This window comes from Burkholderia sp. Ac-20353 (assembly GCF_017104785.1).
In the GTDB taxonomy this organism is placed as follows: Bacteria; Pseudomonadota; Gammaproteobacteria; order Burkholderiales; family Burkholderiaceae; genus Burkholderia.
On the sequence record NZ_JAAGPL010000019.1, the window covers coordinates 1 to 56,926 of the forward strand.

A 56,926-nucleotide genomic window follows, 5' to 3' on the forward strand; every position below is an offset into this window, starting at 1 on the left:
CGCCAAGCGCCAAGCGCCAAGCGCCAAGCGCCAAGCGCCAAGCGCCAAGCGCCAAGCGCCAAGCGCCAAGCGCCAAGCGCCAAGCGCCAAGCGCCAAGCGCCAAGCGCCAAGCGCCAAGCGCCAAGCGCCAAGCCACGCGCCCGGAGCCCGGTTCCGCCGTCAGTTCGCGAGCAGCAGGAAGATCGCAGGGCGCTTGTGCAGATCCGGCACCGGCGCCTTTTTCCAATCCGCCACGGTGCGGCTCGCGATCGTCTCGGTCGCGAGCGTCAGGTCGGCCGCGACGCAGATCAGCGTCGACGGCGCGCAGGTCGCGACGAGCGTGTCGAGCATCGCGTGATTGCGGTATGGCGTCTCGATGAAGATCTGCGTCTGGCGCGCCTTGCGCGACAGCTGCTCGAGCTCGCGCAGCCGTTTCGCGCGCGCGGCCGCGTCGACCGGCAGGTAGCCGTTGAACGCGAAGCTCTGGCCGTTCAGCCCGGACGCCATCAGCGCGAGCAGGATCGAACTCGGTCCGACGAGCGGCACGACCTTCACGCCGCGCTCGTGCGCGCGGCGCACCAGTAGCGCGCCGGGATCGGCGACGGCCGGGCAGCCGGCCTCGGACACGAGCCCGGCGTCCGCGCCGGCCAGGATCGGCGCGAGCAGCCGGTCGATCTCGCCGGCCGGCGTGTTCACGTTCAGCTCGCGGATCTCGATCTCCTGGATCGGTCGTGTCGTGCCGATCTTCTTCAGGAACACGCGCGTGGTCTTCGCGTTCTCGCCGATGTAGTAGCCGAGCGTGCCGGCGCGTGCCTGCACGGCGGCGGGCAGGACCGCGGCCAGCATCGACGCGTCGCCGTCGCCGAGCGTATTCGGTACCAGATAGAGCGTGCCGGCCGTCATGCGCGACCTCCGCGGGCGCCACTGACGGTAAGGAGCGGGTAGCCGGCGGTGCGCAGCATCCGCGTCAGTGCGATCAGCGGCAGGCCGACGAGCGCGGTCGGGTCGTCCGAGTCGATCGCGTCGAGCAGCGCGATGCCGAGCCCCTCGGATTTCGCACTGCCCGCGACGTCGTAAGGCGTTTCCGCGTGCAGGTACGCGTCGAGTTCGGCCTCCGGCAGCGTGCGGAAGCGCACGCGCGTCACGATGTCCTCGGTCTGCGTTTCGTCGGTCCGGCTGTCGTACAGGCAGAGCGCGCTGTGGAATTCGACGTCGCGCCCCTGCATCGCGACGAGCTGCGCGAGCGCGCGCTCGTGGGTGCCGGGCTTGCCGATCTGCAGGCCGTCGAAGGTCGCGACCTGGTCGGAGCCGATCACGAGCACACCGTCAGGCGCATCGATCGTCGCGGCGACGGCGCGCGCCTTCGCGCCGGCGAGGCGCAACGCAGTCGCGGCAGGCGTTTCGCCGGGCAGCGGCGTTTCGTCGACGTCGGGCGACACGACGTCGAACGGCACGCCGAGGCGCTCGAGCAGCGTGCGGCGGTAACGGGAACTGGAGGCGAGAATGAGCCGCGGCGGGCGGCAAAGGGTGTCCGGCATGGTCGGTTGGATCGGTGGTTGCGAGGCGCCGCGCGGGCGCCAGCTTAAGTGATTGACTGTAAAAGATAAAACGGTTATGCTTTTGCGCTTTTCATCGGTGGGTTCCTGTGAGGCACCCGCCGAGTCTTCGGAAGTTCACGGCGTCGGGCCGGATCGACTAGCAGGAGCGCACATGAATCCCTCTTCTGGCAAACCTGCGGTTTCGCTCGATCCGCACGCGATCGACCTGTTCGAATTCGCTCGCAGCGGCCGGCAGGCATCGGGTGCGGTGCACCTTTCGCAGTTGCCGCGCATGTTAAACGAAGTGCCGGCAGACGCGCCAGATCGCGACACGGTGTTTACGTGGCAGGCGGAAGGGTTCACCCAGAAGGAGCTGCAGGACGATGGCTCCGACGGGCAGCAGCCGTATCTGCGCGTCGCGGTGCACGGCCATGCGTGGCTCACGTGTCAGCGCTGCATGACCCCGTGCGATCAGGCGTTCGACATCGACATGACGTACCGGGTCGTTGCGACCGAAGAAGAAGCTGAAGAATTTCCGCTCGACGACGATGAAGCCGATGTGATCGTGGGCTCGCGCCAGTTCGATCTCGTCGACTTGATCGAGGAGGAGTTGCTGCTTTCGCTGCCGCTCGTGCCCAAGCACGAGGTTTGCCCGGCGGTTCACGAAAGCCTCGTGTCGGGTGCGAGCGGTCCCTCGGAAGAATCGGACGAAGCGTCCGAAGAAGGCGGGGACGAAGGCAAACAGCCGAATCCGTTCGCAGCGCTCGAAGCGCTGAAGAAGGGCGGGGACGGCAACAAGAATCACTGAGCAGTGTGGCGCGGGAAGGCGTAAGGGCCGTGGGCCAGGGTAGTTAAGCGCCGGATCGGGCTGTGTTAGAATCCGGAAAATTATTTAGGAGTTAGTCATGGCAGTCCAGCAAAACAAGAAGTCGCCGTCGAAGCGCGGCATGCATCGTTCGCACGATTTCCTGACGGCAGCGCCGCTGGCAGTCGAGCCGAGCACGGGTGAAGTGCACCTGCGTCACCACGTCAGCCCGAACGGCTACTACCGCGGCAAGAAAGTCGTCAAGACGAAGAACGACTAAGCGTCAAGTCACGCGTTGCGCGCTACGCTCGCCGTGCGCGTGACAACTGGTTCGCTTGACACTTTCCTGGCTCGACAAAAAGGCGGCATTCAACTGCCGCTTTTTTGTGCCTGAAATTCGTCGCATTCCATGACAGTAAAGCTCACAATCGATTGCATGGGAGGCGACCACGGCCCGTCCGTGACCGTTCCCGCGGCAGTCAAGTTCGTTCGCGCACATCCCGATGCGCACCTGATGCTCGTGGGCATCGAGAGTGCGATCCGTGCGCAGCTCAAGAAGTGCAAGGCGCTCGACGACCCTGCGCTGACCATCGTGCCCGCCACCGAAGTCGTGGCGATGGACGATCCCGTCGAAGTGGCGTTGCGCAAGAAGAAGGATTCTTCGATGCGCGTCGCCCTCAATCACGTGAAGGAAGGCGAGGCCCAGGCCTGCATCTCCGCCGGCAACACCGGCGCGCTGATGGCCGTTTCCCGTTACGTGCTGAAGACGCTGCCCGGCATCGAGCGGCCCGCGATCGCGTTCGCGCTGCCGAATCCGACCGGCTACACGATGATGCTGGACCTCGGCGCGAACGTCGACTGCGAGCCGCAGCACCTGCTGCAGTTCGCCGAGATGGGGCACGCGCTCGTGGCCGCGCTCGAAGGCAAGGAACGGCCGACGATCGGCCTCCTGAACATCGGCGAGGAAGTCATCAAGGGCAACGACACGATCAAGCGCGCGGGTGAACTGCTGCGTGCCAGCACGCTCAATTTCCGCGGCAACGTCGAGGGCAACGACATCTACAAGGGCACCGTCGACGTGATCGTCTGCGACGGCTTCGTCGGCAACGTCGCGCTGAAGACGTCCGAAGGGCTCGCGCAGATGCTGTCCGACATCATCCGTGAAGAGTTCGGCCGCTCGCTGCTGTCGAAGCTGATGGCCTTCCTCGCGCTGCCGGTTCTGCTGCGCTTCAAGAGGCGCGTCGACCACCGCCAGTACAACGGCGCGGCGTTGCTGGGTCTGAAGAGCCTCGTGATCAAGAGCCACGGTTCGGCGGACGCCTACGCGTTTGAGTGGGCGATCAAACGCGGGTATGATGCCGTCAAAAATGGCGTCCTGGAGCGCCTCGCGCGCGCGATGGCGGATAATTCCGGATCGCTCGGCGACGCCGGGCACGATGCGACCGGCGCAGGCCAGGCGAGTCCCGCCGCTGGCCAGCACGCCGAGCCTTCCGCTGCGCTATCCTCTAAGGCATAAATGGCCCAATCGACTCTCTATTCCCGCGTGCTCGGCACGGGCAGCTTCCTGCCGCCCGACCGCGTCACGAACCAGCAGCTGGCCGATCGTCTCGCGAAGGACGGCATCGAGACGAGCGACGAGTGGATCGTTGCGCGCACGGGTATCCATGCGCGTCACTTCGCCGCACCGGACGTCACGACGAGCGACCTCGCGCTCGAAGCGTCGCGCCGCGCGATCGAGGCGGCCGACATCGATCCGCAGTCGATCGACCTGATCATCGTCGCGACTTCGACCCCCGATTTCGTGTTCCCGAGCACCGCGTGCCTGCTGCAGAACAAGCTCGGCATCAAGAACGGCGGCGCCGCGTTCGACGTGCAGGCCGTGTGCTCCGGGTTCGCCTATGCGGTGGCGACGGCCGACAGCTTCATCCGCAGCGGCCAGCACCGCACGGCGCTCGTCGTCGGCGCGGAGACGTTCTCGCGCATCCTCGACTTCACCGACCGCACGACCTGCGTGCTGTTCGGCGACGGCGCGGGCGCGGTGATCCTGTCCGCATCCGAAGAGCCGGGCGTGCTCGGCAGCGCGCTGCATGCGGACGGCAGCTACTCGAACATCCTGTGCACGCCGGGCAACGTCAATCGCGGCGTGATCGAAGGCAGCGCATTCCTTCAGATGGATGGCCAGGCCGTGTTCAAGCTCGCGGTCAACGTGCTCGAGAAGGTCGCGGTCGAGGCGCTCGCGAAGGCGAACCTCGCACCCGAGCAGATCGACTGGCTGATCCCGCACCAGGCCAACATCCGCATCATGACGAGCACCTGCCGCAAGCTCGGCCTGCCGCAGGAGCGCATGGTCGTGACGGTTGCCGAGCACGGCAACACGTCGGCCGCGTCGATCCCGCTCGCGCTCGACGTCGCGGTGCGCGACGGCCGCATCAAGCGCGGCCAGCATGTGCTGATCGAGGGTGTGGGCGGCGGCTTCACGTGGGGCGCGTCGGTCTTCCGCTTCTGATCCCTGCGCGCGACTACTGCTGCGCGCGCTCCCAACCGGCGCGCCGTTCGTGCGCGCCGTCCGAATCGATTCAATTGGGGACGATATGAAATTTGCGTTCGTTTTTCCGGGGCAGGGCTCGCAGTCGGTCGGCATGCTCAACGCATTCGCCGATCTGGCTGTCGTGCGCGAAACGCTCCAGGAAGCGTCCGATGCGCTCAACCAGGATCTCGGCAAGCTGATCGCCGAAGGTCCGGCTGAAGAACTGAATCTCACCACCAACACCCAGCCCGTGATGCTGACGGCCGCGTACGCGTGCTATCGCGCATGGCAGCAGGCGGGCGGCCCGGTGCCGTCGATCGTCGCCGGCCACAGCCTCGGCGAATACACGGCGCTCGTCGCCGCTGGCGCGATCGCGTTCAAGGACGCGGTGCCGCTCGTGCGCTTCCGCGCGCAGGCGATGCAGACCGCGGTACCGGTCGGCCAGGGCGGCATGGCCGCGATCCTCGGCCTCGACGACGACACGGTGCGCGCAGTGTGCGCGGAAGCATCGGCCGAAGGCGTCGTGGAAGCGGTGAACTTCAACGCGCCTGCGCAGGTCGTGATCGCAGGCGCGAAGGCGGCCGTCGAGAAGGCCTGTGAAATCGCAAAGGCGAAGGGCGCGAAGCGCGCGCTGCCGCTGCCGGTGTCGGCGCCATTCCACTCGTCGCTGCTGAAGCCGGCGTCGGACCAGCTGCGCGACTACCTCGCGAACGTCGACGTGAAAGCGCCGCAGATTCCGGTCGTCAACAACATCGACGTCGCGGTGGTCAGCGATCCGGCCGCGATCAAGGATGCGCTGGTGCGCCAGGCGGCAGGCCCCGTGCGCTGGGTCGAATGCGTGCAGCACATTGCCGGCACGGGCGTCACGCACGTGATCGAATGCGGCCCCGGCAAGGTGCTCGCAGGCCTCACGAAGCGCATCGACGGCAACCTGACGGGTGCGTCGGTGTTCGATCCGGCGTCGCTCGACGAAGCGCTCAAGCTGGCGACCGCCTGACGCGGCGCCTTTCCCGAAGAAACGGACTTTCGATTCATGGAAAAGACTCTCGATAAACAGGTTGCGATCGTAACCGGCGCGTCGCGCGGCATCGGCCGGGCGATTGCGCTCGAGCTGGCGCGCCAGGGCGCGACGGTGATCGGTACGGCGACGAGCGAATCGGGCGCGGCCGCGATCTCGGCAGCGTTCGCGGAAGCGGGCGTTGCGGGCCGCGGCGCGGTGCTGAACGTGAACGACGCGGCGGCTGCCGAGGCGCTGATCGACGCGACGGTCAAGGAATTCGGCGCGCTCAACGTGCTCGTCAACAACGCGGGCATCACGCAGGACCAGCTCGCGATGCGGATGAAGGACGAGGACTGGGACGCGGTGATCGACACCAACCTGAAGTCGGTGTTCCGCCTGTCGCGCGCAGTGCTGCGCCCGATGATGAAGGCGCGCGGCGGCCGCATCATCAACATCACGTCGGTGGTCGGCTCGGCCGGCAACCCGGGCCAGGTGAACTACGCGGCCGCGAAGGCCGGCGTCGCCGGCATGACCCGCGCGCTCGCGCGCGAGATCGGCAGCCGCGGCATCACGGTCAACTGCGTCGCGCCGGGCTTCATCGACACCGACATGACGAAGACGCTGCCGGAAGAGCAGCAGACCGCGCTCAAGACCCAGATTCCGCTCGGCCGCCTCGGCAGCCCGGAAGACATCGCCCATGCCGTCGCGTTCCTCGCATCGCCGCAGGCCGGTTATATCACCGGCACGACGCTGCACGTGAACGGCGGCATGTACATGTCGTAAGCATTTTCGTTTACCATCCGCGCCGTATCCGGTTTCTGGCGGATTCGGCGCTTGATCGACCATCAAGCCAACGCGCGTTTTTGGCGGCAGCAAACCTGATAAAATGCGCGCACTTGTAATTTTGAACTTTCCCTCGGAGGGGCAATGGACAATATCGAACAACGTGTCAAGAAGATCGTCGCTGAACAACTGGGCGTCGCGGAAGCCGAGATCAAGAACGAAGCTTCGTTCGTGAACGACCTGGGCGCCGACTCGCTCGACACGGTTGAACTGGTGATGGCACTGGAAGACGAGTTCGGCATGGAAATCCCGGACGAAGAAGCAGAGAAGATCACGACGGTTCAGCAAGCGATCGATTACGCTCGCGCAAACGTCAAGGCGTAAGCGCCGTCCGCGCTTTTCGCCTGGCCGCATTTGACGCGCCATCCTGCCGGCATCCTCGCCGGACGGGCTAACAGCCACAGGGCTCGCAGGGCTGAATCCTGTGGCCACTGTGGCTTTTGTTTTTGTCATCCAATGGAAAAGAGGTTACCGTGAGCCGCCGTCGTGTTGTCGTTACAGGCCTGGGGCTGATTTCGCCTGTTGGCAATAATGTTGCCGACGGCTGGGCCAATCTCGTCGCCGGCAAGTCCGGCATCGCCACCGTCACCAAATTCGATGCGTCGAACCTGGCCGTGCATTTCGCAGGCGAGGTGAAGGGCTTCAGCGCCGAGGAGTACATCCCGGCGAAGGAAGCGCGCAACATGGATACCTTCATCCATTACGGCATCGCCGCCGGCATCCAGGCGTTCAAGGACAGCGGGCTGGAAGTGACCGAAGCCAATGCGGAACGCATCGGCGTGATGGTCGGTTCCGGCATCGGCGGCCTGCCGATGATCGAAGACACGCACGCGACGTATACGGAGCGCGGCGCGCGCCGGATTTCGCCGTTCTTCGTGCCGGGTTCGATCATCAACATGATCTCGGGCCACCTGAGCATCATGTTCGGCCTGAAGGGCCCGAACCTCGCGGCCGTCACGGCCTGCACGACCGGCCTGCACAGCATCGGCCTCGCCGCGCGCCTGATCCAGGCCGGCGATGCCGACGTGATGGTGGCGGGCGGCGCGGAATCGACGGTGTCGCCGCTCGGCATCGGCGGCTTCGCGGCGGCGCGTGCGCTGTCGACCCGCAACGACGATCCGGCCACGGCGTCGCGTCCGTGGGACAAGGACCGCGACGGCTTCGTGCTGGGCGAGGGCGCGGGCGTGATGGTGCTCGAAGAGTACGAAGCGGCGAAGGCGCGCGGCGCGAAGATCTATGCGGAAGTCTCGGGCTTCGGCATGACGGGCGACGCGTACCACATGACCGCGCCGAACATGGACGGCCCGCGCCGTTGCATGGTCGCGGCGCTGCGCGACGCCGGCGTGAACCCGGACGAAGTGCAGTACCTGAACGCGCATGGCACGTCGACGCCGCTGGGCGACAAGAACGAGTCCGACGCGGTGAAGGCGGCCTTCGGCGAGCACGCGTACAAGCTCGTCGTGAACTCGACGAAGTCGATGACGGGCCACCTGCTGGGCGGCGCGGGCGGCCTCGAATCGGTGTTCACGGTGCTGGCGCTGCACAACAGCGTGTCGCCGCCGACCATCAACATCTTCAACCAGGACCCCGAGTGCGATCTCGATTACTGCGCGAACACCGCGCGTGACATGAAGATCGACGTGGCCGTGAAGAACAACTTCGGCTTCGGCGGTACCAACGGCACGCTGGTGTTCAAGCGCGTCTGACGCGGGATCGCTTGACGAGTCCGTTCGTTAATCCGGCCGGGTGCCCGCAGCGGATCATGCTGCGGGCCTCGGCCGTGTCGTATCTGGTGCTCGCCGTTTTCGTCGCGTCGGCTGCGTGCGCGGTGCATCTGTTTCTCGCGCCGCGGGCCGGCGTGGCGGCCGGTGTTGCCGGTGCGATCGCGGTGGCGGTGCTGCTGGCCTGTGGCGCTGCGCGCGCCTGTGCGCGGCGGCTGCCGGCCGAGTTGCAGATCGACGCGTTCGGGGAGGTTGCGGCGTTTGGCCGCACCGGGCGGTTGCTCGCGCGCGGCCGCGTGACGGGCCATGCACACTGGAGCAGCCTGCTGCTCGTGCTGTCGGTCGGGCCGGACGGGTCGAAGGGGCCGAAGGGGCGCGGGGCGCGCCCGCTGCTGATTCCGGCCGACGCGCTCGATGCGGCGTCGTTCAGCGGGCTGTCCGTGCTCGCGCGGACCGCGGGCGCGGCCGGTCGTGCATGATGGCGGCGTATGGCGCGCATGGCGGCGGTGTGGTTACGGACCGTAACCAGCGCCCGGCGCGGGGACGCTACAATATTGCTCCGCGTTGCATCCCTAGTTAACGGATTTGTCAGGTGAGTGAAAAAGAAATCGATCAGGTTCTGGTCGAGCGCGTACAGAAAGGCGACAAGGCGGCGTTCGAACTCCTGGTCTCCAAATACCACCGCAAGATCATTCGGCTGATCTCGCGCCTCGTGCGGGATCCCGCCGAGGTCGAGGATGTGGCCCAGGACGCGTTCATCAAGGCCTACCGCGCGCTGCCGCAGTTCCGCGGCGAGTCCGCGTTCTACACGTGGTTGTACCGGATTGCCGTGAATACGGCGAAGAACTACCTTGCGACGCAAGGCCGCCGGGCGCCGACCTCGACCGAGGCGGATGCCGAGGAAGCGGAAACTTTCTCCGACGCAGACCAACTAAGGGATATCAACACGCCTGAGTCGATGTTGATGAGCAAGCAGATTGCGGAGACGGTCAACGCTGCAATGGCCGTCTTGCCCGAAGAGCTGCGCCAGGCCATCACGCTGCGCGAGATCGAAGGGCTGAGCTACGAGGAAATCGCGGAAATGATGGGCTGCCCGATCGGGACGGTCCGCTCGCGGATTTTCCGGGCTCGCGAGGCAATCGCTGCAAAATTGCGTCCGCTACTCGATACCCCGGAAGGCAAGCGCTGGTAAGCGCTTCGGGGAACGGAGCGGGTCGGGGTCTAGTTACGGATAGAGTCGTGCATTCACGACGGGGTGTGCAAGATGGGGAGCATCATGGGGTCGGTCAATACGCAGTCGCAGGCGTGCTCGCGCAGCGAACGCCTTTCCGCTCTGGTCGACGGCGAAACGTTCGACGGCTCGGATCACGGGCAGTTTCTGGCTGGGTTCGAACGCGCGGATCGCGCTGCGTGGGCTCATTACCACCTGATCGGCGATGCGTTGCGCTCGGACGAACTCGCGCTGTCGCCGGTGCTGAGCGCGTCGTTCACCGCACGCATGTCGGCCTGCCTCGAGGCCGAGCCGCATCTGCTCGCGCCGGCCGCCGCGCCGGTCACCCGCAAGCTGCTGTCGCTGCGCCGGCGTGTCGTGCCGGCGTTCGCCGTGGCAGCCGCGGCCGCGACGCTGACGTGGATCGTCGTCCCGCAGATGCAGACGGCCAGCGCGCCGGGCGTCCAGGTCGCATCGGTATCGGCGCAGCAGCAGGGCAACCTGCAGCGCGTGACGGTCGCGCAGGCGCCGTCGCAGCCGGGGCTGGCCGACGCCAACATCATTCGCGACGCGAGTCTCGATCAATACCTTGAAGCGCACCAGCAATTCGCGCAGCAGCCCGTCGTCACGGGCTCGATGCCGCTGATCCGCGCTGCCGTGACCACGACGCCAGGCCAATAAACCCGATGCGGACTTTGCGGTTGAATCACGCCATCTACGGATGGATGCGGCTGCCGGCCCTCCTGCTTTGCGCAGCCGCTCTGTTGTCCGTTCAATCCCTTCAAGCCAACGCCCAGCAGCCGGACGATCCCGTCGCGACCCGCAAGGGTGCCGCGGAGTGGCTCGACCGCATCCAGCAGGCGGCGCAGCAACAGAGCTACGACGGCACGTTCGTCTACCAGCGCGGCGGGTTCGTGCAATCGTCGCGGATCGTGCATTACGCGTCCCGCGACGGCGAATTCGAGCGGATCGAGAGCCTCGACGGCAAGCCGCGCAAGCTGCTGCGACACAACGACGAGCTGTACACGTTCGTGCCCGAGCGCAAGCTGTGCGTCGTCGAGCGCCGCCAGGCCCGCGATTCGTTCCCTGCGTTGCTCGGCGCGAGCGGCGAGCACGTAATGTCGGTCTACGACGCGAAGCTGCTCGGCAAGGACCGCGTGGCGGGGCTTGACGCGCAAGTCGTCGAACTGGTGCCGAAGGATGCGTACCGTTTCACGTACAAGCTGTGGGCCGACGCCCGCACGGGCCTGCTGCTGCGCTCGCAGACGCTCGACGCGAGCGACCACGTGCTCGAGCAGATCGCGTTCTCGCAACTGCAGGTGGGTGGCGCAGGCGCGGGCGACAAGAGCGCGATCGCGGCGGGCATGAAGAACCTGAACGGCTGGACGGTCGTGCGACCGCCCGTGTCGCCGGTCGACATGGAGGCGCAGGGCTGGCAGCTCGCGCCGAGCGTTGCCGGCTTCCAGAAGATCCGCGAAGTGCGGCGCCCGATGGCCGCGCGCGACGCAGGCGACCCGCCGATTCCGGTCGACCAGGCCGTTTTCACCGACGGGCTTGCGACGATCTCCGTTTTCATCGAACCTGCCGAGAAGAACACGCGCAAGGAAGGCGCGGGCAGCACGGGTGCGACGCACGTGCTCGTCAAGCGCCGCGGCGACTACTGGATCACCGTGCTCGGCGAAGTGCCGCCGGCCACGTTGCAGCAGTTCGCGTCTGCCATAGAATACAAGGCTTCGTGCGACGCGAGTCGCATCGACTGTCGGCGATGAGCCGACCTATTGGTGACCTATGGTCACCCCTGTGAAAGTGGGAACTGGCAGCAGTACGCTGGAACTCACTATTGGCGAAAAGCGGTTGTAGTTGACCGCCTATCGCATTGCATTAGCCTGATTACCGTCAGGTTCCGCCCAGTTAGCGGCTTCAACTCCGCTAACAAGGCGGATTGGTGTTTGCAATTTCCCCGTAGCTTCCGGATGCGGGGAACTCATCTGGTCGAGCGAAAGCTCGGTGTGTCATTGTTCGGCCTCACCAGTTAATGGGTGAGTGCAGTGAACCTGCTGTGCGACCAGCAGTAACCTAGGAGGACATGCGCCACTGGTAACGGTGGGGTGTGAAGCTTCTCTGACAACGTAGCCCCCGGAAGTCTCGGGCAGGTAGTGATCGTGAGATCACTACTTGGAGATCCCTAGCAGCAAGGGGTCAAGGAGCTAGGTTGACTGATATGGCCAATGTAAGTGAACTGCTGATAAACCTCGTCAGTATTACGATGCCAAAGCTGATGACAGGCATCAACCAAAAGGTGTGCGGCTGGATAACTCGCTGGAGTCTCGGGTTACGTCGTCGTCAAGCCGCCGGGGGAGAGGCAGGGCCTAAGTCAGTCGTGTGACATGCCGGGAACGCGGTAAGCCCGTATAGCCGCCAAGAGAAGTTGGCTTGGCAGGTGGACCGTGAGGAACACTGTTGGCTGTGCGGGTATGGGAGGACGGAAAAAGCGAATGGCGGGCTGTAATGGCCCGCATAGAGGTTGAAACATTACCTCACGCGAAAGCGGGCAGACTTCCGTCTGGTCTACCGTCGCAAGACGGCTGACAGACCTTTTTGACTTGGTGCAACGCGGGCACTTGTGCCCGTTTGCAAGTACCGGTTCAAAGTATGGACGCACGTGCCCATACCTAGAACGAGAGTGGTTCCCCAGCGGGGCATATCTGCCCCGCTGGGGCAGCTGTGTCTACTGCTGGAGGGCTGATCACCCCAAGGTAGGAGAGCAGCATGAAAGTATCCGTCCGAAAGGATGGATCTGCGCTTTCCCACGCGCCGGACAACTGGTACGCCGTAGATTGGCGTCGAGTGGAACGGAACGTGAGAGGGATGCAGATTCGAATTGCGAAGGCGACGCGGGAAGGTGACTGGCGCAGGGTGAAAGCCCTGCAAAGGATGCTGACCCGCACGTTGTCCGCGAAGCTGTATGCGGTACGACGTGTTACGCAGAACCAGGGTGCGCGAACGGCTGGAGTCGATCGCGAACTATGGGACTCGCCTGAGAGCCGATGGGAAGCTGTCGGCAGGTTGAAGCGGCGCGGATACAAGCCTCTGCCATTACGGAGAGTCTTTATCCCCAAGGCCAATGGGAAGTTACGCCCTCTGGGTATACCGACCATGCGGGACAGAGCGATGCAGGCTTTGTATCTGCTGGCCTTGGAGCCGGTGTCGGAATCGAAGAGCGACCCGAACTCGTATGGGTTCAGGCTAAATCGTTCAACGGCTGACGCCATGTCTCAACTGTTTGTTTCTCTGTCCAAGAAGGCCTCGGCCCAATGGGTATTTGAAGCAGACATCAAGGGGTGCTTTGACCACATCAACCACGACTGGCTGGCGAACCATGTCCCAATGGACAAGGAGATCCTCCGGAAATGGTTGAAGGCTGGCCTGATTTACAAAGGCCAGCTACAGGTGACGGAGGCCGGTACGCCGCAGGGAGGCATTATTTCCCCGACGTTGGCCAATGTGACGCTGAACGGGCTGGAACGAGAACTGATGGAGCACCTTCGTGCGACATTAGGAGTAAGGACGGCCCAGAAACAGAAAGTGAATGTGGTGCGGTACGCGGACGACTTCGTGATCACCGGCGTCTCGCAAGAGGTGTTGGAAAACGAAGTTCGACCTTGGGTGGAAGCATTCCTTGCACAACGAGGCTTGCAGCTCTCCGAGGAAAAGACACGGATCGCTCATATTGACGACGGTTTCGATTTCCTTGGGTGGAATTTCCGGAAGTACTCGGGGAAACTGCTCATCAAACCGAGCAAGAAGAACGCTAAAGCGTTCTATCGCAAGGTGGCGGAAACAATCAGCGGCAACAAGACGGTGAAGCAGAAGGATTTGATCCAAAAGCTGAACCCGATGCTACGGGGATGGGCGCAGTATCACAGCCCCGTGGTGGCCAAACAGGCGTACAGCCGCATGGAGTATCTGGTGTTCCGGAGGCTCTGGCGGTGGTCAAAGAGGCGACATCCGCAGAAAAGCGCCGATTGGGTGAGAAGGAAGTACTTCCATCCCGTCGATGACAGGAAGTGGGTATTTGCCGTCCACACTGTTCGAGATGACGGCAGTGAGGGGCTGCTTGCTCTGTACCCAATTAGTGGTACGGTGATCAAGCGGCATAAGAAGGTGAAGGGGGACTTCAATCCCTTTGATCCGGAATGGGAGCAGTACAGCGAGTCACTACGGCAGGAACGCATGGCGGATTCGATGCGTTATCGGCGGCAGTGGGTCTCGTTGTACATGACGCAGGGCGGGATGTGCGCGCACTGCGGATGCGCTCTGACGGAGGAGACGGGTTGGCACGACCATCATCTGGAGTACCGGATGCATGGCGGTTCTGACGCGTTATCCAACAGAGTGCTGCTTCACCAACACTGCCACCAGCAGGTGCACATTGGTAGAATCGCGGTAACTAAGCCGGTCCAGCAATAGCTAGGACTTTGTTCGTAGGCTCGAGCCGTATGCGGGGAAACTCGCACGTACGGTTCCAAGGGGGGTCCCTCTCCGCAAGGAGGGTGGGCCTACCCTACCAAGTAACGCTTCCGTTTCCGACATGATGAAACTCACGCTGCGCAAATGGCTGGCCGTTGCGGCGGTGGCGGCTTGTCTGCCACTCGTGCCGCATACCGCGGTCGCGGCTCCCGGGGCGAACCTGCCCGATTTCGCGGATCTCGTCGAAAAGGTGGGGCCGGCCGTCGTGAACATCAGGACGACCGCCAACGTGCCGTCGGGGCCGCGCGGCGTGTTCCCGCCGGGCTTCGACAACGGCGACATGTCGGAATTCTTCCGGCGCTTCTTCGGCATTCCGCTGCCGCAGGCGCCCGGCAACCCGAAGAACGCGCCGGCGCCTGACAATCCGCCCGACACCGAGCAGAACCGCGGCGTCGGCTCGGGCTTCATCCTGTCGGCAGACGGCTACGTGATGACCAATGCGCACGTCGTCGACGATGCGGACACGATCTACGTGACGCTGACCGACAAGCGCGAGTTCAAGGCGAAGCTGATCGGCGTCGACGATCGCACCGACGTCGCGGTCGTCAAGATCCAGGCGTCGAGCCTGCCGGTCGTCGCGATCGGCGATTCGAACAAGGTGCGCGTGGGCGAGTGGGTCGTCGCGATCGGCTCGCCGTTCGGCCTCGACAACACGGTCACGGCCGGCATCGTCAGCGCGAAGGGGCGCAACACGGGCGACTACCTGCCGTTCATCCAGACCGACGTGGCCGTGAACCCCGGCAACTCGGGCGGGCCGCTGATCAACATGCAGGGCGAGGTGATCGGCATCAACTCGCAGATCTACAGCCGCACCGGCGGTTTCATGGGCATTTCGTTCGCGATCCCGATCGACGAGGCGATGCGCGTGGCCGAGCAGCTGAAGGCATCGGGCAAGGTGACGCGCGGCCGGATCGCGGTCGCGATCGGCGAGGTGACGAAGGACGTGGCCGACTCGATCGGGCTGCCGAAGGCGGAGGGCGCGCTGGTCAGCAGCGTCGAGCCGGGCGGGCCGGCCGACAAGGCGGGCGTGCAGCCGGGCGACATCATCCTAAAGTTCAACGGCAAGCCGGTCGAAACGGCGTCGGACCTGCCGCGCATGGTCGGCGACACGAAACCGGGCGCGAAGGCGACGATCAGCGTATGGCGCAAGGGTCAGTCGCGCGATCTCCCGATCATGATCGCCGAAACGCCGACCGATACGACCGCGAAGGCCGACACGGCCAAAAAGGCGCCGCAGAAACCGCGCCAGAGCAATGCGCTCGGCCTCGCGGTCAGCGACATTCCGGCCGACCAGCTGAAATCGCTGAAACTGAAGAACGGCGTGCAGGTCGACAACGTCGACGGCCCGGCAGCGCGTGCGGGCCTGCAGCGCGGCGACGTCGTGCTGCGCATCGGCGACACCGACATCACGAGCGCGAAGCAGTTCGCCGACGTCACCGCGCAGCTCGACCCGCAAAAGGCGGTCGCGGTGCTCGTGCGGCGCGGCGACAACACGCAGTTCATCCCGGTGCGTCCGCGCCAGAAGTAATGCGGGCGCCGGTGTTCACGCTCTACGGCCGCGGCTGGTGCCACCTGTGCGACGACATGCGCGACGCACTGGCGCCGGTGGCGGCCGAATTCGGCGTGGTGGTCGATTATGTCGACATCGACGCGGATGCGGCCCTCGTTGCGCGCTATGACGAGGACGTGCCCGTGCTGCTGCTGGACGGCACCGAAGTGTGCCGCCACCGCTTCGACGAGACCCTGGTGCGGAGCGCGCTCGCCGCGCGACGCTGAGGCCTGGCGGCGGCGGTTTGCCAAAAGGCCGCCCGGCAGAGGGCTTTTCGGCTAAAATAGGCTGTTTTTTCACCGACTTACAAGGCGTGCTCCGCGGTCGTCGAGCGCGCCTTTTTCGCTTGATCGGCACTGAATGGATCATATTCGCAATTTCTCGATCATCGCGCACATCGACCATGGCAAGTCGACACTCGCGGATCGCATCATCCAGGTATGCGGCGGGCTCGCCGACCGTGAAATGGAAGCGCAGGTGCTCGACTCGATGGATATCGAGCGTGAGCGCGGCATCACGATCAAGGCGCAGACGGCTGCGCTGTCGTATCGTGCGCGCGACGGCAAGGTGTACAACCTGAACCTGATCGACACGCCGGGGCACGTCGACTTCTCGTACGAAGTCAGCCGTTCGCTGTCCGCGTGCGAGGGCGCGCTGCTGGTCGTCGACGCGAGCCAGGGCGTCGAGGCGCAGACGGTCGCGAACTGCTACACGGCGATCGAACTGGGCGTCGAAGTCGTACCGGTGCTGAACAAGATCGACCTGCCGGCCGCGAACCCCGAGAACGCGATCGCCGAGATCGAGGACGTGATCGGCATCGACGCGATGGACGCGACGCGCTGCAGCGCGAAGACGGGCGTCGGCGTCGAGGACGTGCTCGAATCGCTGATCGCGAAGGTGCCGCCGCCGAAGGGCGATCCGGACGCGCCGCTGCAGGCGCTGATCATCGACTCGTGGTTCGACAACTACGTCGGCGTCGTGATGCTCGTGCGCATCGTCAACGGCACGCTGCGTCCGAAGGACAAGATCAAGCTGATGGCGACCGGCGCGCAGTACCCGGTCGAGCACGTCGGCGTGTTCACGCCGAAGTCGCGCAACCTCGAATCGCTGTCGGCCGGGCAGGTGGGCTTCATCATCGCCGGCATCAAGGAACTGACCGCCGCGAAGGTCGGCGATACCGTCACGCACGCGACCAAGCCAGCCGCCGAGCCGCTGCCGGGCTTCAAGGAAGTGAAGCCGCAGGTGTTCGCGGGCCTGTACCCGGTCGAGGCGAACCAGTACGACGCGCTGCGCGAGTCGCTGGAAAAGCTGAAGCTCAACGACGCGTCGCTGCAGTACGAGCCGGAAGTGTCGCAGGCGCTCGGCTTCGGCTTCCGCTGCGGCTTCCTCGGCCTGCTGCACATGGAAATCGTGCAGGAGCGGCTCGAGCGCGAGTTCGACATGGACCTGATCACGACCGCGCCGACCGTGGTCTACGAGGTCGTGCAGAGCGACGGTTCGACGATCCGGGTCGAGAACCCGGCGAAGATGCCGGAACCGGCGAAGATCGGCGAGATTCGCGAGCCGATCGTCACCGTGAACCTGTACATGCCGCAGGACTACGTCGGCTCGGTGATCACGCTGTGCGAACAGAAGCGCGGCTCGCAGATCAACATGCAGTACCACGGCCGCCAGGTGCAGCTCACGTACGAGATCCCGATGGCCGAGATCGTGCTCGACTTCTTCGATCGCCTGAAGTCGGTGTCGCGCGGTTATGCGTCGATGGACTACGAGTTCAAGGAATACCGCACGTCGGACGTCGTGAAGGTCGACATGCTGATCAACGGCGACAAGGTCGACGCGCTGTCGATCATCGTGCACCGTTCGCAGTCGCAGTACCGCGGCCGCGAAGTCGCCGCGAAGATGCGCGAGATCATCCCGCGCCAGATGTACGACGTCGCGATCCAGGCCGCGATCGGCGCGCACATCATCGCGCGCGAGAACATCAAGGCGCTGCGCAAGAACGTGCTCGCGAAGTGCTACGGCGGCGACATCACGCGTAAGAAGAAACTGCTCGAGAAGCAGAAGGAAGGCAAGAAGCGGATGAAGCAGGTGGGTTCGGTCGAGATCCCGCAGGAAGCGTTCCTTGCGATCTTGCGCGTCGAAGACAAATAACAGGACTGATCCTTTTATGAATTTTGCGCTGATTCTTTTTGTGCTCGTCGCACTGACGGGCGTGGCGTGGGTTGCCGACAAGATGGTGTTCCTGCCGCAGCGCCGGCGGGCGGCCGATGCGGCGGTCGAGGCGTTCGACCAGCAGCAGTCGCGTATCGACAAGCGTTTTGCCGACGAGAACGCGGTGCAGACCCGTTCGAAGCTGCGCGACGAGAAGCTGCGCCAGCCGTGGTGGCTCGAGTACACCGCAAGCTTCTTCCCGGTGATCCTCGCGGTGTTCGTCGTGCGTTCGTTCATCGTCGAGCCGTTCAAGATCCCGTCGGGCTCGATGGTGCCGACGCTGCTCGTCGGCGATTTCATCCTCGTCAACAAGTTCGACTACGGCCTGCGCATGCCGATCACGAACGCGAAGATCACGCAGGGCCGTCCGCTCGAGCGTGGCGACGTCGTCGTGTTCCGCTATCCGAAGGACGAGTCGGTCGACTACATCAAGCGCGTGATCGGCCTGCCGGGCGATACCGTCGCTTACCAGGACAAGCAGCTGACGATCAACGGCAAGCCGGTAGCCGAGACGCCGCTCGCGGACTTCTTCGACGACGAGCGCCAGAACTATGCGAAGCAGTTCGAGGAATCGCTCGACGGCCGCAAGAACGCGATCCTGAACAATCCCGCCGTGCCGCCGTTCGTGATGGGCGCGTACGACTATCCGTATCGCGATAATTGCACGTACAACAGCCGCGGCGTGATCTGCAAGGTGCCGGCCGGCCACTACTTCATGATGGGCGACAACCGCGACAACAGTGCGGACAGCCGCTACTGGGGTTTCGTGCCGGACAAGAACGTCGTCGGCCGCGCGTTCTTCATCTGGATGAACTTCAGCGATCTGAAGCGCATCGGCTCGTTCAACTGATCGCGCTCGACTCGCACGCAATACGCGACGCACGGGCCGCGAAGCGTATTGCCGAACGACTTTAAGAACCGGCGGTAACACCGCCACGTCACGCCTTTTCGGGGCCGGTCGCGTCGTTTCGGCACGACCGGCGCCCGCGTTATACTCCTGCACATGCCCCTATCCCAGTTGGAAAGCCGGCTGCGCTACGAATTTCGCAATGCGGAATTGTTGCGCCAGGCTTTGACCCATCGCAGTCACAGTGCCACGCACAACGAACGGCTCGAGTTTCTCGGCGACTCCGTTCTGAATTGCGCGGTGGCCGCCCTTTTGTTCCAGCGTTTCAGCAAGCTGGACGAAGGCGACCTGTCGCGCGTGCGCGCGAACCTCGTCAAGCAGCAGTCCCTGTACGAAATCGCTCAGGCCCTGAATATTTCCGATGGGCTGCGGCTCGGCGAAGGCGAGTTGCGCAGTGGCGGCTTCCGCCGGCCGTCGATCCTCGCGGACGCGTTCGAAGCCATCATCGGGGCCGTGTTCCTCGATGGCGGCTTCGAAGCCGCCCAAGGGGTCATCAAGCGGCTCTACGTGCCGATTCTCGACCACATCGATCCGCGCACGCTCGGCAAGGATGCGAAGACGCTGCTGCAGGAGTACCTGCAGGGGCACAAGATCGCGCTGCCGACCTACACGGTCGTCGCGACGCATGGTGCGGCGCACAATCAGCAATTCGAGGTCGAATGCACGGTGCCGAAGCTGGACGTCAAGGTGTCCGGTTCCGGCGCAAGCCGCCGCGCGGCCGAGCAGGCCGCGGCGAAGAAGGCGCTCGACGAGGTGATGGCGGCCGCGCCGATGCCGGCCGCGAAGCCGAAGCGTTCGAAAAACGCGCGTGCGGCCAAGCATGTCGAGCCGGAAATCGTGCCCGGCGTGAAAGGCGTGCAGGAGGCGCTCGATCTGCGTTCGCCCGAGCGCAAGGAGCGCGCCACGGTGCGTGCCGAAGCGAAGGCGGTGCCGGCGCCGTCGGCCGCGGGCGACGCGGCGGAGCAGGGCGAGCGGGCTGTTCCGGCCCCGGTTGCCACGATCCGCGCCGCGCACGTCGACCATGGCGCGGAAAAGGCCGAGCGGGCCACGAAGCCGGTGGCGGACAAGGTCGGTGACCGGAACGACGGTGCACCTCGCGTGATCGCCGACAAGCCCGCCGAGCGTGCAGATTCGGCATCGCGAACCGCCGACAAGCCGGCGGACCGCGCCGACGCCGGACCGGACGCGTCGCCTGGCGGGCCGAGCCTCGCCGCTGCCCAGGCGCCCGTGGCCGATGCCGACCACTGACACCATGCCCATCGATCGTGCCGCGCGCCGCGCGGCCGGTTCCGAACCTGTTTCCCAATCGATATGAACACTCCCGCTCCTACCGGTTTCCGTTGCGGCATGATCGCGATCGTGGGCCGCCCGAACGTCGGCAAGTCGACGCTGATGAACGCGCTCGTCGGCCAGAAGATCAGCATCACGTCGCGCAAGGCGCAAACGACCCGCCACCGCATCACCGGCATCAACACGTTCGACGACGCGCAGTTCGTGTTCGTCGACACGCCGGGCTTCCAGACCCGTCACAGCACCGCGCTGAACCGTTCGCTGAACCGCGCGGTCACGTCGACGCTGACGTCGGTCGACCTGATCCTGTTCGTGATCGAGGCCGGCCGCTTCGGGCCCGACGACCAGAAGGTGCTCGACCTGATCCCGCCCGGCATGCCGACGCTGCTGATCACGAACAAGATCGACCGCGTGACCGACAAGGCGACGCTGTTCCCGTTCATGGAGAAGATGAGCGCGCTGCGCGAATTCGCCGAACTCGTGCCGCTGTCGGCGCAGCGGCCGGAAGACATCAAGCGCCTGCTCGAGACGATCAAGCCGTACCTGCCCGAAGGCGAGCCGATCTACGGCGAGGACGAGCTGACCGACCGCAGCTCGCGTTTCCTCGCGGCCGAGATCCTGCGCGAGAAGGTGTTCCGCTGGACCGGCGACGAACTGCCGTACACGAGCACCGTCATCATCGACAAGTTCGAGGAAGAGGGGCGCCTGAAGCGCATCTTCGCGACGATCCTGGTCGAGCGCGATTCGCACAAGGCGATGGTGATCGGCAAGAAGGGCGAGAAGCTCAAGCAGATCAGCACCGAGGCGCGGATGGACATGGAAAGGCTGTTCGACGGCCCCGTCTATCTCGAGACCTTCGTCAAGGTGAAGAGTGGCTGGGCCGACAACGAAGCGGGGCTTCGTGCCTATGGGTACGAATGACGGTGCGAATGACGCACTGACGTCGACCGAAGACGCGGCGGCGCCCGGCGCGGACGACGCGCCGGCTGCCGCGCCCCCCGCACCGCCACGCAAGGCGCGGCGTGCGACGTCGCGCACGTCCGATTTCCGTGTCGCCGAGCAGCCGGCGTTCGTGCTGCACAGCTATCCCTATCGCGAAACGAGCCTGATCGTCGACGTGCTGACGCGCGATCACGGCCGGCTCGCGCTCGTCGCAAAGGGCGCGAAGCGCCCGCATTCCGCGCTGCGCGGCGTGCTGCAGACATTCCAGCCGCTGCTGCTGTCGTGGTCCGGCAAGTCGGAGATGCGCACGCTGACGGGCGCCGAATGGGTCGGCGGGATGCTGCCGCTCGGCGGCGATGCGCTGCTGTGCGGCTTCTATGCGAACGAGCTGCTCGTGAAGTTCTGCGCGCGCGAGGATCCGCAGCCGCCACTGTTCAATCACTACGTGGTGACGCTCACGCGTCTCGCACACGGCGAGCCCGCGGTGCAGGTGCTGCGCTCGTTCGAGCGCGTGCTGCTGCGCGAGACCGGCTATGCGATGGCGCTGAACCGCACGGTCGCGCGCCGCGCGGTCGAGGCCGACCGCCTGTACGTGTTCGATCCCGAGCGCGGCGTGCGCAACGCGGACGACGACGTGCCGTCGCATTGGCCGGTGGTGACAGGACAGACGTTGCTCGACATGGAGCAGGACGATTACCATCGAGCCCAGACGGTCGCGCAAAGCAAGACGCTGATGCGCTTTCTGCTGAACACCTATCTCGGTGGCACGCCGCTCGCGACGCGCCAGATCCTGATCGACCTGCAAAATCTATGAGCTTCTTCCTGACTTCGCCCACCGCCATCGATCTCGGCGTCAACATCGACCACGTCGCGACGCTGCGCAACGCGCGCGGCACGACCTATCCGGACCCGATCCGCGCGGCGCTCGCCGCCGAAGAGGCCGGCGCCGACGCGATCACGCTGCACCTGCGCGAGGACCGCCGGCACATCGTCGACGCGGACGTGCGCAAGCTGCGCCCGCTGCTGAAGACGCGAATGAACCTCGAATGTGCGGTGACGACCGAAATGCTCGACATCGCATGCGAAGTGCAGCCGCACGACGCGTGCCTCGTGCCCGAGAAGCGCGAGGAGCTGACGACCGAGGGCGGCCTCGATGTCGCGGGCCGCTTCGAGGCCGTGAGCGCCGCGTGCAGGCAGCTCGCCGACGCGGGCGTGCGCGTGTCGCTGTTCATCGATCCGGACGACACGCAGATTCGCGCCGCGCATGAAGCCGGCGCGCCAGTGATCGAACTGCACACGGGCCGTTACGCGGACGCACACGACGCGGCCGAGCAGCAGCGCGAATACGAGCGGATCGTCGCGGGCGTGCAGGCAGGCGCGCAGCTCGGGCTGAAGGTGAACGCGGGGCATGGCCTGCACTACACGAACGTGCAGCAGATCGCCGCGATCGACGGCATCGTCGAGCTGAACATCGGCCATGCGATCGTCGCGCATGCGATCTTCGCGGGCTGGGACAACGCGGTGCGCGAGATGAAGGCGATCATGGTCGCGGCGCGCGTGGCGGCGCTGCACGGCACGCGCTGAACGCTGAACGCATGACGATCTACGGCATCGGCACCGACATCGTCCAGGTGAGCCGCATCGCGGCGGTGCTCGAGCGCACCGGCGGGCGGTTTGCCGAGAAAGTGCTGGGGCCCGACGAGCTGCGCGTGTTCCACGCCCGCCGTGCGCGCTCCGAGGCGCGCGGCATCGCGTTCCTCGCGACGCGCTTCTCTGCAAAGGAAGCGTTCTCGAAGGCGATCGGGCTCGGCATGCACTGGCCGATGACGTGGCGCGCACTGCAAACCCTCAACCAACCGAGCGGCGAACCGTATATCGTCGCGTCCGGCGAACTGGCCGAGTGGCTCGCTGCGCGCGGCATCACCGCCCGCGTGACGGTCAGCGACGAGCGCGACTACGCGGTGTCGTTCGTGGTCGCCGAGACCGACTTGCCGACTCCGGCCCCGCCGGTTTCCCGAACCACTTCCTGACGGACTCCCGATTCGATGAAAACGACTCCCGGCCCGGTCATGCTCGACGTCGTCGGCACGGCCCTGACGCGCGACGATGCGCGCCGTCTCGCCCATCCGAACACCGGCGGCGTGATCCTGTTCGCGCGGCATTTCCAGAACCGCGCGCAGCTGACCGCGCTGACCGACTCGATCCGCGCGATCCGCGAGGACGTGCTGATCGCCGTCGACCACGAAGGCGGCCGCGTGCAGCGCTTTCGCACCGACGGCTTCACGGTGCTGCCCGCGATGCGTCGCCTCGGCGAGCTGTGGGACCAGGACGTGCTGCATGCGACGAAGGTCGCGACGGCGGTCGGCTACATCCTCGCCGCGGAATTGCGTGCATGCGGGATCGACATGAGCTTCACGCCGGTGCTCGATCTCGACTACGGCCACTCGAAGGTGATAGGCGATCGCGCGTTCCACCGCGACCCGCGCGTCGTGACGATGCTTGCGAAGAGCGTCAACCACGGGCTCTCGCTCGCAGGGATGGCGAACTGCGGCAAGCATTTTCCCGGGCACGGTTTCGCGGAAGCCGATTCGCATGTCGCGCTGCCGACCGACGACCGGCCGCTCGACACGATCCTCAAGCAGGACGTCGCGCCTTACGACTGGCTCGGCCTGTCGCTGGCGGCGGTGATCCCCGCGCACGTGATCTACACGCAGGTCGACGCGCAGCCCGCCGGCTTCTCGCGGGTCTGGTTGCAGGACATCCTGCGCGGCCGGCTCGGTTTCACGGGCGCGATCTTCAGCGACGACCTGTCGATGGAGGCGGCGCGCGAGGGCGGCACGCTCACGCAGGCGGCCGAGGCCGCGCTCGGCGCCGGCTGCGACATGGTGCTCGTCTGCAACCAGCCGGATGCCGCCGAAAGCGTGCTGAACGAACTGAAGGCGCAGCCGTCGCCGGAATCGGTGAGCCGCATCAAGCGGATGCGTGCGCGCGGCAAGCCGATCAAATGGGACAAGCTGGTCGCGCAGCCCGAGTATCTGCGCGCACAGGCGCTGTTGAGCAGCGCGTTCGCGTAAGCGACGCATAATAGGCCGTTGCGGCCGCAACCAACGGCCAGCCGAACCCGGCCGGCCGTTCTTCCACCCGTCAATCCACCTTCATCCGCTGCAGCTTGTTGTACAGCGTTTTCGGGCTGATGCCGAGCAGCGTCGCCGCGCGATGGCGCGTGCCGCCGACCGCGTCGAGCGTCGCGCGGATCAGCAGGTCTTCGACGTCCGACAGCGGCGTGCCGACCTTGATCTGCACGCTGCTGCCGTTCAGCGCGGCGCCGGCCGAAAAGCTCGCTTCGCCGGCGCGCAGCGAGTCGATGAAGTCGCCGGACGCGTCGTACGCGAAGCGCACGCGCTCCTGCAGTTCGCGCACGTTGCCCGGCCATTCGTACGACAGGCACTCGCGCACGAAGCCCGGTGCCGCGCGCTTGTCGGTCGTGCTGCGGCCGGTCGCGCGCGCATCGCGGTTCAGTTCGTCGATCAGCGCGTCGGCGATCGACAGTGCATCGCCGTCGCGTTCGCGCAGCGGCGGCATCGTGATCGATGCCGCATCGAGACGCAGCCACAGATCCTCGCGCAGCGTGCCGTTCGCGACCGCCTCGCGTGCCGGGCGGCGCGTGGTGGCGATCAGCCGGAAGTCGCTCGCGACCGCGCTCGTGCCACCGATGCGCATGAAGTTCTGCGAATCGAGCGCCTGCAGCAGCGCTTCCTGCAGCGCGAGCGGCAGCGCGGTGACCTCGTCGAGGAACAGCGTGCCGCCACCGGCCTGTTCGAACAGGCCCGACTCGCGCCGCTCGGCGCCGTCGAACGCACCGCGCTCGTGGCCGAACAGCACGCTGTCGAGCGACGCGCCATGACGCCCCGCAAGTGCTAGCGAGCGGCAGTCGAATGCGACGAACGGCCCCTTGCGGCGGCGGCTCAGGTCATGCAGCGTGCGCGCGGCCAGCTTCTTGCCGGTACCGGCTTCGCCCGAGAACAGCACGGCTGTCTCGGTGCGTGCGTTGTGCTCGATCATGTCGTACACGTGCTGCATCGGCTCGCTGCGGCCGACCAGCGCGCCGAAGCGGCCGAGATGCCGCAGCGACGCGCGCAGCGACTGCACTTCGTCGATCAGTTCGTACGGGCGGGGAATGCGTGCGAGCAGGCTGCGCAGGCGCGGAATGTTGATCGGCTTGAGCAGGTAGTCCCAGATACCGTGACGCAGGCCTTCGATCGCGCTTTCGACGGTCGCATTGCCGGTCAGAACGATGACGGGCAGCGAACCGTTCGGCTGTTGCTGCGGCAGGTGCTGAAGCAGGTCGAACCCGCTGCCGTCCGGCAGATTCAGGTCGACGAGGACGACATCGGGAATCGAGCGGCCGAGCGCGGTGCGCGCTTCGGCGAGCGACGTTGCCGTGTCGACCGAGAAGCCGTCCGCGGCGAGCAGCGCGGTGAGTCCGGACAGGCTATTGGGATCGTCTTCGACAATCAGGGCGTGTGGCATGGTGGACGCGTGTCGTGTCAAAAGAGGCGGGCCGTCGGCATTAATTGCCGCAGCCGCATATCCAGATTAAAAACTGATTTTATGCCCCACTGTACGCGTGACGTACATTATTTCTCGGTCGCTATAAAACAGTTACCGATGATACAAATTGAATATCTTTACCGGTGGATTTTGTTGTGCTTCTCTCTACCGGTCGGCCGCGCGCTGTTGGGCCCGGACAAACAAAAAGCGCCCCGAAGGGCGCTTTGTTCGACACATAAATCGCTCGGCGATTATGCGCGGCTGCGGTATTCGTGCGTGCGCGTGTCGATTTCGATCTTGTCGCCGGTGTTGCAGAACAGCGGAACCTGCAGTTCGAAACCGGTTGCGAGCTTCGCGTTCTTCAGCACCTTGCCCGACGACGTGTCGCCCTTGACGGCCGGCTCGGTGTAGGTGATTTCGCGCACGAGGACCGTCGGCAGTTCGACCGAGATCGCCTTCTCGTTGTAGAACACGACTTCGCACGCCATGCCGTCTTCGAGGTAGTTGAGCGCGTCGCCCATCATTTCCGCTTCGACTTCGAACTGGTTGTAGTCGGCGTCCATGAACACGTACATCGGGTCGGCGAAGTACGAGTACGTCACTTCCTTGCGGTCGAGCACGACGACCTCGAACTTGTCGTCCGCCTTGTAGACCGATTCCTGGCCTGCGTTGCTCAGCAGGTTCTTCATCTTCATCTTGACGACGGCGGCGTTACGGCCCGATTTGTTGTATTCCGTCTTCGAGATGACCCATGCGTCGCTGCCGATCTGCACGACGTTGCCTACGCGGAGTTCCTGTGCGGTCTTCATAAAAAAACTGTCCTGATCAAATCAAATAAAGGGTGCCTGAGCGTTGCGCAACGGCGGACGGCGCAAGCGTACGTTCCGGGATGCCCCAAAAGCGAGCGCTTGCGTGGTCAGCCGTCGGATAACCGCTTATTTTAACTGAGATTTTGCGTATTCCGCCAGCTTTCCAGCGAGATCGCCGACGGCGGCCAGCGCGTCGGCCCAGCCGGCCGCGTTCGCCTGCAGCGCTGCGCGGTGCTGCCAGAAATCGGCCCAGTCAGGCGTGCCGGCGCCGTTCCATGCATGCCAGAAGCGGGCGAGGGCGTCGCGCGGCGCAGCGGCGAGACCGGCGCCGACGTGCGCGAGCGCGGCATCGAGCTTCGGCAGGTGCGCGTCGTCGGCCTGCGGATAGATGTGCCAGACGAACGGCCGGCGCGCCCATTGCGCGCGGACGAACGAATCCTCGCCGCGCACGAAATTCAGGTCGCTGACCCACAGCAACGGATCGTAGTCGGCCTGCGGGACGAACGCGAGCCCGTACGCAGTCAGGTTGCCGGCGCGCGCCTGCGCGCCGGCGCCGAATGACGCAACCCCGGATTCAGCTCCGGACTCGACCCCGAAAAAGCGCGCGACGCTCGGCGACACGCGCCCCTCCGGCACGAGCGCGACGACGGGCGCCGCGCCGTCGCGCCACTGCGCGAGCAGCGCGTCGACGGCGGGATTCTCGTACGCGAACAGGCTCACGACCGTCGTGCCGGGCGCGGGCGGCGCGTCGCCGGTCGCGCGCCGCCACCATTCGGCCTGTGCGTGCGCGTCGAACGCCGCTCGGCGCGCATCGAGGTCGCGCTCCTTCAGCACGCCGCCGGTGCCGGCCGACAGGCCGGGGAAGAAGAACGTCTTGACGAGCGGGTAGCGCGGATGCGGCGACGGCCGCAGGTGGAAATCCGCGACCCAGTCCTCGGCGCTCAGGTACTCGAGATTGATCCACACGGGCCGGCGTTCGCGGCGCGCCATCGCCGCCAGATACGCGCCCGGCAGCTCGCACGCGAACGCCTCGATCACGACGTCGGCGATCTCGAGTGAATCGCCGACCTCGGCGTGCCAGTGTTCGATCACGACCCCATCGGCGGTCTGCCGCCGCGCGTCGGGCTCGACGCCGGGCAGCAGGCGCGCGAACGTGTGCAGGTCGTCGATGAACAGGCGCACCTGCCAGCCGTGCTCGTGCGCGAGCTGGCGCGCGAGGCGCCAGCACACGCCGATGTCGCCGAAGTTGTCGACGACGGTGCAGAAGATGTCGCAGGCGAGCGGCTCGTCCGGCGTGGACGGGGACGAGGACGGGACTTGGGGACGGGAGGCAGTGCGTGGCATCGAAGCGGGCGGGTGGAATGCTCTAAACTGGCGATTCTAATAGACCCGTTTAGCGCCATGCAGCGCCCGGATCACGCATGACATCCCCAGACGCCCCCGAAGCCCCCGAAGCCTCGTTCGAACCGAAGAAGATCCTCGCGCAATTGCCGCACCTGCCCGGCGTGTACCGCTATTACGACGCGGCGGGCACCGTGCTCTACGTCGGCAAGGCGCGCGATCTGAAAAAGCGCGTGTCGAGCTATTTCACGAAGACGCAGTTGTCGCCGCGCATCGCGATGATGGTCACGCGCATCGCGCGTATCGAAACGACCGTCACGCGTTCGGAAGCGGAAGCGCTGCTGCTCGAGAACAACCTGATCAAGGCGCTCGCGCCGCGTTACAACATCCTGTTTCGCGACGACAAGTCGTATCCGTACCTGAAGCTCACCGCGCATCGCTTTCCGCGGATGGCGTATTACCGCGGCGCGGTCGACAAGCAGAACCAGTATTTCGGGCCGTTCCCGAGCGCGTGGGCCGTGCGCGAGAGCATCCAGATCCTGCAGCGCGTGTTCCAGTTGCGTACCTGCGAGGATTCGGTGTTCAACAACCGCACGCGGCCGTGCCTGCTGCACCAGATCGGGCGCTGCACCGCGCCGTGCGTCGGCGCGATCTCCGACGAGGACTACGCGCGCGACGTGTCGAATGCCGCGCGTTTCCTGCTCGGCCGGCAGTCCGAAGTGATGAAGGAGCTCGAACAGAAGATGCACGGCTTTGCAGCCGAGCTGAAGTTCGAGCAGGCGGCGGCCGTGCGCAACCAGATGAGCTCGCTCGCGACCGTGCTGCACCAGCAGGCGATCGAGGTCGGCAGCGACAGCGACGTCGACATCCTCGCGGTGGTCGCACAGGGCGGCCGGGTGTGCGTGAATCTTGCGATGGTGCGCGGCGGCCGGCATCTCGGCGACAAGGCGTACTTCCCGACGCACGTCGAGAGCGCGCTGACGCTTGCGGAAGGCGGTCTCGACGACGCCGCAGAGCCGGCCGGCGAGGTGCTGCCCGACCAGCCGGCCGATGAAGCGGCCGACCAACCGGCCGATGAAGCGGTCAATGAAGCGGTCGAAGCGCGCAGTGCGCCGGTATCGGTCGAGGCCGAGGTGCTCGACGCGTTCATCGCGCAGCACTACCTCGGCAACCGTGTGCCACCGGTGCTCGTCGTGAGCCACGCGCCCGCAAGCCGCGACCTGCTCGAGTTGCTGTCCGAGCAGGCCGGCCACAAGGTGTCGCTGGTGCGGCAGCCGCAGGGGCAGCGGCGCGCGTGGCTGTCGATGGCCGAGCAGAACGCGAGCCTCGCGCTCGCGCGGCTGCTGTCGGAGCAGGGCTCGCAGCAGGCGCGCACGCGCGCGCTGGCCGATACGCTCGCGTTCGAGAGCGACGATCTCGCGCAGTTGCGGATCGAGTGCTTCGACATCAGCCACACGATGGGCGAGGCGACCCAGGCGTCGTGCGTCGTCTATCACCATCACAAGATGCAGTCCGGCGAATACCGGCGCTACAACATCACCGGCATCACGCCCGGCGACGACTACGCGGCGATGCGCCAGGTGCTGACGCGCCGCTACGAGAAGATGGTCGAGCAGGCGGCGCAGGCCGCGTCCGCCGACGAGGCGGCCGGCATCGACGCCGAATCGACGCATAAGGCCGAGGCCGCGAGCCTGCTGCCGAACATCGTGCTGATCGACGGCGGCAAGGGCCAGGTCGAGATCGCGCGGCAGGTGTTCACCGAGCTGGGTCTCGATACGTCGATGCTGGTCGGCGTCGCGAAGGGCGAGGGGCGCAAGGTCGGGCTCGAGACGCTCGTGTTCGCCGACGGCCGCACGCCGCTCGAACTCGGCAAGGAGAGCGCCGCGCTGATGCTCGTCGCGCAGATTCGCGACGAGGCGCACCGCTTCGCGATCACCGGCATGCGCGCGAAGCGCGCGAAGGCCCGCCAGACGTCGCGGCTCGAAGAGCTCGAAGGGGTCGGCGCGAAACGCCGGCAGCGGCTGCTCGCCCGGTTCGGCGGGCTGCGTGGCGTCGTCGCGGCGAGTATCGACGAACTCGCAAGCGTCGAGGGCATCTCGCGCGCGCTCGCCGAACAGATCTACAGGCAGCTGCACTGACCCGCGCCGCGCGGCCGGCCGCTTCGCTTGTAGCAGGGCGGTCGACGCGGCACAATTGCGAATCCTTTACTGTCCCGGATGCCATGCCGTTCAATTTTCCGATTTTCCTGACGTGGGTGCGGATCGTGCTGATTCCGCTCGTCGTCGGCGTGTTCTATCTGCCGGACACGGTGATGGCGCCCGGGCACCGCAATCTGGCGGCTGCGCTGATCTTCGTGCTCGCCGCGCTGACCGACTGGTTCGACGGCTACCTCGCGCGCAAGTGGAATCAGACGTCATCGTTCGGCGCGTTCCTCGATCCGGTCGCGGACAAGCTGATGGTGACGGCTGCGCTGCTGATCCTCGTGCAGATCACGCGGGTCGACGCGGCGATCGCGCTCGTGATCGTCGGCCGCGAGATCGCGATCTCCGCGCTGCGCGAATGGATGGCACAGATCGGCGCGTCGAAGAGCGTCGCGGTGAACCAGCTCGGCAAGTTCAAGACCGCCTGCCAGATGATCGCGATCCCGATGCTGCTGTACTACGGGCCGCTGCCGCTCGGCTTCGCGACGATCGACACGCGCGTGTGGGGCGAGTGGCTGATGTATCTCGCGGCGGTGCTGACGATCTGGTCGATGCTGTACTACATGAAGCTCGCATGGCCGCAGATTCGCGAGCGCAGCCGCGTGTGAGGCGAGCTGCGTTGGGTGCGCGAGAACCTTTTTGGAAAAAGGGCGCGAAAAACGCTTGACACTGGAATGTGCCTTCGACATAATCTCGCTTCTCCGCTGCACTGCAAAGCAAGTGCGACGGAGCAGAAGTCAGGCGGTATGCGGGAGTAGCTCAGTTGGTAGAGCGCAACCTTGCCAAGGTTGAGGTCGCGAGTTCGAGACTCGTCTCCCGCTCCAGATTTCTGGCGGCGTGTTGTACGGCAAAGCGCTGCATAGGCATGACAATGCGGGAGTAGCTCAGTTGGTAGAGCGCAACCTTGCCAAGGTTGAGGTCGCGAGTTCGAGACTCGTCTCCCGCTCCAGGTTTTCTGGCGGCGCGTTATACGGCAAGGCGTTGCACATGCAGGACAATGCGGGAGTAGCTCAGTTGGTAGAGCGCAACCTTGCCAAGGTTGAGGTCGCGAGTTCGAGACTCGTCTCCCGCTCCAGATACTGGGGAAGCAAAGCTTCCCTTTTTATTTGATCGACCGACGGTCATCAATAAAATCTGTCGCTTGCCGGCACGGCGAGTGAACAGTCCGCTTACGGCGCGATAGCAAAGCGGTTATGCAGCGGCCTGCAAAGCCGTTTAGGCCGGTTCGACTCCGGCTCGCGCCTCCAGAAAAAGCCCCGCAAATGCGGGGCTTTTCTTTTTTCCATTGCTCGCCAGACATCATGCCGCGATCGCGGCGGCGTTCGTCCACCTGCGATCGCGATCGTCACGCACCGCTCAGCGGCGCGCGTTCTCCCATGCGTGTTCGACGAACACGCGGCACAGCGCTTCCATTCCTTGTCGGTCATCGTCGTCGAAACGCGCGGCAACCGGGCTGTCGACATCCCATACGCCGATCAGCGTGCCGTCGTTGGCGACGAGCGGCACGACGATCTCCGATTCGGACGCCGCGTCGCATGCGATGTGGCCGGGGAACGCGTGCACGTCGCGCACCACCTGCGTGTCGCGCGTCTGCGCGGCCGTGCCGCACACGCCCTTGCCGAGCGCGATCCGCACGCATGCGGGCTTGCCCTGGAACGGGCCGACCACGAGTTCGGTGCCGTCGAAGAAATAGAAGCCGGCCCAGTTGAGCCGGTCGAGCGAGTGATAGACGAGCGCGGCGAAATTCGCGGCGTTGGCGATCAGGTCGCGTTCCGATTCGACGAGCGAGCGGGCCTGCTCGACGAGCGTCGCGTATTGGTCGGCCTTCGAGGCGTGCGGGTCGTTGGACAGCGTGAACATGGCGGGAATGCGGAATGGTTGTCGAAATTGCGCGATGCGCGCATGTGGCAGTCTACGGCACATGCCGACGACGTGCAGCGCGCGCGGTCGACCACCTGCCCGAAGTGATGGAGATCGTTCAGATCCCGCCGGCAATCGTTCAATAAATAGAACGCTGAGTGCGATTTTTGCCGTCTACCGAATCGATCGTGCCGATCCTATATTCCTTTCCAGGACGCGAAACACGGGTTTCGCCGCAATTCGGAGAGGAAGATGAAGAAGGTCCAGGGTGTGTTCAGTGCGCCGCGCGGCCATTGGGTCGGTGACGGGTTTCCGGTGCGCTCGATGTTCAGCTACCAGTCGCATGGCGCGCATCTGAGCCCGTTCCTGCTGCTCGATTACGCGGGGCCGGCAACGTTCGAGCCGGCGTCGGGCGCGGCGCCACGCGGCGTCGGCCAGCATCCGCACCGCGGGTTCGAGACGGTCACGATCGTCTACGACGGCGAGGTCGCGCACCGCGACTCGACGGGCGCGGGCGGCGTGATCGGCCCCGGCGATGTCCAGTGGATGACGGCCGCGAGCGGGATCCTGCACGAGGAATTTCACTCGGAGGCGTTCACGAAGCAGGGCGGGCCGCTCGAAATGGTCCAGCTATGGGTGAACCTGCCCGCGGCAGACAAGATGGGGGCGCCCGGCTACCAGACGCTGCTGAACGCGGACATCCCGGTGGTCGAGCTGCCGGAAGGCGCGGGTCGTGCGCGGATCATCGCGGGCGAACTCGACGGGCGGCGCGGTCCGGCCCGCACGCACACGCCGATCGACGTGTGGGACGTGCGGCTCGCGGCCGGCGGTCGCGCGCGGTTTCCGGTCGCGGAAGGGCGCACGCTCGCGGTGGTCGTGCTGAGCGGCACGGTGCTCGTGAACGGCGAAACGGTCGCGCGCGAAGCGCAGTTCGTGCAGTTGAGCCGCGACGGTCGTGACGTCGAGATCGAAGCGAATGGCGACGCGAAGTTGCTGATCCTGAGCGGCGAACCGATCGACGAGCCGGTCGTCGGTTACGGGCCGTTCGTGATGAACTCGCAGGAGGAAATCCGCGCCGCGATCGACGACTTCAACGGCGGCCGCTTCGGCAGGATGCCCGCGTGACGGACGGGCCCCGCGCAATGCGGGGCCCGCTGTCGTATCGGCAGCGCGGGTATCGGCGGGGTGGTCGCGCGTCGCGTGCGCTTCGGGGCATAATCGTCGATTGCCGCGCGCCGGCCGGCGTGCCCCGAATCAGGATCGCACATGAATGCTCCCGTCTCTGCCGCAAACCCGCCCGCCACCGATGCGCTCGACTGGCGCTGGAAATCCTTCGACGCGTTGTCGGCGCGCGAGGTCTACGCGATCCTCGAGGCGCGCAGCGCGGTGTTCGTCGTCGAACAGAACTGCGTGTACCGCGATATCGACGACGCGGACCAGGCGGCATGGCATCTGGCTGCCTATGACGACGCCGGGCGGCTCGCCGGCTACCTGCGCGTGCTGCTGCCCGACGCGCAGGATCCCGATGTCCGGATCGGCCGCGTGCTGACGACCGCCGCGTTTCGCGGCGCGGGCCTCGGCAACGCGTTGCTGTCGCGCGCGCTCGAGCATATCCGCGCGCAATGGCCCGAGACCCCCGTGAGCCTGCATGCGCAGGCCCATCTGCAGCGCTTCTACGGCGCGTTCGGCTTTGCGCCGAGTTCCGACGTGCATGACGAGGATGGCATCCCGCACGTGTGGATGCGCAGCGCGCGCGTGTGACGTCGCTGCGGCCGCGGCGCGCGCCGCGTCAGTCCGCGGTGGGCAGGGTGCGCGCGACCGCCGGGCCGGCGGCGTCGCGCTTCGCCACGCGTTCGTCCAGCAGGCGCCCGCGCGCCGATAGCCGCAGCCAGTGCCGCAGCGCGATCAATGCCCCGATCACGCTCATCATCGAGCCGGGAATCCACAGCAGCAGCCCGCCGATCTGCTGGTCGCGCAGCGGGCTCAGCCACGTGAACGCGCGTCCGCAGATCGAATAGATCGGATACAGCTCGTGCGGCGTGAAGAAGATCAGCGCGCCGAGCACGAGCTGCGGCGGGATCGCCGCGACGACGACCAGGATCCGGCGGCCCGGCGACAGCCGCGCGGGCGGCGCCGGGCGCGGATCGACGACGAGCCACCAGAACAGCAGGCCGTCGATCACCATGCTCCAGTTCATCACGCGATAGAGTCGCCAGTCGAGCATCGCGACGAAGTGGATCGGCGACAGCAGCCAGAAATAGATCAGCCCGACGAACAGCACGACCGCGACGACCGGGTTGAACACGACGTCGAGCGTCGCGCGCACCGGCGCCCACGCGAGCGCAGGGCGCACGAAGCGCTGCCGCCAGCGGAACGGGATGCCCGCGCGGATCGCCGCGCCCGGATACGCGAGCGCGATGAAGAACGGCCCGAGGTGGTGCAGCACGAGGTGCTGCGCGCGGTGCAGGAAGAACTCGTGCTCGAAGAAGTAGTCGAGCCGCGTGTGCAGCGCGACGTACAGCGCGGTCAGCCCGAGCCAGAACGAGAACTGCCGCAGCGGCGACACCTTCGCCTTCTTCACGCCGCGCGCAAACAGCACCGCGGCCGTCAGCACCGCGATCACCACGGTCGGCGACGGCTCCCACGGATCGAGCCAGTACAGGAGGTTCATCGTGCGGCGTTACTTCGCCTGCGCGGGCGACTTGACCGCGAACGGCGTGTCGAGCGTTTCGCCGTCGGAGAACTTCAGGCGCAGGCGGACGGTGTCGCCCGGCTTGATCGCGTGCTTCGGCTCCTCGAGCATGAAGTGGTAGCCGCCCGGCGCGATGTCGACCTTGCCGCGCGCGGGGATCGTCAGCTTGTCGACCATTTCCATCTTCTGCGTCGAACCGTTCGACACTGTCTGGTGCAGCATCGTCATTCCGTAGTCGGGGCTGTCGACGTCGACGAGATCGACCGGCTTGTCGCTCGCGTTGACGAGCGTCACGTAGCCGCCCGCGGGCAGCTTGTTCGGCAGCCAGCGCACCCATGCGTTCTGCGCGGTGATCGCGCCGGCGGCAAACGCGTGTGCGCCGACGGACAGCGCGGCGAGGAAGGCGAGCGTCTTGAGTTTCGTCGTCATTTGTTGGGGGCTCAGGTGGATCAGGTGGATGAGGCGTTGTCGAGGATCCGGCGCACGTCGGCGGCGATGGCGTCGGGCTTGTCGCGGTCGGTCGCGAGCAGGCGCGCGCGGCCGTTGGCATCGAAAACGTAGACGGCCGAGCTGTGCGTCACCTCGTAGCCGCCGGACGGATCGCGTTTTTCCATCTGGTACGCGACGCGATAGCGTTTCGCGAGCGATTCGATCTGGCGGTCAGTGCCGGTCAGCCCGCGCGCGTGCTCGGCATCGAACGCGGCGACATACGACTGCATCAGCTGCGGCGTGTCGCGCGCGGGGTCGACCGATACGAACAGGATGCGCACGTCGCGTGCCTGCGGGCCGAGTTGCGCGAGGACTTCCATCAGCCGCGCCATCGTTTCCGGACAGACGTCCGGGCAATGCGTGTAGCCGAAATAGACGAGCGCGACCTGGCCGCGGTACGCGGACGCGTCGACCGGCCGGCCGTCGCCGCCCGTCAGCGTGAACGACAGGTCGGGCAGGTGGCCGGTCACGTCGGTCAGGTGCCACGGCGGCTCGCCGTGCGTGCAGGCGGCAAGCGCCACGGCGGCGGCGAGGGCCGCGCCGGTGCGGACGAGGCGTGAGAGGCGCCGGTGCGGCGCGGGACGGGCAGGCGACATCCAGGGGCTCGATCGGACAGAACGGTCGCACGGCCGGTGCGGCGCGATGAGTTGCGATGTGTCGCGATACGTCGCGCGGCCGGCGGTTGCGAATGCAGCGCCGAATGTAGCGCAATTCGCACGGCTGCGTTCGTTCGAAACATGTCCGATACATGCGATCGGGGCAAAATGTCGCAGATGCCGCGCCACGCGGCGAACCGTGCGCCGCGCACCGGTTTCGACCATCTCGGGCCCAAGGCGCGGTAAGATGCGCACAATTCCTTACGCGTAGCGGCGGGCCTGTGGGCCGCCGCCCGGACTATCGAATCGATGCAATCCATTCCGGCTTCCCTGTCCCTGACCGATACCGCGTTCTTCTTCGACTTCGACGGCACGCTCGTCGAGCTGGCGCCTACGCCCGACAGCATTCACGTCCCGCCGTCCCTGCTCACGCTGCTCGACGAACTGCGGCGTCGCTCGCACGGCGCGGTCGCGATCCTGTCCGGGCGCGGCATCGACAGCATCGACCAGTTCCTGAAGATGCCCGACCTGCCGGTCGCGGGCCTGCACGGCGCGGAGCGGCGCGATGCAAACGGCGACACGCAGCGCATCGGCTTCAACGACGCGCGCCTGTTGCGCATCGAGCGTGAGCTCGCGGCTGTCGTCGACCGCAATCCGGGGATGCTGCTCGAAATCAAGGGTGCGGCGGTTGCGCTGCATTTCCGCAACTCGCCCGAGCGCGAGCCGGTCGCGCGCGCGGCCACCGAGCGGCTCGTGGCCGACTACGCGGATGCGTACGTGCTGCAGCCGGGCAAGATGGTGTTCGAGATCAAGCCGAAGGGCGTCGACAAGGGGCGCGCGCTGGCCGCGTTCCTTGACGAGCCGCCATTCGCCGGTCGCAGGCCGGTGTTCGCCGGCGACGACCTGACCGACGAGAAGGGCTTTGCGGTCGTCAACGCGCGCGGCGGCCTGTCGATCAAGGTCGGCGCGGGCGAGACGTCCGCGCGTACGCGCCTCGACTCGGTCGACACACTGCACGCGCAGATCGCGCAATGGCTCGGCACGGGAACGCAGCCCGCATGAGCCGTCTGATCATCGTTTCAAACCGCGTCGCGCCGATTTCCGAAGGCGAGCCGGCGGCGGGGGGGCTTGCGATCGGCGTGTACGACGCGCTGAAGGAAACCGGCGGCATGTGGTTTGGCTGGAGCGGCGAGGTGGTCGCGTCCGGCGCGCCGCAGATCCGCGTCGAGGAGCACGGGCCCGTCACGTTCGCGACCATCGGCCTGTCGCGGCGCGACTACGAGCAGTATTACCGCGGGTTCTCGAACGCGACGCTGTGGCCCGCGTTCCACTACCGCGCGGACCTGATCCAGTACGACCGCCACGAGTTCGAAGGCTACGCGCGCGTGAACGTGTGGCTCGCGCAGCAACTCGTGCCGTTGCTGCAGGACGACGACGTGATCTGGGTGCACGACTACCACCTGATCCCGTTTGCCCGCGCGCTGCGTGCGGCCGGCGTGAAGAACCGCATCGGCTTTTTCCTGCATATTCCGTTTCCGGCCGCACAGGTGCTCGTCAACGTGCCGCCGCATCGCGAGCTCGTCGAGGCGCTGTGTGCGTTCGACCTGCTCGGTTTCCAGACCGAACCCGACCTGCGCGCGTTTTGCGATTACGTCGAATCCGAGGCGGACGGTACGATCGAGCGCGACACACGCACGGTGACCGTGCGCGCGTTCGGGCAAACGCTGCGCGCGGCCGCGTATCCGATTGGCGTGCATCCGGACGAGATCGCGTCGCTCGCGCAGGCGGGTGAACACGGCAAGGCCGTGCGCACGCTTGCGACGTCGCTGCGCGGCCGCCAGCTGATCATGAGCGTCGACCGGCTCGATTACTCGAAGGGGCTCGTCGAGCGCTTCCGCGCGTTCGAGAAGCTGCTCGAGCACGAACCGTCGCACCGCAATCGCGTGTCGTTCCTGCAGATCGCACCGTCGACCCGCGCGGAACTGCGCGCGTACCAGGATATCCGCCTGCAGCTCGAAGCGGAGTCGGGCCGCATCAACGGACGCTTTGCGGAGCTCGACTGGGCGCCGATCCTCTATATCCACCGGCAGTACGACCGCCAGTTGCTCGCCGCGCTGTACCGGCTCGCGCGCGTCGGCTACGTAACGCCGCTGCGCGACGGGATGAACCTCGTCGCGAAGGAATATGTGTCCGCGCAGAATCCGGACGATCCGGGCGTGCTGGTGCTGTCGCGTTTCGCGGGCGCCGCGCGCGAGCTGACGGGCGCGCTGATCGTCAATCCGATCGACATCGCGGGGATGGCCGAAGCGCTGTCGCGGGCGCTGTCGATGCCGCTCGCCGAACGGCGCGCGCGCTATGCGGACATGATCGCGCAACTGCGCGAGAACAACGTGTCGGTGTGGCGCGACAACTTCCTGCGCGATCTGCAGCACGCGTGACGCTCGTCCCGGCGCGCCGGGCGCCGGGTGCCGGACACCGGTTCGGCGGAACATGAAAAAAGCCGCAGTGCGTGATGCACTGCGGCTTTCTCTTTTGCGGGACGCGCGTGGTGGGACGTGCGCCGCGTCAGGCTGCGCGTTCGCCGGTCGGCGCGCCGCCGCCGTCGGGTGCTGCATGATGATGGCGGCCGTGCTGCTTCGCGAGCAGGTCGCGGTACAGGCCCGGGCGGTTGCGCAGGACTTCCGGGCTGCCGTCGTCGATCACCTTGCCGCTGCTCATCACGATGATCCGGTCGAAGTTGCGCAGCGTCGACAGGCGGTGCGCGATCGCGATCACCGTGCGGCCGACCATCAGCCGGTCGAGCGCGCTCTGGATCGCTTCCTCCGATGCGCTGTCGAGCGCGGACGTTGCCTCGTCGAGCAGCAGGATCGGCGCGTTCTTCAGGATCGCACGCGCGATCGCGATGCGCTGGCGCTGGCCGCCCGACAGCTTGACGCCGCGGTCGCCGACGATCGTGTCGTAGCCTTCGGGCATCGCCTCGATGAACTCCGCGCAGCGCGCGTCGCGCGCGGCGGCGAGCACTTCGTCGCGCGTCGCGTCGGGGCGGCCGTACGCGATGTTGTCGTAGATCGTCCGGTGCAGCAGCGAGATGTCCTGCGGCACGAGCGCGATCGCGTGGCGCAGGCTGTCCTGCGTGAGCGACTTCACGTCCTGGCCGTCGACCTTCACGACGCCGTCCTGCGTGTCGTAGAAGCGCTGCAGCAATGCGAGCACGGTCGACTTGCCGGCGCCGGACTTGCCGATCAGGCCGACGCGCTGGCCCGGTTCGATATGGAGGTCGAAGTGATCGAGGATCGCGCGACGATGCGGATACGCGAACGTCACGCGCTCGAAATCGACGCGCCCGCCGCGCGCCGCGAGCGCCACCGCATCGGAGCGGTCCGGCATCCCGTGCGGCTCGAGCAGCGTCTTCACTGCTTCGGACAGGCGCGCGATGTGCTGCGTGACGTCGACGAGCGCGACCGCGAGATCGCGCGTGCCGTGCAGGATCGTGAAGCCGAGCGAGCTGACGAGCACGATGTCGCCCGACGTTGCGCGGCCCTGGTCCCACAGCCACAGCGCCCAGCCGAGCAGGCCGGCGGACAGCATCGCGGTGATCACCGCGTGCAGCAGGCGCAGCTTTTCCAGATAGAGCAGGCTCTGCTGGCGCGCGTCCATCTCCGCCTTCACGGTCGCGCCGAAGCGCTTCTGCTCGCGCAGCGTCATCCCGAACGCGCGCACGAGGCCCATGTTGCCGATCACGTCGACGAGCTCGCCGTCGACCGCCGCCGCCTTCGCCGCGAACGTGTGATGGCGTGCGGAGCCGCGGCCCGCGAGCTTGAACAGCACGACGGACAGCACGGCCGAGCAGCCGAGCAGGCCGGCGGCCATCAGCGGGTTGACGACGATGATCATCAGGATCGCGCCCATCACCGCGATGCACGGCGGAAGCACGTTCCACGCCATCGTGTTCTCCGACGTGTAGACGGCGTTCGACGTCGCGGTGATGCGGCTCGCGAGCGTACCGGGCTGCTTCTCGGAGTAATAGGTCGGTGAGTGGCCGATCAGGTACTGAAACAGGTCGCGCCGCAGGTCGCCGGTGACCGCGACGAACGTATGCGCGGCGGCCCAGCCGCCGACCCGCCACAGCAGGTTGTCGGCGGCGATCAGCCCGACGAGCAGCGCGAATGCGCTCCACAGCGGGCCCGGATGGTGGCGGCCGGTCGCGAGCACGTCGATCAGGTGCTTGATCGCGTATTGCGAGCCGAGTGCGCAGCCGACGGCGGCCAGCACGCTGACGAGCACGATCAGGTGCGCGACCGGATGCAGGCGGATGTAGCGGAACAGGAACGCGAGCGGACGGTGCGCGTAGCTCGACAGCTTCGCGTTGTAGGCGTTGCGCTGGGCAGGGGTGAGAGCTTCCAAAATGTGCGTGCGGTGAATCGATGGTTGAACGTCGCGGCCGGATCGCCTGCAGGATTTCGTCCCGACGTAATCCGCCATTGTAAACAACGCCCGGCATCGCGCCGCGCGAATCTTGCCGTCGGCAGAGGGCGCACGTTCAATTTTGAGATAAAATCCGGCATCCCGTGCTGCGCGCGACGCACCGTAATTTCGGTGCCGGATCACGCCGTACGCGGCGAGGGATGCCGAAAAAGGCCTTCCACTCTAGAACGGACACCCAAGTCCGCGGGTTGCAAAGTGTTGCCGCTTTGTAACAAAGTAAAGAGTTTGAAATGTCGTGCGCCGTCTCGGGATTAACCCTAGATAATCGGCTCCGGGTTCGCGTCTTGGTCTTTTTACGAACCCCTGTCAACGGGTCTTCGTTTCAAACGTTCTATGCCTGTCGCGTCGCCGACGCTCCTTGAGCAGCGCGGGTTCGACGCTGCCAGCAGGCCAATTCGTCCGATGTCTGGATGACATGCATCCCGCCGGGATCGCCGGCAGGCTGCCGACCCAAGCCTGGTTTATTGCCGATTTTTTAGGAGTTACGCATGCGAATCGCCCAAATCGCTCCGTTGCACGAAGCGGTTCCCCCGAAGCTGTACGGTGGTACCGAACGGGTGGTGTCCTACCTGACCGAAGCACTCGTCGATATGGGGCATGACGTCACGCTCTTCGCGAGCGGCGATTCGCAAACGTCGGCGAAGCTCGAAGCCGTCTGGCCGCAGGCGCTGCGCCTCGACCCGACGATCCGCGACGTGATGGCCCCGCACATGCTGCTGCTCGAGCAGGTGCGCCGCCGCGCGGACGAGTTCGACGTGCTGCACTTCCACATCGACTACTATCCGTTCCCGCTGTTCTCGCGCCAGCCGGTGCCGCATCTGACGACGCTGCACGGCCGCCTCGACCTGCCGGAACTGCAGCCTATCTTCAATACGTTCAGCGACGTGCCGGTCGTGTCGATCTCCGACAACCAGCGCATCCCGCTGCAGCAGGCGAACTGGCTGCAGACGACCTACCACGGCCTGCCCGAAAACCTGCTGACGCCGATCCCGGACGTGAAGCCGAGCTACCTCGCGTTCCTCGGCCGTATCTCGCCGGAGAAGCGCGTCGACACGGCGATCCGCATCGCCGAGCAGGCCGGCATGCCGATCAAGATCGCCGCGAAGCTCGACAAGGCCGATCGCGCGTACTACGAAGAGAAGATCAAGCCGCTGTTCTCGCTGCCGCACGTCGAGTACATCGGCGAGATCAGCGAATCCGAGAAGACCGAATTCCTCGGCAACGCGCATGCGCTGCTGTTCCCGATCGACTGGCCGGAGCCGTTCGGCCTCGTGATGATCGAGGCGATGGCGTGCGGCACGCCGGTGATCGCGTTCAAGCGCGGCTCGGTGCCGGAAGTGATCGACAACGGTGTGTCGGGCTTCGTCGTCGAGGACGAGCTGTCGGCTGTCGCCGCGGTCAAGCGCCTGAACACGCTGCCGCGTGAGAAGGTCCGTGCGGCGTTCGAAGCGCGCTTCTCGTCGAAGGTGATGGCACAGAACTACGTGAAGGGCTACGAAGAGCTGCTGCGCCAGAAGCGCCGCACCGTGCTGCGCGAAGTCAACGCAGGCTGATCGCCGCCGCCGCCGGCCGGATTTCGTCGGCCGGCCGTCGCATCGACGCCCCGTCCGGGTTTTCCGGCGGGGCGTTGTCACATATGCAGCGCCAATCTGTTGTATTCTCGCCGCGCCCGGCGGACATGAACACGCCGAACGCGGTCGATCACACGAGCCGTTCGTCTGTCCAGACGGTAATGTCCCTATAATGGCCGTGCCGCGAAATCCGGCCCCGCAGATCATCGAGAGGAGAGCAGTCTTGGCGAGAACGAAATCCACGCGCGCAGCCCCGGCCCCCGGCGCCGGCGTGATCTTCGCGTTGCGCGCGATCGGTCTCGTGCTGCTCGCGCGGTGGCTGTTCTCGATGTCGGAGATGGGCTATCGCGAGTCGCTGTCGGCGATGGCGTCGTCGCCGTGGGCATTCGTCTACCTCGTGCTGATGTTCCTGCTGCTCGCGTTGCCGGGCGCGGCCGCGCGTGCCGAGCGTCCGTTCCATCCGTTGCCGCAATGGCTGCGCCAGGCGCTCCGCTTCTTTGCACTGATCGGTTTCCTGTTCGCAGTCTGGTCGATCGGCGCGTACGGGCTGGTGGCCGGCTGGCGCCGCGCGCTGCACGCGGTGACGGCGACCAACGGCTGGCTCATCGCCGCGCCGGCGCTGTATGCGGCCGTCGTCTGGATCTGCCGGCCGCGGCCGCTATGGCGCACCAACGTCGCCGCGCGACGCTTCGCGGTCGGCCGCTACGCGATCTCCATCGATACCCTCACGCGCACCGCGATTGTGTGGATGGAAAGCCGCAAGGTCGGCCAGTACGATGCGCGCGAGCTGTCGGTGCGCTGGCCGAATGGGGCAGCGACCGTTGCGGACGATCCGCCGGGCGGTGATGCGTCGGGTAGTGATGCGTTGGGCGGCGCTCCGTCAGGCGGCTCTGCATCAGGCGGCGCCGCGCAGGGCGGCAGGCCGCAGGGCACGCCGCCGCGCCGCGCCAGCTTGTTCAAGCGGCCGAAGGTGGAGCTGTTGTGGGATTCGCCCGCGGCCGTCGGCCATAACCGGCAGATCGTGATGCGCGCGCCGCTCGCGACCGATGGCGACCGCGTCGCCGCGCTCGCACTCGACGCGGCGCTCAAGCAGATCCACTGATCGGGCTCGCGCGCCGGGCGCAGCCAGCCGGCAAAGGACGCGCAATGATCGTTCGCGGGTTGCCGGCGGCCTTCACCTGAGCGCATTCGGCGTCGCGCTTGCCGCGCTCAGCGCACGAGGCACGGGCGCTTGTTGTTGAACGTCCACCCAGGGATCAGGTACTGCATCGCCGCCGCGTCGTCGCGCGCGCCGAGGCCATGCTGCCTGTACAGTTCATGCGCGACCGCGACTGCGTCCATGTCGAGTTCGATCCCGAGCCCCGGACGCTTCGGCACTTCCACCAGTCCGTTCTCGATCTTCAGCGGCTCGCGCGTGAGGCGCTCGCCGTCCTGCCAGATCCAGTGCGTGTCGATCGCGGTGACCTTGCCCGGTGCGGCTGCCGCGACGTGCGTGAACATCGCGAGCGATACGTCGAAGTGGTTGTTCGAGTGCGAGCCCCAGGTCAGGTCCCAGTCGCGGCACATCTGCGCGACGCGCACGGAACCCTGCATCGTCCAGAAGTGCGGATCGGCGAGCGGAATGTCGACCGCGTGCAGCTGCACCGCATGGCCCATCTGCCGCCAGTCGGTCGCGATCATGTTGGTCGCGGTCGGCAGCCCCGTCGCGCGGCGGAATTCCGCCATCACCTCGCGGCCCGAGTAGCCGTTTTCAGCACCGCACGGGTCCTCCGCATAAGCCAGCACGTGATGGAGGTCGCGGCACAGCCGCACGGCCTCGTCGAGCGACCACGCACCGTTCGGGTCGAGCGTCACGCGCGCGTCGGGGAAGCGTTCGGCGAGCGCGGTCACGGCCTCGACCTCGCGCGCGCCGTCGAACACACCGCCTTTCAGCTTGAAGTCGTTGAAGCCATAGCGCGCATGCGCGGCCTCGGCGAGCCGCACGACCGCGTCCGGCGTCAGCGCGGGTTCGTTGCGTACGCGCGTCCAGTCGTCGGTCGCGCCACTGCTGTCACGGTACGGCAGTGCGGTCTGCGTGCGGTCGCCGACGTAGAACAGGTAGCCGAGCATCTCGACGCGTTCGCGCTGCTGGCCTTCGCCGAGCAGCGCGGCGACCGGCACGCCGAGGTGCTGGCCGAGCAGGTCGAGCATCGCTGCCTCGAGCGCGGTCACCGCGTGGATCGTCGTGCGCAGGTCGAAGGTCTGCAGGCCGCGGCCGCCGGCGTCGCGGTCCGCGAAGCGGCGGCGCACGTCGTTGAGCACCGCATGATGGTTGCCGACCGGCTGGCCGACGACGAGCGCGCGCGCATCGTCGAGCGTGCGGCGGATGCTCTCGCCGCCCGGCACTTCGCCGACCCCGGTGCGACCCGCGCTGTCCTTCAGGATCACGAGATTGCGGGTGAAGAACGGGCCGTGCGCACCGCTCAGGTTGAGCAGCATGCTGTCGTGGCCGGCAACCGGGATCGCTTGCAGGTCGACGATGCGTGGCGTGTCGTGAACGGGCGGGGTAGTGGCGGCAGTCATGGGCGGCGTTGGCGAAAGGGGGAGCGGGGTGGGCGGCGTCGCGCACGGCAAAAGCTTTGCCGCGCGCGGCAGGAGGTGCGATCATTCGACAACCGACGTGCGCGGATCGTCTACGGACGCCGCACGACGCATGAATCCACGATAGCGGTGCGAAAGGCTCGATGCCAGGAGACGAATACAGCGATCATCAGTCGTCGGATGACTTGTGACGCAGTATAATGAATCATCGCCTTTCGCTCATACCCCGCGTAAACCCTCGGCTTACCGATACGATCATTCAATAAGGAACCGGCCACATGTCCGTGCCTACGCTCCCCGCAGCGCCGCGTCGTCGCGCGCGCAGCCTCGCACAAGATGTCGTCGACGCGCTGACTGCGCAGATCGAGAACGGCACGCTGCGTCCTGGCGACAAGCTGCCGACCGAAACCGAAGTGATGGCGACGCAGGGCGTGAGCCGCACGGTCGTGCGCGAAGCGATCTCGCGGATGCAGGCAAGCGGCCTGATCGAGACGCGCCACGGCATCGGCAGCTTCGTGCTCGAGCCGTCGCGCCGCCAGGCGCTTGGCATCGATCCCGCGACGATCACGACGCTGCGCGACGTGCTCGCGGTGCTCGAGCTGCGCATCAGCCTGGAAAGCGAATGCGCGAGCCTCGCCGCGCAGCGCGCGAACGACGCGGATCTCGCCGCGCTGCGGCGCGCACTCGACGCGATCGCGGCGGGCTCGGGCGGCGGCCGCGATACCGCGCAGCTCGACTACCAGTTCCACCTGCAGATCGCGCAATCGACCGGCAACCGGTATTTCGTCGACATCATGTCGCAGCTCGGCACATCGATCATCCCGCGCACCCGCGTGAATTCCGCGCGCTTCGCGGGCGACGATCTCGAGCGCTACGTCGGCCGGCTGAACCACGAGCACGAGGACATCTACGAGGCGATCGCGCGCCACGACCCGGAGGCCGCACGCGCCGCGATGCGCACGCACCTGACCAACAGCCGCGAGCGGCTGCGCCGCGCGCACGAAGCGGCCGAGGCCGAGCGGGGCGTGCACGCGGAATGATGCGCGACCAGGCGGCCGGCCCGGCAGGGCGGGACCGCCTTCGGTCAGACGGCTGGCCGGATGTTTTTAATGTCAGTCATCGTATAATATCGCCAGCTTGTCGGCTGGCAATGAACCTTCCCGGCGACGCGGCGGCCCGCAGCAAGCGGCAAGCGGCAAGCGGCAAGCGGCAAGCGGCAAGCGGCAAACCGCCAGCCGCCCGCGCGATCAACCCCCCTTCGTCACGATCGTCTTCCAGTCACCGCCCTTCACCTGGTACAGCGTCGACATCCCGCTCTTGAGCGAGCCGTCGTGCGCGAACGAGATGCGGCCGGTGATCCCTTCGAAATCGACTTTCCTGAGCGCCGGGCGATAGACCTTCGGGTCGGTCGAGGCGGCCGCCTGCATCGCCTTGATCGCCGCCCACGTGGCGTCGTAGCCGAACTGCGCGTACGACAGCACGTCGACGCCGAAGCGTTTCCTGAAGCGCTGCTCGAAGTCCTTCCCTTGCGGCAGTTCGTCGAGCGGCCGGCCGTATTCCCACGCCATCGCGCCTTCGGCGGCGGGTCCCGCGATCTTGATGAACTCGTTGTCCTTCACGCCGCCGCCGCCGACGAACTGCGCATTCAGCCCGAGCTGGCGCATCTGCTTGATGAAGTTCGCGGCGAGCGAATCGAGCCCGCCGAAGAAGATCAGGTCGGGATTCTTGCCCTTCAGGGTCGTGATCTGCGCGCGGAAGTCGACCGCCTGGTTGTTCGTGAATTCGCGCGCGACGATCGAGCCGCCGGCCGCCTTCACGGCCTTCTCGAATTCGTCCGCTTCGCCCTGGCCGAACGCAGTGCGATCGTCGACGATCGCGATGCGCTTGGCTTTTGTCACGTCGACCGCGTACTTGCCCGCGTTGCCGGCGTTCTGGCCGTCGGTCGCGATCACCATGAACATGTTCGCGAGCCCGCGCGACGTCAGCGTCGGGTTGGTTGCGGCCGGATCGATCACGGGGATGCCGGCCTTGTCGTAGACGACCGACGCCGGAATCGTCGTGCCCGAGTTGAAGTGGCCGACGACGACCGACACGCTCTGGTCGACGAGGCTTTGCGCGGCCTGCACGCCGATCCGCGGGTCGGCCTGGTCGTCCTGCACGACGAGGTCGAAGTGCACCGGCTTGCCGGCGATCTGCACCTTCTGCGCGGTGGCGTCGTCGAGCGCGAGCTGGACACCGTTCTGCAGGTCCTTGCCGTAGCCGGCGTTGACGCCGGTGAGCGGCGCGGCGAAGCCGACCTTGACGTCGGTTTCCCCGGCCGCCAGCGCGGCCTGGTGCGTGAACACCGCAAGTGCGGAGGCGAGCGACAGGGACAGCAGCGATGGGCGGAATGTCATGTTCGTTCCTTGGGCGGCGAGACACGAAAACGCGCGCAACAGCGCACGCGGGCGACGCTTCTGCGGGCCCGGCCGAACGTGGGCCCGAGCGTCTGACGACGAGTTATAGGGGGCCAAATTGGGCGAGTCTTGTCGATTCGGCGCACGAAACGTGCGGATTTCCGCACAATTCAGACGCGACAACGGAGAGCGGCGATGAGGGAATTCCCGCGCCGGAGACTGGCGGGGCGGGTGGGGCGAGCGCGGCGGCAGGCGCCGCGCCCGCAGCGACGGGGCACCGGCCGTATCGAACGGCCGGCGCATCGCGATGGCGCTACTGTGGCGTTATTCAGCCCCGGATTCCGACTGGGACCCGGACGCGTCGTCGGATTCGGACTCGGCGGCCGGCGCGGTCCGGATCAGCGGATCGCTCGTGCTCGGGCGGCCGGTTTCGACGTGGCCGGAGAAGCGGCGCAGGAAGCCGAGCGGCTTGCTGTCGGTGATGGTGAGGTCGTACCAGCCGTGGCTGCCGCGCAGGTCCCAGTAATCGTCGACCCGCGCGCCCGGCTCGAGGTCGAACACGCGCGGATGGGCGTGGCCATATGCGCTTGTGACCTTGAGCCGCACGGGCCGGTGGCCGCGGTTCATCAGGCGCAGCGTGATGTTGCCGTTCGCGACGTCGAAGCCGTAGATCACTTCAGGGTTGATGCTCGCGGGCCCGACCGCAAGCGCGGCGGGGCTGCGGAAGTGGCAGTAGAAGCCGTTCGGGCCGTACACGTCGAGGTCGTACAGGCCGAGTGACGGTGCCGGACTCCAGGTATCGGAGATTCGCTTGCCGGCTGCGGCCGTGTAGGTCCACGGGCCGTCGACACGGTTGCGCGCCTGGACCTGGAACGCCGCACCGGCGCTGCCGGTGTTCGCGAAGGTCAGCCGGAACTGGCCGCTCGCGTTGTCGATCCGGCCATACGCGAACAGCTCGTACGGCAGCGCGCGCGCCGGCCGCAGGCCGTGTTCCTGCTTCGGCAGATGCTGCTCGACGGGCGGAACCGGGATGTAGTCGGGATGGCGGTTGCGATCGGGCGGCGCGTAGCCGCTCGTGTCGGGCAGTTGCGGCCAGCTTGCGTCGGGCGTCGAGAAGTCGAATGCGGACGTCAGGTCGCCGCACACCGCACGGCGCCACGGCGACACGTTCGACGCGGTGACCGCGTACTGCGCGCCGAAGCGCGCCTCGATGAATTGCAGCAGCGACGTGTGATCGAAGGTCTGCGAGCAGACCCATCCGCCCTTGGTCCACGGCGACACGACCAGCATCGGCACGCGCGGCCCGAGGCCGTACGGGCCGGCCATGTGCGACGCGTCGCCGGGGAATGCCTCGTTGGTGGTCGCGACCGTCGACAGCCCGTTGTCGCGCGACTGCGGCGCGAACGGCGGCGGCACGTGGTCGAAGAAGCCGTCGTTCTCGTCGTAGGTGATGAAGAGCGCGGTCTTGCTCCACACGTCCGGGTTCGACACGAGCGCCGCCAGCACCTGCTCGATGTACCACGCGCCGTAGTTCGCCGGCCAGTTCGGGTGCTCGGAGTACGCTTCCGGCGCGCAGATCCACGATACCTGCGGCAGCGTGCCGTTCTTCACGTCCTGCTGCAGGATGTCGAACAGCGTGCCGCCAGCGCTGATGTTGGTGCCGGTGCGCGCGTTGTCGTACAGCGGCGTGCCGGGCAGCGCGGTGCGGTACTGGTTGAAGTAGAGCAGCGAGTTGTCGCCGTAGTTGCCGATATACGGGTTCTGCGTCCAGCCCCACGAGCCGTTCGCGTCGAGCCCGGTGCCGACGTCCTGGTAGATCTTCCACGACACGCCCGAGTTCTGCAGCACTTCCGGATAGGTCGTCCAGCCGTAACCCTTCTCGTCGTTGCCGAGCACGGGGCCGCCGCCGATGCCGTCGTTGCCGACATAGCCGGTCCACATGTAGTAGCGGTTCGGGTCGGTCGAGCTCGGGATCGCGCAGTGGTACGCGTCGCAGATCGTGAATGCGTCGGCGAGCTGGTAGTGGAACGGGATGTCGTCGCGCTTCAGGTACGCCATCGTCGTCGTGCCCTTGTTCGGCACCCACTGGTCGTAGCGGCCCTTGTTCCACGCGGCGTGCATGTCCTGCCAGCCGTGCGGCAGGTCCTGCAGGAACTGCATGCCGAGCTTGTCCGCGCGCGGGTGGAACGGCAGCAGCTCGGCCGGGCCGACCGGCTGATGGAACACCGACTTGCCGTTCGCGAGGCGCAGCGGGCGCGGGTCGCCGAAGCCGCGCACGCCGCGCAGCGTGCCGAAATAATGGTCGAACGAGCGGTTCTCCTGCATCAGGATCACGATGTGCTCGATGTCGCGGATCGTGCCGGTGCGGCGGTTGGCGGGAATCGCGAGCGCGTCGCGGATCACGGGCGGGAACAGATTCAGAGTTGCGGCGCCGGCGGTGCCGGCGGCCAGACGCAGGAAGTCACGGCGATTCTTTTGGGTCATGTCTCGGTTCCGATACGGAAGGGAATGGACGCCTTGAAGCGGCGACTGGAATCGTCCGGACCGGGGCGGATTGCATGGCCCCGATCCGTGCCGCCGCGAGCATAGCGAGCGAACGGTGAAATTCGGATGAAGAAACGAAAACGTTTGCGCGACAGTTTTTTTGCGATAACGCGTCGTCACACGTCCGTGACCCACGCGCCGAACCACTCGCTCGGGCTCGCGATCTCGTCCTGCGCGGCGATGAGTTCGAGCTCGTAGCGGCGCGCGTCGTAGGTGGCCTTGACGACCGCGTGCACGGCCGCGAGCGTGTGCTCGAACGCCGCGCGCACCGAGTCGCCGCGCAGCCGCCGGGCGACGAAGATGGCGCTCGTCAGGTCGCCGACGCCGACCGGATGGCGCGGAAACGCGTACAGCGGACGCTGGCCGATCCATGCCTCCGTTTCGGTGACGGCCAGCATGTTGAAGCGGTCCGCCGGGCTGTTGCGGTCGTGCAGGTGTTTCACGAGGATGATCTGCGGCCCGCGGCGGATCAGCGCGCGGCATGCGTCGACCGCTTCCGGGACGGTCTCGATGCGGCGTCCGGCGAGCTTCTGCAGTTCGGTGTGGTTCGGCGACATGCCATCGGCAAGCGCGGGCATCTCGTGGACGATGAACTCCTCGACACCCGGTTCCGGGCGGATGCCGCCCGTCTGTCCCATCGCCGGATCGCAGAAGTACCACGCGTTCGGATTCGTCGCCTTGACCGCGCGGACGATCTCGACCGTCGCGCGCGCCTGCGCGGGGGAGCCGAGGAACCCCGACAGCACCGCGTCACAGCGCTTGAGCGCGCCGATCGCGGCGATGCCGTCGACGAGCTGCTCCATTTTCGGGGCGTCGATCGCGCTGCCGGCCCAGTGGCCGTACTGCATGTGGTTCGACAGCTGGACGGTGTTGAGCGGCCAGACATTCACGCCGAGGCGCTGCATCGGGAACACGGCCGCACTGTTGCCCGCGTGGCCGTAGATCACGTGAGACTGAATGCTGAGGACGTTTTTCATGGGTATTCGCCTGCACGCGGATCAGGGTCACGTCACACGATACCCGAGTTTCCCGCATGCGAGAAAGTCGCGCGGTCGCGGACTGTTGCGCGCTGTCGTCAGCGCGACCGCGTAGAATCGCGGGGCGCGGCGCTGTCCGCGTGCGTTTCCACTTATCGTGTCCGTCATGCTTTCGATTTGCAAGATGTTGTCCGCCTCACGTGCCGCCGTGCTCGGCGCGTGCTTCGCCGCCGCGTGCGCGGCGTCCGTCGCGACTGCGGCGACGCCCCCGTCGGGCGGCACCGACGAGCCCGCTTACGGTCCGCGGCTGGAGGGCTTCACGTATCCGGAGCCCGTGCACCGCTATGCGTTCGTGTCGCAGCGCGAGACCCTCGAGATGATGTACATGGACGTGCAGCCCGGCCATCCGAACGGCCGCACCGTCGTGCTGCTGCACGGGAAGAACTTCTGCGCGGCAACCTGGGAGGAATCGATCGCGGTGCTGAGCCGTGCCGGCTATCGCGTGATCGCGCCCGACCAGATCGGCTTCTGCAAGTCGTCGAAGCCCGAGCGCTACCAGTACAGCTTCCAGCAGCTCGCGCACAACACGCATGCACTGCTCGAGTCGCTCGGCGTGAAGAGCGCGACGCTCGTCGGCCATTCGACGGGCGGCATGCTTGCGATCCGCTACGCGCTGATGTACCCGAAGGCGACCGAGCAGCTCGTCCTCGTCGACCCGATCGGCCTCGAGGACTGGAAGGCGCTCGGCGTGCCGCCGCTGTCGATCGACTACTGGTATGCGCGCGAGCTGAAGACGACGGCCGACGGCATCCGCCGCTACGAGCAGGGGACGTACTACGCGGGCAAGTGGTCGCCCGCGTACGAGCGCTGGGTGCAGATGCTCGCCGGGATGTATCGCGGGCCCGGTCGGGACGCGGTCGCGTGGAATTCGGCGCTGGTCTACGACATGATCTTCACGCAGCCGGTTGTCTACGAGTTCGGCGCGATCCGCGTGCCGACGCTGTTGATGGTCGGCGACAAGGACACGACCGCGATCGGCAAGGACGTCGCACCGCCGGATCTCCACGCGAAGCTCGGGCACTATCCGGAGCTCGCGAAGCGTACGCAGGCGGCGATTCCCGGTGCGCAGCTCGTCGAGTTCCCGGCGCTCGGCCATGCGCCGCAGCTCCAGGATCCGGACACCTTCCACAAGGCGCTGCTCGACGGGCTCGCGCAGGTGCATCCGCAGTGATGTAGATGCAGGTGCGCCGGGCGCGTCCCGGCGCACTGGCGCACTGGCGCACTGGCGCACTGGCGCCGGCGCCGGCGCCGGCGCCGTGGCTGGTGCCGTCGACGGCACCGTGGCCGGTTTAGCGCGCTTCGCTCGCGAGCTCGTCGCGGATCTGCGCGGCAAGCTCGAACGACCGCAAGCGCGCCGCGTGGTCGTAGATCTGCGCGGTGATGATCAGCTCGTCCGCGCCGGTCTGCGCGATCCGGTCGCGCAGCCGGTCGCGCACGGTGTCACGCGAGCCGACCGCGGCGAACGACAGCGCATGCGCGACGTTCGCGAGCTCGAGTTCGTTCGCTTCGAGCACGTCGACGGGCGGCGGCAGCTTGCCCGGCGTGCCGCGGCGCAGGTTCAGGAACTGCTGCTGCAGCGACGTGAACAGGTGCCGCGCGTCGTCGTCGGTATCCGCCGCGAACACGTTCACGCCCACCATCGCATGCGGTTTCGGCCACGCGGCCGACGGCCGGTACTGCGCGCGGTACAGTTCGAGCGCGCGCATCAGGTAGTCCGGCGCGAAATGCGACGCGAACGCGAACGGCAGGCCGAGCATCGCGGCGAGCTGTGCGCTGAACAGGCTCGAGCCGAGCAGCCAGACCGGCACGTCGAGCCCGGCGCCAGGCACCGCGCGCACGCGCTGGCCGGGCGCCGGTTCCGCGAAGTAGCGGAGCAGCTCGGCGACGTCGTCGGGGAACGTGTCGGCGCTGCCGATCAGGTCGCGGCGCAGCGCGCGCGACGTGGTCTGGTCGGTGCCGGGCGCGCGGCCGAGGCCGAGATCGATCCGGCCCGGGTACAGCGACGCGAGCGTGCCGAACTGCTCGGCGATCACGAGCGGCGCATGGTTCGGCAGCATGATGCCGCCGGAGCCGACGCGGATCGTCTGCGTGCCGCCCGCGACGTGGCCGATCACGACGGCGGTCGCGGCGCTCGCGATGCCGGGCATGTTGTGGTGCTCCGCGAGCCAGTAGCGGCGGTAGCCCCAGCGCTCGGCGTGCTGCGCGAGATCGAGGGTGTTGCGGAATGCCAGCGCGGCGTCGGCGCCGGCCGGAATGGGGGCAAGATCGAGTACGGAAAACGGAGTCATCGGATGGCCTTCGAACGGGGTCGCGCGGTGATGCGCGGACGCAACAGATCGGTCGATTTTGCCAAAGGGTGCCGGAACGTGCTGACGGCGCGCGGATACCCCTGACGACATCAGGGGTGCGTGAAATACGATTTCCGATTGTTTCCAAAATTGCTGTAATGATCGGTAAATTACCGATTTTTACGAAGATTGGGTACGAAACCGTACGGAGACACAAAAAAGCACGAAAGGCCTTCGCACGAAGACTGCAATACGCCTGCAAAGCGCTTACGCTAAGGTGAACGGGATTGCACCGGAATGGTTCTTCTTTTCGGGAATGTGCCGATTTTGCACCAGTCCGTTGCCTGGGTCGCCAAGCGCTCGATGCCGCTGACTGCTAAAATCCGGCGCTTGTCCATGTCTTGCTGACTGACAGGACCGTTACCGTTCATCTTCCTGCGTCCCGCCCGGGCGTCGCGCGGGGAGTGCCTCGCAAGAGGGGGCATGGCCGTTTTCGGGTATGGAGTCCCCCCATTCAGACGCTGCCGGAACAAGGAGTCGGGTCGTGCCCGCGTTCGTCCCAATCGGATCACCCAGTACACACACCATCGATGCCCGCCGCGGTTCCGCCGCCGGAGGGCGCCTCGCATGACGCCTGCCGCAACGCTCATCGACTGGCTGCTGATCGCGTTCACGCTCGCCGCTGCCGGCTATGCGCTCGTCGCGGCGTTCGCGCCGCGGCCGCGCACGCCGCGCACGGCCGCGCGCGACGGCTTCGATCCCGTCAGCGTGCTGAAGCCGCTGTGTGGCGCGGAGCCGCACCTGTACGAGAACCTCGCGACCTTTTGCGAACAGCGCCACCCGCGTTACGAGGTGCTGTTCGGCGTCGCGTCGGCGGGCGACCCGGCGGTTGCGGTCGTCGAGCGGCTGCGCGCGGACTACCCTGAATGCGACATCACGCTCGTGATCGACGCGCGCGTGTACGGCAAGAACCTGAAGGTCAGCAACCTGATCAATCTCGCCGAGCGGGCGAAGTACGGGCGCATCGTGATCGCCGACAGCGACATCGCGGTGAAGCCCGATTATCTCGAGCGCGTGACGGCGCCGCTCGCCGATGCGTCGGTCGGCGTCGTCACGTGCCTGTATCATGCGCGCAGCGTCGGCGGATTCTGGACGCGGATCGGCGCGCAGTTCGTCGACGCATGGTTTGCGCCGTCGGTGCGGATCACGCACCTCGGCCGCTCGAGCCGCTTCGGTTTCGGCGCGACGCTCGCGCTGACGCGCGACACGCTCGACCGGATCGGCGGCTTCAAGGCGCTGAAGGACGAGCTGGCCGACGATTTCTGGCTCGCCGAGCTGCCGCGCCGGCTCGGCCGGCGCACGGTGCTGTCCGAGGTCGAGGTCGCGACCGACGTGATCGAAGCGTCGTTCGGGCCGCTCTGGCACCGCGAGACGCGCTGGCTGCGCACGATCCGGTCGCTGAACCCGGCCGGTTTTGCGTTCCTGTTCATCACGTTCACCGCGCCGTGGCTCGCGATCGGCGCGGGGCTCGCGCTGCGTCTGGATGGCACGTTCGCCGGCACGCTGGTGGGCACGGCCGCCGCTGCGGGCACGTTCGGGCGGCTCGTGCTGCATGCGCGCGGCGAAGACGGCTGGCGCGCGTTCTGGCGCGATCTGCCGCTCGTCGCGGTGCGCGACACGCTGCTCGCGCTCGAGTGGCTCGTCGCCGCGTTCGGCACGCAGGTCGTGTGGCGCGGTGCGAGGATGACGGTCGTCGGCGGCGAGCGCGCGACGGCCGTGGAGGGCGTCGACGGCCGCTGAGCGGCGTCGCACGTACCAACCCCAATTCCGAGAGCGGGCGCCCGTGTGGGCGGCCCGCGGTTTTTTTTACTAGATTCTTGAAACGAACTCGAACTATGCAGGCTACCGGAGCATTCATGAAAACCCTGTTCTTGCAGGCCCCTTCGTACGACGGCTTCGACGGCGGCGCCGGGTCCCGCTACCAGGCGAAGCGCGAAATCCGTTCCTTCTGGTACCCGACGTGGCTCGCGCAGCCGGCCGCGCTCGTGCCGGGCAGCCGCGTGCTCGATGCGCCGGCCGACGGCCTGTCGGTCGAGGAAACGCTGAAGATCGCGAACGACTACGACCTCGTGATCATCCACACGAGCACGCCGTCGTTCCCGACCGACGCGATGTTCGCGCAGGACCTGAAGAAGATGAAGCCGTCGATGCTGGTCGGCATGGTGGGTGCGAAGGTGATGGTCGATCCGCACAACTCGCTTACGGCGAGCGAGGCAATCGACTTCGTGTGCCGCGAGGAATTCGACTACACCTGCAAGGAAATCGCCGAAGGCAAGCCGTTCCCACAGATCAAGGGCTTGAGCTGGCGCGCGAAGGACGGCTCGATCGAGCACAACGAAGCGCGTCCGATCCTCGAGAACATGGACGAACTGCCGTTCGTGGCGCCCGTCTACAAGCGCGACCTGAAGATCGACAACTACTTCATCGGCTACCTGAACTATCCGTACGTATCGATCTACACGGGCCGCGGCTGCAAGTCGCGCTGCACCTTCTGCCTGTGGCCACAGACGGTCAGCGGCCATCGCTACCGCACGCGCTCGGTCGAGAACGTGCTCGCGGAAGCGAAGTGGATCCGCGACAACATGCCGGAAGTGAAGGAACTGATGTTCGACGACGACACCTTCACCGACGACCTGCCGCGCGCTGAAGCCATCGCCATCGGCCTGGGCAAGCTCGGCATGACGTGGTCGTGCAACGCGAAGGCGAACGTGCCGTACAAGACGCTGAAGGTCATGAAGGAAAACGGCCTGCGCCTGCTGCTGGTCGGCTTCGAATCCGGCGACGACCAGATCCTCGTGAACATCAAGAAGGGCGTGCGTACCGATTTCGCACGCCGCTTCAGCGCGGACTGCAAGAAGCTCGGGATCAAGATCCACGGCACCTTCATCCTCGGCCTGCCGGGCGAGACGCAGGAAACCATCAAGAAGACGATCGAGTACGCGAAGGAAATCAATCCGCACACGATCCAGGTGTCGCTCGCCGCGCCCTATCCGGGCACGACGCTCTACAAGCAGGCCGTCGAAAACGGCTGGATGGAAGAGAACAAGACCATCAACCTGGTGAGCAAGGAAGGCGTGCAGCTCGCGGCGATCGGCTATTCGCACCTGTCGCGCGACGAGATCTATCACCACCTCGAGCAGTTCTATCGCCAGTTCTACTTCCGTCCGTCGAAGATCTGGGAAATCGTCCGCGAGATGCTGACGAGCTGGGACATGATGAAGCGCCGTCTGCGCGAGGGCGTGGAATTCTTCCGTTTCCTGCGCGCGCACGAGGCCTGATTCGTGACGACCGAGCGGGCGGCGCGGGCGCTCATCTTCACCGCGGACGACTTCGGGCTGCATCCGCGCGTCAACGCGGCGGTCGAGCGCGCGCATCGCGACGGCGTGCTGAACGCCGCGAGCCTGATGGTCGCCGCGCCGGCCGCGGCCGATGCGATCGAACGCGCGCGGCGGCTGCCGTCGCTCGCGGTCGGCCTGCATCTCGTCCTCGCGGACGGCCCGGCCACGCTGCCCGCGCATGAAATCCCCGCGCTCGTCGGCGCCGACGGGCGGTTTGGCGACGCGATGGCGAAGGACGGCTGTCGCTTCTTCTTCCTGCCGCACGTGCGTGCGCAACTGCGCCGCGAGATCCGCGCGCAGTTCGACGCGTTCGCGGCGAGCGGCCTGCCGCTCGACCACGTGAACGCGCACAAGCATTTCCATCTGCATCCGACCGTGCTGTCGATGATCATCGAGATCGGCCGCGACTACGGGCTGCGCGCGGTGCGGCTGCCTTACGAGACGAGTGCGCCCGCGCTGCTCAAGCCGTGGATCGCGCTCGTGCGCGCGCGGCTCGACCGTGCCGGGATTGCGCACAACGACTACGTGGTCGGCATCGAGCACACGGGCGGGATGGACGAGGCGGTGCTGCTCGACGCGCTCGCGAAGCTGCCGCCGGGCGTCGGCGAGATCTACTGCCATCCGGCCGAGGCCGGCGACGGTCCGATCACGCCGACGATGGCCGGCTATCGTCCGGTCGACGAACTGGATGCGCTGCTGTCGCCGCGCGTCGCCGCCGCGCTGAAGGCGGCGGGCGTCGCGACCGGCGGCTTTGCCGACGTGTTCGGCCAGCCTTCGCCGTCGCGCGCACCGCGCGCGGCGCGCCAACCGGGAGCGCAGCCGTCGTGAGCAAGTGGATCAAATGGCTCGGCTGGCCGATCGGCATCGGGCTCCTGCTCGTGCTGGGGCTGCATGAAGGTGTCGGCGACGTCACGCAGATGATCGGCCGCGCGGGGTTCGCGCTGCTGTGGCTCGTGCCGTTCCATGCGCTGCCGCTGCTGCTCGACGCATATGCGTGGCACCTGCTGCTCGACAAGCGCAGCTCGCTGCCGT

At 66.5% G+C, this 56,926-nt stretch carries 52 protein-coding genes and 4 tRNA genes (1 of these 56 cut by a window edge); 41 read left to right on the forward strand and 15 right to left on the reverse strand.

The window, feature by feature from the left end; all coding sequences use genetic code 11:
- Positions 1-160: 160 nt before the first annotated feature.
- Complete coding sequence (locus G3N94_RS09305; RefSeq protein WP_205792094.1) at positions 161-883, reverse strand: SAM-dependent methyltransferase; 723 nt, start codon at positions 881-883, stop codon at positions 161-163.
- On the reverse strand, positions 880-1,518 hold the full coding sequence (locus tag G3N94_RS09310; protein ID WP_205792095.1) for a Maf-like protein: 639 nt from the start codon (positions 1,516-1,518) through the stop codon (positions 880-882). The genes G3N94_RS09305 and G3N94_RS09310 overlap by 4 nt, the downstream gene beginning before the upstream one ends.
- A 172-nt stretch (positions 1,519-1,690) precedes the next feature.
- On the opposite strand from G3N94_RS09310, the gene G3N94_RS09315 reads away from it, so the two are divergent.
- The 23 genes from G3N94_RS09315 (at position 1,691) to nagZ (ending at position 24,130) form a co-directional block, all read left to right on the forward strand.
- Positions 1,691-2,326 (forward strand): DUF177 domain-containing protein, encoded by a 636-nt coding sequence (locus G3N94_RS09315; RefSeq protein WP_205792156.1) that lies wholly within the window; start codon positions 1,691-1,693, stop codon positions 2,324-2,326.
- Positions 2,327-2,423: 97 nt separating this feature from the next.
- Positions 2,424-2,603: a 50S ribosomal protein L32 gene (rpmF, locus tag G3N94_RS09320; RefSeq protein ID WP_006051932.1), complete on the forward strand. Its 180-nt coding sequence runs from the start codon at positions 2,424-2,426 to the stop codon at positions 2,601-2,603.
- 129 nt (positions 2,604-2,732) lie between these two features.
- Positions 2,733-3,839, forward strand: coding sequence for a phosphate acyltransferase PlsX (gene plsX / locus G3N94_RS09325; RefSeq protein WP_205792096.1), 1,107 nt, complete (start codon positions 2,733-2,735; stop codon positions 3,837-3,839).
- Positions 3,840-4,829, forward strand: coding sequence for a beta-ketoacyl-ACP synthase III (locus G3N94_RS09330; protein ID WP_205792097.1), 990 nt, complete (start codon positions 3,840-3,842; stop codon positions 4,827-4,829).
- Positions 4,830-4,914: 85 nt separating this feature from the next.
- Positions 4,915-5,847 carry an ACP S-malonyltransferase gene (fabD, locus tag G3N94_RS09335; RefSeq protein ID WP_205792098.1) on the forward strand — a complete coding sequence of 311 codons (933 nt, stop codon included), beginning with the start codon at positions 4,915-4,917 and terminating at the stop codon, positions 5,845-5,847.
- A 36-nt stretch (positions 5,848-5,883) separates the two neighbouring features.
- A complete protein-coding gene (gene fabG / locus G3N94_RS09340) occupies positions 5,884-6,633 on the forward strand; it encodes a 3-oxoacyl-ACP reductase FabG (protein WP_205792099.1) in 750 nt (249 codons plus the stop codon).
- Between the two features lie 144 nt (positions 6,634-6,777).
- Positions 6,778-7,017, forward strand: coding sequence for an acyl carrier protein (gene acpP, locus G3N94_RS09345; protein ID WP_004197638.1), 240 nt, complete (start codon positions 6,778-6,780; stop codon positions 7,015-7,017).
- Positions 7,018-7,166: 149 nt separating this feature from the next.
- Positions 7,167-8,399, forward strand: a complete 1,233-nt coding sequence (gene fabF, locus G3N94_RS09350; protein ID WP_205792100.1) for a beta-ketoacyl-ACP synthase II — start codon at positions 7,167-7,169, stop codon at positions 8,397-8,399.
- An 11-nt stretch (positions 8,400-8,410) separates the two neighbouring features.
- Positions 8,411-8,893: a hypothetical protein gene (locus G3N94_RS09355; protein ID WP_205792101.1), complete on the forward strand. Its 483-nt coding sequence runs from the start codon at positions 8,411-8,413 to the stop codon at positions 8,891-8,893.
- 113 nt (positions 8,894-9,006) lie between these two features.
- Entirely contained in the window at positions 9,007-9,606 is a 600-nt protein-coding gene (rpoE, locus tag G3N94_RS09360) for an RNA polymerase sigma factor RpoE (RefSeq protein WP_010091835.1), read from the forward strand.
- An 84-nt stretch (positions 9,607-9,690) separates the two neighbouring features.
- Entirely contained in the window at positions 9,691-10,305 is a 615-nt protein-coding gene (locus tag G3N94_RS09365) for a sigma-E factor negative regulatory protein (RefSeq protein ID WP_205792102.1), read from the forward strand.
- Positions 10,306-10,310: 5 nt separating this feature from the next.
- A complete protein-coding gene (locus G3N94_RS09370; RefSeq protein ID WP_205792103.1) occupies positions 10,311-11,393 on the forward strand; it encodes a MucB/RseB C-terminal domain-containing protein in 1,083 nt (360 codons plus the stop codon).
- Positions 11,394-12,393: 1,000 nt separating this feature from the next.
- Complete coding sequence (ltrA, locus tag G3N94_RS09375; protein ID WP_205792104.1) at positions 12,394-14,094, forward strand: group II intron reverse transcriptase/maturase; 1,701 nt, start codon at positions 12,394-12,396, stop codon at positions 14,092-14,094.
- Positions 14,095-14,215: 121 nt separating this feature from the next.
- Positions 14,216-15,682: a DegQ family serine endoprotease gene (locus G3N94_RS09380; RefSeq protein ID WP_205792105.1), complete on the forward strand. Its 1,467-nt coding sequence runs from the start codon at positions 14,216-14,218 to the stop codon at positions 15,680-15,682.
- Entirely contained in the window at positions 15,682-15,930 is a 249-nt protein-coding gene (locus G3N94_RS09385; RefSeq protein WP_205792106.1) for a glutaredoxin family protein, read from the forward strand. Before G3N94_RS09380 ends, G3N94_RS09385 begins: the two co-directional genes overlap by 1 nt.
- A gap of 133 nt (positions 15,931-16,063) precedes the next feature.
- Positions 16,064-17,857 carry a translation elongation factor 4 gene (gene lepA, locus G3N94_RS09390; RefSeq protein ID WP_205792107.1) on the forward strand — a complete coding sequence of 598 codons (1,794 nt, stop codon included), beginning with the start codon at positions 16,064-16,066 and terminating at the stop codon, positions 17,855-17,857.
- 16 nt (positions 17,858-17,873) lie between these two features.
- Entirely contained in the window at positions 17,874-18,767 is an 894-nt protein-coding gene (gene lepB, locus G3N94_RS09395; protein WP_205792108.1) for a signal peptidase I, read from the forward strand.
- A gap of 153 nt (positions 18,768-18,920) precedes the next feature.
- Complete coding sequence (gene rnc, locus G3N94_RS09400; protein ID WP_205792109.1) at positions 18,921-20,072, forward strand: ribonuclease III; 1,152 nt, start codon at positions 18,921-18,923, stop codon at positions 20,070-20,072.
- 63 nt (positions 20,073-20,135) lie between these two features.
- Entirely contained in the window at positions 20,136-21,035 is a 900-nt protein-coding gene (gene era, locus G3N94_RS09405; RefSeq protein ID WP_205792110.1) for a GTPase Era, read from the forward strand.
- Entirely contained in the window at positions 21,022-21,870 is an 849-nt protein-coding gene (recO, locus tag G3N94_RS09410) for a DNA repair protein RecO (protein WP_205792111.1), read from the forward strand. The genes era and recO overlap by 14 nt, the downstream gene beginning before the upstream one ends.
- Complete coding sequence (gene pdxJ / locus G3N94_RS09415; RefSeq protein ID WP_205792112.1) at positions 21,867-22,640, forward strand: pyridoxine 5'-phosphate synthase; 774 nt, start codon at positions 21,867-21,869, stop codon at positions 22,638-22,640. Before recO ends, pdxJ begins: the two co-directional genes overlap by 4 nt.
- Before the next feature lie 11 nt (positions 22,641-22,651).
- Positions 22,652-23,086 carry a holo-ACP synthase gene (gene acpS / locus G3N94_RS09420; protein ID WP_205792113.1) on the forward strand — a complete coding sequence of 145 codons (435 nt, stop codon included), beginning with the start codon at positions 22,652-22,654 and terminating at the stop codon, positions 23,084-23,086.
- 15 nt (positions 23,087-23,101) lie between these two features.
- On the forward strand, positions 23,102-24,130 hold the full coding sequence (gene nagZ / locus G3N94_RS09425) for a beta-N-acetylhexosaminidase (RefSeq protein ID WP_205792114.1): 1,029 nt from the start codon (positions 23,102-23,104) through the stop codon (positions 24,128-24,130).
- 70 nt (positions 24,131-24,200) lie between these two features.
- Here nagZ and G3N94_RS09430 read toward each other — a convergent pair whose 3' ends face one another.
- From G3N94_RS09430 to earP, 3 genes are all read right to left on the reverse strand, one after another.
- A complete protein-coding gene (locus tag G3N94_RS09430) occupies positions 24,201-25,586 on the reverse strand; it encodes a sigma-54 dependent transcriptional regulator (protein ID WP_205792115.1) in 1,386 nt (461 codons plus the stop codon).
- A gap of 272 nt (positions 25,587-25,858) precedes the next feature.
- On the reverse strand, positions 25,859-26,416 hold the full coding sequence (gene efp / locus G3N94_RS09435; RefSeq protein ID WP_205792116.1) for an elongation factor P: 558 nt from the start codon (positions 26,414-26,416) through the stop codon (positions 25,859-25,861).
- Between the two features lie 126 nt (positions 26,417-26,542).
- The gene (gene earP / locus G3N94_RS09440) at positions 26,543-27,760 is read right to left on the reverse strand and encodes an elongation factor P maturation arginine rhamnosyltransferase EarP (protein ID WP_205792117.1); all 1,218 of its coding nucleotides are present in this window, start codon (positions 27,758-27,760) and stop codon (positions 26,543-26,545) included.
- Between the two features lie 77 nt (positions 27,761-27,837).
- Between earP and uvrC the strand changes: the two genes are divergently transcribed.
- The 6 genes from uvrC (at position 27,838) to G3N94_RS09470 (ending at position 31,205) form a co-directional block, all read left to right on the forward strand.
- Positions 27,838-29,895, forward strand: a complete 2,058-nt coding sequence (gene uvrC / locus G3N94_RS09445) for an excinuclease ABC subunit UvrC (protein ID WP_205792118.1) — start codon at positions 27,838-27,840, stop codon at positions 29,893-29,895.
- 83 nt (positions 29,896-29,978) lie between these two features.
- Entirely contained in the window at positions 29,979-30,566 is a 588-nt protein-coding gene (pgsA, locus tag G3N94_RS09450) for a CDP-diacylglycerol--glycerol-3-phosphate 3-phosphatidyltransferase (protein WP_205792119.1), read from the forward strand.
- 140 nt (positions 30,567-30,706) lie between these two features.
- Positions 30,707-30,782: transfer RNA gene (locus tag G3N94_RS09455), tRNA-Gly, on the forward strand.
- Positions 30,783-30,831: 49 nt separating this feature from the next.
- Positions 30,832-30,907: transfer RNA gene (locus G3N94_RS09460), tRNA-Gly, on the forward strand.
- 50 nt (positions 30,908-30,957) lie between these two features.
- A tRNA-Gly gene (locus tag G3N94_RS09465) sits at positions 30,958-31,033 on the forward strand.
- A gap of 98 nt (positions 31,034-31,131) precedes the next feature.
- A tRNA-Cys gene (locus G3N94_RS09470) sits at positions 31,132-31,205 on the forward strand.
- 109 nt (positions 31,206-31,314) lie between these two features.
- On the opposite strand, the gene G3N94_RS09475 is transcribed toward G3N94_RS09470, so the two are convergent.
- Positions 31,315-31,818 carry a GAF domain-containing protein gene (locus G3N94_RS09475; protein ID WP_205792120.1) on the reverse strand — a complete coding sequence of 168 codons (504 nt, stop codon included), beginning with the start codon at positions 31,816-31,818 and terminating at the stop codon, positions 31,315-31,317.
- A 252-nt stretch (positions 31,819-32,070) separates the two neighbouring features.
- Here G3N94_RS09475 and G3N94_RS09480 point away from each other — a divergent pair, with 252 nt between their 5' ends.
- A complete protein-coding gene (locus G3N94_RS09480) occupies positions 32,071-32,943 on the forward strand; it encodes a pirin family protein (RefSeq protein ID WP_205792121.1) in 873 nt (290 codons plus the stop codon).
- Between the two features lie 141 nt (positions 32,944-33,084).
- Positions 33,085-33,579 (forward strand): GNAT family N-acetyltransferase, encoded by a 495-nt coding sequence (locus G3N94_RS09485; protein WP_205792122.1) that lies wholly within the window; start codon positions 33,085-33,087, stop codon positions 33,577-33,579.
- Positions 33,580-33,607: 28 nt separating this feature from the next.
- On the opposite strand, the gene G3N94_RS09490 is transcribed toward G3N94_RS09485, so the two are convergent.
- Genes G3N94_RS09490 through G3N94_RS09500 form a run of 3 tightly spaced genes read right to left on the reverse strand, consistent with a single transcriptional unit; the run spans position 33,608 to position 35,595 of the window.
- Positions 33,608-34,489 carry a cytochrome c oxidase assembly protein gene (locus G3N94_RS09490; protein ID WP_205792123.1) on the reverse strand — a complete coding sequence of 294 codons (882 nt, stop codon included), beginning with the start codon at positions 34,487-34,489 and terminating at the stop codon, positions 33,608-33,610.
- A 9-nt stretch (positions 34,490-34,498) separates the two neighbouring features.
- Positions 34,499-34,939 (reverse strand): copper chaperone PCu(A)C, encoded by a 441-nt coding sequence (locus tag G3N94_RS09495; protein ID WP_205792124.1) that lies wholly within the window; start codon positions 34,937-34,939, stop codon positions 34,499-34,501.
- 20 nt (positions 34,940-34,959) lie between these two features.
- Entirely contained in the window at positions 34,960-35,595 is a 636-nt protein-coding gene (locus tag G3N94_RS09500; protein WP_205792125.1) for an SCO family protein, read from the reverse strand.
- Between the two features lie 309 nt (positions 35,596-35,904).
- On the opposite strand from G3N94_RS09500, the gene otsB reads away from it, so the two are divergent.
- Positions 35,905-36,657, forward strand: coding sequence for a trehalose-phosphatase (gene otsB, locus G3N94_RS09505; protein ID WP_205792126.1), 753 nt, complete (start codon positions 35,905-35,907; stop codon positions 36,655-36,657).
- A complete protein-coding gene (gene otsA, locus G3N94_RS09510) occupies positions 36,654-38,033 on the forward strand; it encodes an alpha,alpha-trehalose-phosphate synthase (UDP-forming) (protein ID WP_205792127.1) in 1,380 nt (459 codons plus the stop codon). The genes otsB and otsA overlap by 4 nt, the downstream gene beginning before the upstream one ends.
- Positions 38,034-38,160: 127 nt before the next feature.
- Here the strand turns inward: otsA and G3N94_RS09515 are convergent, their stop codons facing one another.
- Complete coding sequence (locus tag G3N94_RS09515; protein WP_205792128.1) at positions 38,161-39,999, reverse strand: ABC transporter ATP-binding protein; 1,839 nt, start codon at positions 39,997-39,999, stop codon at positions 38,161-38,163.
- A 569-nt stretch (positions 40,000-40,568) separates the two neighbouring features.
- On the opposite strand from G3N94_RS09515, the gene G3N94_RS09520 reads away from it, so the two are divergent.
- Entirely contained in the window at positions 40,569-41,633 is a 1,065-nt protein-coding gene (locus G3N94_RS09520) for a glycosyltransferase family 4 protein (protein ID WP_205792129.1), read from the forward strand.
- 241 nt (positions 41,634-41,874) lie between these two features.
- On the forward strand, positions 41,875-42,753 hold the full coding sequence (locus G3N94_RS09525) for a hypothetical protein (protein ID WP_205792130.1): 879 nt from the start codon (positions 41,875-41,877) through the stop codon (positions 42,751-42,753).
- Positions 42,754-42,860: 107 nt separating this feature from the next.
- On the opposite strand, the gene gudD is transcribed toward G3N94_RS09525, so the two are convergent.
- Entirely contained in the window at positions 42,861-44,213 is a 1,353-nt protein-coding gene (gene gudD, locus G3N94_RS09530; protein WP_205792131.1) for a glucarate dehydratase, read from the reverse strand.
- A 296-nt stretch (positions 44,214-44,509) separates the two neighbouring features.
- Between gudD and G3N94_RS09535 the strand changes: the two genes are divergently transcribed.
- Positions 44,510-45,271, forward strand: coding sequence for a FadR/GntR family transcriptional regulator (locus tag G3N94_RS09535; protein ID WP_205792132.1), 762 nt, complete (start codon positions 44,510-44,512; stop codon positions 45,269-45,271).
- A gap of 207 nt (positions 45,272-45,478) precedes the next feature.
- On the opposite strand, the gene G3N94_RS09540 is transcribed toward G3N94_RS09535, so the two are convergent.
- The 3 genes from G3N94_RS09540 to pdxY form a co-directional block, all read right to left on the reverse strand.
- Positions 45,479-46,627, reverse strand: a complete 1,149-nt coding sequence (locus tag G3N94_RS09540) for a branched-chain amino acid ABC transporter substrate-binding protein (protein WP_205792133.1) — start codon at positions 46,625-46,627, stop codon at positions 45,479-45,481.
- Between the two features lie 324 nt (positions 46,628-46,951).
- Entirely contained in the window at positions 46,952-49,111 is a 2,160-nt protein-coding gene (locus tag G3N94_RS09545; RefSeq protein WP_205792134.1) for a phospholipase C, phosphocholine-specific, read from the reverse strand.
- A gap of 176 nt (positions 49,112-49,287) precedes the next feature.
- Positions 49,288-50,148, reverse strand: coding sequence for a pyridoxal kinase PdxY (gene pdxY / locus G3N94_RS09550; RefSeq protein WP_205792135.1), 861 nt, complete (start codon positions 50,146-50,148; stop codon positions 49,288-49,290).
- 166 nt (positions 50,149-50,314) lie between these two features.
- On the opposite strand from pdxY, the gene G3N94_RS09555 reads away from it, so the two are divergent.
- Positions 50,315-51,379: an alpha/beta hydrolase gene (locus G3N94_RS09555; RefSeq protein ID WP_205792136.1), complete on the forward strand. Its 1,065-nt coding sequence runs from the start codon at positions 50,315-50,317 to the stop codon at positions 51,377-51,379.
- Positions 51,380-51,497: 118 nt separating this feature from the next.
- Here the strand turns inward: G3N94_RS09555 and G3N94_RS09560 are convergent, their stop codons facing one another.
- A complete protein-coding gene (locus G3N94_RS09560; RefSeq protein WP_205792137.1) occupies positions 51,498-52,496 on the reverse strand; it encodes an LLM class flavin-dependent oxidoreductase in 999 nt (332 codons plus the stop codon).
- Positions 52,497-53,123: 627 nt separating this feature from the next.
- Between G3N94_RS09560 and hpnI the strand changes: the two genes are divergently transcribed.
- The 4 genes from hpnI to G3N94_RS09580 all read left to right on the forward strand — a co-directional run.
- Positions 53,124-54,296, forward strand: a complete 1,173-nt coding sequence (gene hpnI / locus G3N94_RS09565) for a bacteriohopanetetrol glucosamine biosynthesis glycosyltransferase HpnI (protein WP_205792138.1) — start codon at positions 53,124-53,126, stop codon at positions 54,294-54,296.
- Positions 54,297-54,391: 95 nt separating this feature from the next.
- Complete coding sequence (gene hpnJ / locus G3N94_RS09570; protein WP_346778676.1) at positions 54,392-55,834, forward strand: hopanoid biosynthesis associated radical SAM protein HpnJ; 1,443 nt, start codon at positions 54,392-54,394, stop codon at positions 55,832-55,834.
- A gap of 3 nt (positions 55,835-55,837) precedes the next feature.
- Entirely contained in the window at positions 55,838-56,722 is an 885-nt protein-coding gene (hpnK, locus tag G3N94_RS09575) for a hopanoid biosynthesis-associated protein HpnK (RefSeq protein WP_205792140.1), read from the forward strand.
- Positions 56,719-56,926: the start of a lysylphosphatidylglycerol synthase domain-containing protein gene (locus tag G3N94_RS09580; protein WP_205792141.1), read on the forward strand. It continues 845 nt past the right edge of the window; the window shows 208 of its 1,053 coding nt (coding positions 1-208); it begins with the start codon at positions 56,719-56,721; its stop codon lies beyond the right edge, outside the window. Before hpnK ends, G3N94_RS09580 begins: the two co-directional genes overlap by 4 nt.

Coding starts and splice junctions, on each gene's coding strand:
- otsB (WP_205792126.1), top strand. CDS start 35,905: ATGCAATCCATTCCGGCTTCCCTGTCCCTGACCGATACCGCGTTCTTC.
- acpP (WP_004197638.1), top strand. CDS start 6,778: ATGGACAATATCGAACAACGTGTCAAGAAGATCGTCGCTGAACAACTG.
- pdxJ (WP_205792112.1), top strand. CDS start 21,867: ATGAGCTTCTTCCTGACTTCGCCCACCGCCATCGATCTCGGCGTCAAC.
- hpnI (WP_205792138.1), top strand. CDS start 53,124: ATGACGCCTGCCGCAACGCTCATCGACTGGCTGCTGATCGCGTTCACG.
- lepB (WP_205792108.1), top strand. CDS start 17,874: ATGAATTTTGCGCTGATTCTTTTTGTGCTCGTCGCACTGACGGGCGTG.
- G3N94_RS09305 (WP_205792094.1), bottom strand. CDS start 883: ATGACGGCCGGCACGCTCTATCTGGTACCGAATACGCTCGGCGACGGC.
- G3N94_RS09545 (WP_205792134.1), bottom strand. CDS start 49,111: ATGACCCAAAAGAATCGCCGTGACTTCCTGCGTCTGGCCGCCGGCACC.
- G3N94_RS09430 (WP_205792115.1), bottom strand. CDS start 25,586: ATGCCACACGCCCTGATTGTCGAAGACGATCCCAATAGCCTGTCCGGA.
- acpS (WP_205792113.1), top strand. CDS start 22,652: ATGACGATCTACGGCATCGGCACCGACATCGTCCAGGTGAGCCGCATC.
- G3N94_RS09495 (WP_205792124.1), bottom strand. CDS start 34,939: ATGACGACGAAACTCAAGACGCTCGCCTTCCTCGCCGCGCTGTCCGTC.
- G3N94_RS09315 (WP_205792156.1), top strand. CDS start 1,691: ATGAATCCCTCTTCTGGCAAACCTGCGGTTTCGCTCGATCCGCACGCG.
- ltrA (WP_205792104.1), top strand. CDS start 12,394: ATGAAAGTATCCGTCCGAAAGGATGGATCTGCGCTTTCCCACGCGCCG.
- G3N94_RS09365 (WP_205792102.1), top strand. CDS start 9,691: ATGGGGTCGGTCAATACGCAGTCGCAGGCGTGCTCGCGCAGCGAACGC.
- uvrC (WP_205792118.1), top strand. CDS start 27,838: ATGACATCCCCAGACGCCCCCGAAGCCCCCGAAGCCTCGTTCGAACCG.
- pgsA (WP_205792119.1), top strand. CDS start 29,979: ATGCCGTTCAATTTTCCGATTTTCCTGACGTGGGTGCGGATCGTGCTG.
- G3N94_RS09380 (WP_205792105.1), top strand. CDS start 14,216: ATGATGAAACTCACGCTGCGCAAATGGCTGGCCGTTGCGGCGGTGGCG.
- G3N94_RS09540 (WP_205792133.1), bottom strand. CDS start 46,627: ATGACATTCCGCCCATCGCTGCTGTCCCTGTCGCTCGCCTCCGCACTT.
- otsA (WP_205792127.1), top strand. CDS start 36,654: ATGAGCCGTCTGATCATCGTTTCAAACCGCGTCGCGCCGATTTCCGAA.
- fabD (WP_205792098.1), top strand. CDS start 4,915: ATGAAATTTGCGTTCGTTTTTCCGGGGCAGGGCTCGCAGTCGGTCGGC.
- G3N94_RS09310 (WP_205792095.1), bottom strand. CDS start 1,518: ATGCCGGACACCCTTTGCCGCCCGCCGCGGCTCATTCTCGCCTCCAGT.
- plsX (WP_205792096.1), top strand. CDS start 2,733: ATGACAGTAAAGCTCACAATCGATTGCATGGGAGGCGACCACGGCCCG.
- nagZ (WP_205792114.1), top strand. CDS start 23,102: ATGAAAACGACTCCCGGCCCGGTCATGCTCGACGTCGTCGGCACGGCC.
- G3N94_RS09480 (WP_205792121.1), top strand. CDS start 32,071: ATGAAGAAGGTCCAGGGTGTGTTCAGTGCGCCGCGCGGCCATTGGGTC.
- G3N94_RS09500 (WP_205792125.1), bottom strand. CDS start 35,595: ATGTCGCCTGCCCGTCCCGCGCCGCACCGGCGCCTCTCACGCCTCGTC.
- G3N94_RS09385 (WP_205792106.1), top strand. CDS start 15,682: ATGCGGGCGCCGGTGTTCACGCTCTACGGCCGCGGCTGGTGCCACCTG.
- G3N94_RS09475 (WP_205792120.1), bottom strand. CDS start 31,818: ATGTTCACGCTGTCCAACGACCCGCACGCCTCGAAGGCCGACCAATAC.
- efp (WP_205792116.1), bottom strand. CDS start 26,416: ATGAAGACCGCACAGGAACTCCGCGTAGGCAACGTCGTGCAGATCGGC.
- G3N94_RS09560 (WP_205792137.1), bottom strand. CDS start 52,496: ATGACTCCGTTTTCCGTACTCGATCTTGCCCCCATTCCGGCCGGCGCC.
- gudD (WP_205792131.1), bottom strand. CDS start 44,213: ATGACTGCCGCCACTACCCCGCCCGTTCACGACACGCCACGCATCGTC.
- era (WP_205792110.1), top strand. CDS start 20,136: ATGAACACTCCCGCTCCTACCGGTTTCCGTTGCGGCATGATCGCGATC.
- fabG (WP_205792099.1), top strand. CDS start 5,884: ATGGAAAAGACTCTCGATAAACAGGTTGCGATCGTAACCGGCGCGTCG.
- rnc (WP_205792109.1), top strand. CDS start 18,921: ATGCCCCTATCCCAGTTGGAAAGCCGGCTGCGCTACGAATTTCGCAAT.
- G3N94_RS09535 (WP_205792132.1), top strand. CDS start 44,510: ATGTCCGTGCCTACGCTCCCCGCAGCGCCGCGTCGTCGCGCGCGCAGC.
- pdxY (WP_205792135.1), bottom strand. CDS start 50,148: ATGAAAAACGTCCTCAGCATTCAGTCTCACGTGATCTACGGCCACGCG.
- recO (WP_205792111.1), top strand. CDS start 21,022: ATGGGTACGAATGACGGTGCGAATGACGCACTGACGTCGACCGAAGAC.
- hpnJ (WP_346778676.1), top strand. CDS start 54,392: ATGCAGGCTACCGGAGCATTCATGAAAACCCTGTTCTTGCAGGCCCCT.
- rpmF (WP_006051932.1), top strand. CDS start 2,424: ATGGCAGTCCAGCAAAACAAGAAGTCGCCGTCGAAGCGCGGCATGCAT.
- G3N94_RS09520 (WP_205792129.1), top strand. CDS start 40,569: ATGCGAATCGCCCAAATCGCTCCGTTGCACGAAGCGGTTCCCCCGAAG.
- G3N94_RS09485 (WP_205792122.1), top strand. CDS start 33,085: ATGAATGCTCCCGTCTCTGCCGCAAACCCGCCCGCCACCGATGCGCTC.
- G3N94_RS09555 (WP_205792136.1), top strand. CDS start 50,315: ATGCTTTCGATTTGCAAGATGTTGTCCGCCTCACGTGCCGCCGTGCTC.
- earP (WP_205792117.1), bottom strand. CDS start 27,760: ATGCCACGCACTGCCTCCCGTCCCCAAGTCCCGTCCTCGTCCCCGTCC.
- G3N94_RS09370 (WP_205792103.1), top strand. CDS start 10,311: ATGCGGACTTTGCGGTTGAATCACGCCATCTACGGATGGATGCGGCTG.
- G3N94_RS09330 (WP_205792097.1), top strand. CDS start 3,840: ATGGCCCAATCGACTCTCTATTCCCGCGTGCTCGGCACGGGCAGCTTC.
- G3N94_RS09490 (WP_205792123.1), bottom strand. CDS start 34,489: ATGAACCTCCTGTACTGGCTCGATCCGTGGGAGCCGTCGCCGACCGTG.
- lepA (WP_205792107.1), top strand. CDS start 16,064: ATGGATCATATTCGCAATTTCTCGATCATCGCGCACATCGACCATGGC.